The organism is Paenibacillus suaedae (assembly GCF_032337355.1).
GTDB classification, from domain to species: domain Bacteria; phylum Bacillota; class Bacilli; order Paenibacillales; family Paenibacillaceae; genus Paenibacillus_B; species Paenibacillus_B suaedae.
In genome coordinates, this window is the sequence record NZ_JAVYAA010000001.1 from 1,326,445 (window position 1) to 1,384,115 (window position 57,671).

General features: G+C 45.5%; 38 protein-coding genes, 2 pseudogenes and 1 CRISPR repeat array (1 of these 41 running past the window's edge). Of the genes and pseudogenes, 28 read left to right on the plus strand and 12 right to left on the minus strand.

Annotated features, from left to right (window positions below; genetic code table 11):
• The 6 genes from RQP50_RS05925 to RQP50_RS05950 form a co-directional block, all read left to right on the plus strand.
• Positions 1 to 3,655, plus strand: partial view of a DUF5704 domain-containing protein gene (locus RQP50_RS05925; RefSeq protein WP_315743953.1) — the 3' portion only. The gene continues 35 nt to the left of window position 1, outside the view; only the last 3,655 of its 3,690 coding nucleotides appear in the window; the start codon falls outside the window, past its left edge; it ends in the stop codon at positions 3,653 to 3,655.
• Between the two features lie 299 nt (positions 3,656 to 3,954).
• A complete protein-coding gene (locus RQP50_RS05930; RefSeq protein WP_315743955.1) occupies positions 3,955 to 5,730 on the plus strand; it encodes a cache domain-containing sensor histidine kinase in 1,776 nt (591 codons plus the stop codon).
• Positions 5,727 to 7,244: a response regulator transcription factor gene (locus RQP50_RS05935; RefSeq protein ID WP_315743957.1), complete on the plus strand. Its 1,518-nt coding sequence runs from the start codon at positions 5,727 to 5,729 to the stop codon at positions 7,242 to 7,244. The genes RQP50_RS05930 and RQP50_RS05935 overlap by 4 nt, the downstream gene beginning before the upstream one ends.
• A gap of 192 nt (positions 7,245 to 7,436) precedes the next feature.
• Positions 7,437 to 8,780 (plus strand): extracellular solute-binding protein, encoded by a 1,344-nt coding sequence (locus tag RQP50_RS05940; RefSeq protein WP_072731918.1) that lies wholly within the window; start codon positions 7,437 to 7,439, stop codon positions 8,778 to 8,780.
• 83 nt (positions 8,781 to 8,863) lie between these two features.
• Positions 8,864 to 9,745, plus strand: coding sequence for a carbohydrate ABC transporter permease (locus RQP50_RS05945; protein WP_021262218.1), 882 nt, complete (start codon positions 8,864 to 8,866; stop codon positions 9,743 to 9,745).
• Between the two features lie 112 nt (positions 9,746 to 9,857).
• Positions 9,858 to 10,751: a carbohydrate ABC transporter permease gene (locus RQP50_RS05950; protein ID WP_139295441.1), complete on the plus strand. Its 894-nt coding sequence runs from the start codon at positions 9,858 to 9,860 to the stop codon at positions 10,749 to 10,751.
• Positions 10,752 to 11,606: 855 nt separating this feature from the next.
• Here the strand turns inward: RQP50_RS05950 and RQP50_RS05955 are convergent.
• The 4 genes from RQP50_RS05955 to RQP50_RS05970 form a co-directional block, all read right to left on the minus strand.
• The gene (locus tag RQP50_RS05955) at positions 11,607 to 11,825 is read right to left on the minus strand and encodes a DUF3006 domain-containing protein (RefSeq protein WP_028532574.1); all 219 of its coding nucleotides are present in this window, start codon (positions 11,823 to 11,825) and stop codon (positions 11,607 to 11,609) included.
• 5 nt (positions 11,826 to 11,830) lie between these two features.
• Entirely contained in the window at positions 11,831 to 12,721 is an 891-nt protein-coding gene (locus RQP50_RS05960; protein WP_315743962.1) for a ComEC/Rec2 family competence protein, read from the minus strand.
• A gap of 264 nt (positions 12,722 to 12,985) precedes the next feature.
• Entirely contained in the window at positions 12,986 to 13,537 is a 552-nt protein-coding gene (locus RQP50_RS05965) for a BsuPI-related putative proteinase inhibitor (protein ID WP_315743964.1), read from the minus strand.
• 1,021 nt (positions 13,538 to 14,558) lie between these two features.
• Positions 14,559 to 15,257 carry an aspartate/glutamate racemase family protein gene (locus RQP50_RS05970; protein ID WP_315743966.1) on the minus strand — a complete coding sequence of 233 codons (699 nt, stop codon included), beginning with the start codon at positions 15,255 to 15,257 and terminating at the stop codon, positions 14,559 to 14,561.
• 906 nt (positions 15,258 to 16,163) lie between these two features.
• On the opposite strand from RQP50_RS05970, the gene RQP50_RS05975 reads away from it, so the two are divergent.
• The 13 genes and pseudogenes from RQP50_RS05975 to RQP50_RS06035 all read left to right on the plus strand — a co-directional run bounded on the left by RQP50_RS05975 (position 16,164) and on the right by RQP50_RS06035 (position 36,860).
• Positions 16,164 to 17,381, plus strand: coding sequence for an AraC family transcriptional regulator (locus RQP50_RS05975; RefSeq protein WP_315743968.1), 1,218 nt, complete (start codon positions 16,164 to 16,166; stop codon positions 17,379 to 17,381).
• 210 nt (positions 17,382 to 17,591) lie between these two features.
• The gene (locus RQP50_RS05980; RefSeq protein ID WP_394358366.1) at positions 17,592 to 18,467 is read left to right on the plus strand and encodes an ABC transporter substrate-binding protein; all 876 of its coding nucleotides are present in this window, start codon (positions 17,592 to 17,594) and stop codon (positions 18,465 to 18,467) included.
• Positions 18,468 to 18,488: 21 nt separating this feature from the next.
• Positions 18,489 to 19,340 carry an alpha/beta hydrolase gene (locus tag RQP50_RS05985; protein WP_315744601.1) on the plus strand — a complete coding sequence of 284 codons (852 nt, stop codon included), beginning with the start codon at positions 18,489 to 18,491 and terminating at the stop codon, positions 19,338 to 19,340.
• A gap of 15 nt (positions 19,341 to 19,355) precedes the next feature.
• The gene (locus RQP50_RS05990; RefSeq protein ID WP_315743972.1) at positions 19,356 to 20,150 is read left to right on the plus strand and encodes a 2,3-dihydro-2,3-dihydroxybenzoate dehydrogenase; all 795 of its coding nucleotides are present in this window, start codon (positions 19,356 to 19,358) and stop codon (positions 20,148 to 20,150) included.
• A gap of 45 nt (positions 20,151 to 20,195) precedes the next feature.
• Positions 20,196 to 21,455 carry an isochorismate synthase DhbC gene (gene dhbC, locus RQP50_RS05995; RefSeq protein ID WP_315743974.1) on the plus strand — a complete coding sequence of 420 codons (1,260 nt, stop codon included), beginning with the start codon at positions 20,196 to 20,198 and terminating at the stop codon, positions 21,453 to 21,455.
• A gap of 3 nt (positions 21,456 to 21,458) precedes the next feature.
• Complete coding sequence (locus tag RQP50_RS06000; RefSeq protein WP_315743975.1) at positions 21,459 to 23,084, plus strand: (2,3-dihydroxybenzoyl)adenylate synthase; 1,626 nt, start codon at positions 21,459 to 21,461, stop codon at positions 23,082 to 23,084.
• Between the two features lie 372 nt (positions 23,085 to 23,456).
• A complete protein-coding gene (locus RQP50_RS06005; protein WP_315743976.1) occupies positions 23,457 to 24,410 on the plus strand; it encodes an isochorismatase in 954 nt (317 codons plus the stop codon).
• Positions 24,411 to 24,425: 15 nt separating this feature from the next.
• A complete protein-coding gene (locus tag RQP50_RS06010; protein ID WP_315743977.1) occupies positions 24,426 to 31,640 on the plus strand; it encodes a non-ribosomal peptide synthetase in 7,215 nt (2,404 codons plus the stop codon).
• Positions 31,641 to 31,827: 187 nt separating this feature from the next.
• A complete protein-coding gene (locus RQP50_RS06015) occupies positions 31,828 to 32,055 on the plus strand; it encodes an MbtH family protein (protein WP_315743978.1) in 228 nt (75 codons plus the stop codon).
• Positions 32,052 to 33,508: pseudogene (locus RQP50_RS06020) on the plus strand (MDR family MFS transporter). The gene RQP50_RS06015 and the pseudogene RQP50_RS06020 overlap by 4 nt, the downstream one beginning before the upstream one ends.
• A 590-nt stretch (positions 33,509 to 34,098) precedes the next feature.
• Positions 34,099 to 34,473, plus strand: a complete 375-nt coding sequence (locus RQP50_RS06025; protein WP_315743980.1) for a MerR family transcriptional regulator — start codon at positions 34,099 to 34,101, stop codon at positions 34,471 to 34,473.
• A 143-nt stretch (positions 34,474 to 34,616) separates the two neighbouring features.
• Entirely contained in the window at positions 34,617 to 35,597 is a 981-nt protein-coding gene (locus RQP50_RS06030) for an aldo/keto reductase (RefSeq protein ID WP_315743982.1), read from the plus strand.
• Positions 35,598 to 35,612: 15 nt separating this feature from the next.
• Entirely contained in the window at positions 35,613 to 36,860 is a 1,248-nt protein-coding gene (locus tag RQP50_RS06035; protein ID WP_315743984.1) for an MFS transporter, read from the plus strand.
• A gap of 105 nt (positions 36,861 to 36,965) precedes the next feature.
• On the opposite strand, the gene RQP50_RS06040 is transcribed toward RQP50_RS06035, so the two are convergent.
• Positions 36,966 to 37,202, minus strand: a complete 237-nt coding sequence (locus RQP50_RS06040) for a hypothetical protein (RefSeq protein WP_315743987.1) — start codon at positions 37,200 to 37,202, stop codon at positions 36,966 to 36,968.
• Positions 37,203 to 38,445: 1,243 nt separating this feature from the next.
• On the opposite strand from RQP50_RS06040, the gene cas10 reads away from it, so the two are divergent.
• The 9 genes from cas10 (at position 38,446) to RQP50_RS06085 (ending at position 51,087) form a co-directional block, all read left to right on the plus strand.
• Entirely contained in the window at positions 38,446 to 40,392 is a 1,947-nt protein-coding gene (gene cas10, locus RQP50_RS06045) for a type III-A CRISPR-associated protein Cas10/Csm1 (RefSeq protein ID WP_315743989.1), read from the plus strand.
• Positions 40,385 to 40,885: a type III-A CRISPR-associated protein Csm2 gene (gene csm2 / locus RQP50_RS06050; RefSeq protein WP_315743991.1), complete on the plus strand. Its 501-nt coding sequence runs from the start codon at positions 40,385 to 40,387 to the stop codon at positions 40,883 to 40,885. The genes cas10 and csm2 overlap by 8 nt, the downstream gene beginning before the upstream one ends.
• Entirely contained in the window at positions 40,879 to 41,604 is a 726-nt protein-coding gene (csm3, locus tag RQP50_RS06055) for a type III-A CRISPR-associated RAMP protein Csm3 (protein WP_315743993.1), read from the plus strand. Before csm2 ends, csm3 begins: the two co-directional genes overlap by 7 nt.
• Positions 41,604 to 42,614, plus strand: coding sequence for a type III-A CRISPR-associated RAMP protein Csm4 (gene csm4 / locus RQP50_RS06060; protein ID WP_315743995.1), 1,011 nt, complete (start codon positions 41,604 to 41,606; stop codon positions 42,612 to 42,614). The genes csm3 and csm4 overlap by 1 nt, the downstream gene beginning before the upstream one ends.
• Positions 42,577 to 44,094, plus strand: a complete 1,518-nt coding sequence (locus RQP50_RS06065) for a hypothetical protein (RefSeq protein WP_315743997.1) — start codon at positions 42,577 to 42,579, stop codon at positions 44,092 to 44,094. Before csm4 ends, RQP50_RS06065 begins: the two co-directional genes overlap by 38 nt.
• A 985-nt stretch (positions 44,095 to 45,079) precedes the next feature.
• Positions 45,080 to 45,835 carry a CRISPR-associated endoribonuclease Cas6 gene (gene cas6, locus RQP50_RS06070; protein WP_315743999.1) on the plus strand — a complete coding sequence of 252 codons (756 nt, stop codon included), beginning with the start codon at positions 45,080 to 45,082 and terminating at the stop codon, positions 45,833 to 45,835.
• Between the two features lie 1,475 nt (positions 45,836 to 47,310).
• Positions 47,311 to 47,949: a CRISPR-associated endoribonuclease Cas6 gene (gene cas6, locus RQP50_RS06075; protein ID WP_315744001.1), complete on the plus strand. Its 639-nt coding sequence runs from the start codon at positions 47,311 to 47,313 to the stop codon at positions 47,947 to 47,949.
• A 233-nt stretch (positions 47,950 to 48,182) separates the two neighbouring features.
• Positions 48,183 to 48,752: a CRISPR direct-repeat array (repeat unit 30 nt; unit sequence GTTTGTAACGTACCTATAAGGAATTGAAAC).
• 519 nt (positions 48,753 to 49,271) lie between these two features.
• The gene (locus tag RQP50_RS06080; protein WP_315744003.1) at positions 49,272 to 50,555 is read left to right on the plus strand and encodes a helix-turn-helix domain-containing protein; all 1,284 of its coding nucleotides are present in this window, start codon (positions 49,272 to 49,274) and stop codon (positions 50,553 to 50,555) included.
• 259 nt (positions 50,556 to 50,814) lie between these two features.
• Entirely contained in the window at positions 50,815 to 51,087 is a 273-nt protein-coding gene (locus RQP50_RS06085) for an aspartyl-phosphate phosphatase Spo0E family protein (RefSeq protein ID WP_315744005.1), read from the plus strand.
• Positions 51,088 to 51,976: 889 nt separating this feature from the next.
• Here RQP50_RS06085 and RQP50_RS06090 read toward each other — a convergent pair.
• From RQP50_RS06090 to RQP50_RS29440, 7 genes and pseudogenes are all read right to left on the minus strand, one after another.
• A complete protein-coding gene (locus RQP50_RS06090) occupies positions 51,977 to 52,342 on the minus strand; it encodes a hypothetical protein (protein ID WP_315744007.1) in 366 nt (121 codons plus the stop codon).
• 159 nt (positions 52,343 to 52,501) lie between these two features.
• Positions 52,502 to 52,951: a hypothetical protein gene (locus RQP50_RS06095; RefSeq protein WP_315744009.1), complete on the minus strand. Its 450-nt coding sequence runs from the start codon at positions 52,949 to 52,951 to the stop codon at positions 52,502 to 52,504.
• 245 nt (positions 52,952 to 53,196) lie between these two features.
• A complete protein-coding gene (locus RQP50_RS06100) occupies positions 53,197 to 54,495 on the minus strand; it encodes an ABC transporter substrate-binding protein (RefSeq protein ID WP_315744011.1) in 1,299 nt (432 codons plus the stop codon).
• Between the two features lie 61 nt (positions 54,496 to 54,556).
• Positions 54,557 to 54,943: a hypothetical protein gene (locus RQP50_RS06105; RefSeq protein WP_315744013.1), complete on the minus strand. Its 387-nt coding sequence runs from the start codon at positions 54,941 to 54,943 to the stop codon at positions 54,557 to 54,559.
• A 150-nt stretch (positions 54,944 to 55,093) separates the two neighbouring features.
• A complete protein-coding gene (locus tag RQP50_RS06110) occupies positions 55,094 to 56,362 on the minus strand; it encodes an ABC transporter substrate-binding protein (protein WP_315744015.1) in 1,269 nt (422 codons plus the stop codon).
• A 585-nt stretch (positions 56,363 to 56,947) separates the two neighbouring features.
• Positions 56,948 to 57,127: a hypothetical protein gene (locus RQP50_RS06115; RefSeq protein WP_072727782.1), complete on the minus strand. Its 180-nt coding sequence runs from the start codon at positions 57,125 to 57,127 to the stop codon at positions 56,948 to 56,950.
• Positions 57,128 to 57,201: 74 nt separating this feature from the next.
• Positions 57,202 to 57,456 (minus strand): annotated as a pseudogene (locus RQP50_RS29440) (bacterial surface protein); the annotation flags it as partial.
• Positions 57,457 to 57,671: the final 215 nt, after the last annotated feature.

The window sequence follows — 57,671 nt, forward strand, 5'->3', positions numbered from 1 at the left end:
AGTGGTGCTTTTCGCCGATTTTTACTTATCACTATTCCCCATCTCACAGGTTCATGCAAAAGGAGAGATAGCTGAAGAAATAAACTATGAATTTTCTAGCAGTAATGATGATTATGAATTTGGGGGATATTTATTTTCCGCTAATTCATCACTTGAAACAAAACCAATTGTAGTTCCTGCTAAGCCTGGAAAAGTGATAAAAAAGCTTGAGTGGGTGGATAAAGAAACAAGACAAGCCATAAGAAGTATTAACGGTTTTACAATTGGGAAAACGAATTATGACGTAACTGATGGATTGAAGGACGCTTTACAAGGCGCTAAGATGAAAGTGGCATCAAAAGATAATAGTAATTACGGAGGCGTATACTATTGGGATCGATGGTCTATTAATGATCCAGCTAACTGGGACGGAAAACATTGGCGTGCGGGTGCTGGTCGTGTAAGTGTACCAGATAGCCGAGGCTGTGATGCTAATGTACCAACTGAAAATATTCGAGGTCACTATTTACCAAAATATCCGGGATGTACAGATCCGTTTTTAGAAGCAGATATTCCTCGTACGAAACCATTTACAATTGATGAACCTTCTGACCAATTAAACCTGACTTGGATAAAAACGGGGGCTATTTCTAAGGAATTAAAGGATGTAACTGCTGCTAATGTTCTTGTAGACTTTGCTACTAAAATAAATGATATACATGGAATTGGTGGTAATACTGATTCAAGTACTCTGGGGGGGAAAGTAGCTAGATTAGCAGATTTGGATTTAATCACAATCTATTTCGAACAAACCTTCAATAACGATACCTACAATAAGTACTGGGCAAATCCAGGGGCCAAGCAGGTCTGGTATTTCTCTAAATTCTTTGTTGACTTCAACTCAGTTACATACCGATACAAAGACAAATTACTTATCGCTACATATGCCGATGGAACATCGGGACTAGAGATTACGGGTAACAAATGTGTTGCCCCTGGTGGGACTACACAATTGGTTGCCAAATTAACGAAAGTTGATGGCACCACATGGGAGCTGAAAAACCATGCTAAACTAAAGTGGACAAGCTCAAATGCTAGTGTAATGACCATCAACAATTCAGGCCTGGTTACAGCTGTGGCATCTACCGGAACATCATCCATTACTGCTCATTTTGCTGACTCTACTCAAGCGTTAGATGAAAAGGCAGACTTCTCTATGACCGTGGGAACAGGGAACTCCTGTAACGACGATAACAGCGGAGGGAACCCTGGTGGGGGGACGGGGCAGTGCAAGTACACGATTGCGGCTCCTTCATCGGGAAGCTCAGTAACCGGGAATAAGATGAATCCAGATGTAACAGGAATGATCAAAGCAGACAACCGTGGCAATGAGATATTCGATGTACTCAGAGGGATTCCAACCTCCGAGAATTTGTATGCTAATGTGTTTGCGAATCAGTATCTATTCCAACATACGTTTGCTCAAATGTCAGGAAAAGTAAACTATCAGTGCCAGGTAGAGGTTACCTATGCGCTGGAGTGGAAGCAGAAGCAACCAGATGTGTGCACGACGAATAAACAAGGGCAGCGTGTGTGCACGCCGCAACCGGATTTGACGATGAGAGATACAGAATCCAAGACCTACAGCTTTTCCTTCCAACGTGACTATTCGTATTGGCAGATCAACAACATCGAAGTATACGGAATTCAACGAGCGAGCTTGAACAACTACGCACTGCCTAATGGGACAGTGACGCTGCAGCCATCAGGGTACTCAGCCCCTTCTCTTTCAACGGATCACAATTTGGATGTATCGGCTCACGTCAAGCCGAAGGATAGTGGTACAATTTCATTTACACCGGCAACAGTACCAGGAATGTATACAAGGCCGAGCGTGCCAAATGATGAATCACAACTCAAAAGCAGGGCTGAATCACAAACGGGAGAGCCAGAAGTACGAAATGATCTTGTGAGCTTCAACGGCACAACGATTATGAGCAATAGCTGGACGACGAAACATGGAACGACACCTGGAAGTATCCCTTCACCTACGATTATAGGTCAAAATGTTCTCTATCGGAGTGGTATGCTTATTAGCAGCAAGCTCGTCAATGCTGCCAACACCCCAAGCTCTGGCGCAATCTACTACAATCTTGTTCCCGGCAACATAAATGGCGGCAGTGACAAGCAATTCCCAATCAACGGTATCAATACCGTTACCGTACATACACCTGTTGTGAATTACTCCTCAATTACGGATGATCGTGAACATAACCAAAAGACAACACCCAACTACAATCGTGCCGCCTTGATACTGGATCGGCCATTTACCGTCCGAATGCCTACGAGCGGGCAGCATGTGAACTATCCGGGATACGGAGATCGTGATTATGCGAAATATTTCCGAATGAAGCAGGTATGGTTCCCATTTGATGTCTATACCGCAGATCGCAGCAGATTCATCCCGAAGCGCACGTGGACGGACATACCGGTTAACCAATTAGATACGACATTCTTCCTGCCTGTCTGGGTCGATGAGGGGGATTATTCGGTCTTATACCGCACGATTGCGGAAAATGCGCCGGATTCCTTCACGCATCAGCCAACAGCCAATACGAATTGGGAGAACCATGTGGCGACCCATGAAATCGCGGTCGAGGTCATTGGCAGGGTGTACGATTTCCATGTGACGGACATTATGGACTTCAATTGGGAGACGGTATTTCGCAAGCAGAAGGGAAGCAGTGAACCTACTGGAAACTCCTATTGGGTGGGGCGCAAAGGGATTGACGGAGAAGCGCGCGGCAATGCCTTTCCTTATGAGCTTCCTGTCCGCAAAGGAAGCCATCCAGATTCCTCGTATAAAAATGTAGCTGTGAAGACGGGATATGCGTTCAAGTTCGACCTGAAGACAAAGGGGAATATGTTTGGCTCAGGAGATGGCATCCATCTTAAGCCTACCTTCTACTTCACGGACAGCAAGGGGCAGAAGCGGCAGGAAGTAGACGTCTATTACCATACTGATGAACGGAAATTTATTCGGATTGGCTCAGCAGAGGACAAGGTAAGGCGGAGTATGGAGCTTAATGCGCGACTTCGCAACGTGCCGGAGCAGCGCATCTTAGATGCAGCGGGCGCCTTCTATGAGCTGTTCGCCAGCAGCATATCGACAAGCCGTCAAGCTTACATCGAGGAATGGGCAAGGGCAGCGAAGAAGCCGACGACAATTGGCAGCTACAGTGATCTCTTCCTGCCGTACCATGTCCGGACATTTATGGGGCCGACAAGTGTGCCAACTGGTGTCTCGGAAGCACGTGCATTTTCGTCGATTCAACAGTGGTATGGTGAATACAATCTGCCCGCGAAGCTGTATATCGTGCCGAAGGGCTTTGATTTATCGAAACAGTTCAGCTTTAACGACAAGGCGCCATTCTTCCTGCGCGACGGGTTCCTCATTGTGAACGTTGATATAGAAACGGTACGGGACGGGCAGAAGGGCAAGTCGCATTTGCAATACATTCAAGCACCGCTCACGAATCAATGGAAGCGGGAGGGTTCCCGCCCGCAATTCACAGATCCGTATGGCGTTACGTTCCAACTAAAGGATGGGGATGTCATGTTCTACCGAGCGGATCAATCATCGGTTGATGATTTTGGAGTAACAGGCACACATTAATTCGGCGATGTATCATGAATGCACAATGAGATGTGACTGATTGCATCACAGTAATGCTAATCATGTTTGAACGACAATTAGTTAAAAGACAAAGACCCGCAAGACGGACGCTCTGCAAAATAGAGAGCTCCTCTTGCGGGTTATTTTCTTTTCAGTGCCCGAAGATTGTCTTCTCGGCTATTTAATCTGCAGGAAATTGATAGATTGTATAGTAGACCGGCTGTGGTATATTTTAGTTTGCCCATACCTTGTATAATTTTACCTAACTGAAATGTCGATATTAGGAGGAATGCTTCATTATGCAGCGTTGGTTAGGCAAGTCATTGAAGCGCAAGTTATCGATAATGCTGCTAGGTGCCATCCTTGTGCCATTGTTGTCACTGGGATTTGTATTGTACAGCATTGCAGCGAAGGAGGCCGAAGAACGAACGAAGCAGTCCAGTCTGGGGCTGCTGGATCAGATCAAGACAAATCTGGAGTTCATCGTGCAGGACGTTGAGAATATGTCCATTTTCCTAATTGCACAGGAGGACATTCAGCGATATCTCGCGTCCACGAATCAGGGCAGCGGGCTGCAAATTAAACTGATGGGATTCTTATCGAACTTTGCTTTTTCCAAATCATACATCTCCAACATCTCCATCTATCCAAACAACGGCAATCATACGCTATCCAACACGACGATTTTCAACAACGGACTCTTCACAGACAACAAGAACACGAACATCCAACAGGTAAAGGATAAATGGTGGAGCTCTCTCTACACGAACGTGACGACGAACGGAGCAGAGAAGGTCATTTCCTTCGTACGGCCGATAGGGAGCATCACGACTTATCAGCCTAAGGGGATGCTATCCATCAGCATAAGCGAAGCAGCGATTGCTGATTTTATGATGAAGCCGGCTCTGAGCAGTGGAGAGAGCTTGCTGCTAGTAGATCGGGACAATCGAATTCTCTCAGGTACGATTCGGGATAGTCTGTCGAAGTCCGTGACGGAACTGCTTCCGAACTGGGATGCACCAGGGATGCAAGAGAGACAGGGCTTTGTCACCTATGGGGAAGGGAAATACAAGAAAACAATCGTGTATACGACAGTTCCGCATGTAGACTGGCGTCTGCTGGCAGTGATTCCTTATGAGCAGTATCAGGCGCAGAATCAATATGTCGTAACGATAACGGCCATGACGATTGGACTAGCGATGGTTATTATCGCAGGTATCGTGCTGTTCCTTATCATGCGGGTGACGAGGCCGCTACAGACGGTGGCAGTCTCCTTGAAGGGATTTCGGCCCGAGGAGGATGTCATTGCGCTTCCGATTACCTCATCTGATGAAATTGGCATGCTCGTGCATAGCTATAACAAGCTCGGAGAACGTGTCCATGTGCTGATGGAAGAGGTGAAGCGGCATGAATCCATGAAGAAAGAAGCCGATATGCAGGCGCTGCAGGCGCAGATCAACCCTCATTTCTTATACAACACGCTGGCATCCATCCATTGGATGGCGCTCATGAACAAGGATGCCACGATTGCGCAGATGGTCGGGGCATTAAGCGATTTCTTGCGCTTCAGCTTGAATAAGGGGAGCGAGTATTGTCAAGTCACGCAGGAGGTGCTTCATGCGCAGCACTACGCATCGATTCAGCAGATTCGGTACCCGGATCAATTCGACATCACGTTCCATATCAGTCCTGAGCTTGAATCGCAGTGGATGCTGAAGCTTCTTCTTCAGCCGCTGATCGAGAATGCAATCATTCATGGAATACTTGGCAAGCGATCAAAAGGCCGAATTACCGTCATTGCACAACACACTGCAGATGACCATATACACTTCACGATTGAAGATTCCGGACAAGGGATGCCGCAGGAACAGTTGGACGCACTCCTTCAGCAGATCGAACTTCCATTAGACCAGACACGAAAGCCAGAGCACAGCTATGGGCTGCGCAATGTGAACCAGAGGCTCAAGCTGCATTATGGTGAGGCATCTGGGTTGCAAATTCATAGCGTAGAAGGTGGGGGGACGACCGTATCCTTTATGATTCCTTTTATCGAAAAGGAGGTTGAAAGACAATGAAACTGCTAATCGTGGATGACGAGGTTATTATTCGTACAGGCATTCATCAAGTCATTGATTGGTCTGCGATCGGGATCACGGCTTTGCAGCCTGCTGCATCGGGAGAAGAGGCATGGCAGCAGATTCATAATGAACAGCCCCATATCGTGATGACGGACATTCGAATGGGAGCGATGAGTGGGTTGGAGCTGGCGTCCTTAGTGAGAAATCAATATCCAGCAACAGAGGTAATCATGCTGTCTGGGTATGATGACTTTGCCTTTGCACAGCAAGCGATGCGCGTAGGCGCGCAGGATTACATCTTGAAGACGAGCCGTCCAGAGGAGATCATGGAGGCGGTCTTGAAGGCGAAGCAGAGATGGGAAGCAAGACAGCAGCACGATCGGATCGGACATTTGAATGTCCATTTGCTCAAGAAGCAGCTGCTGGAACAGCTGTTGTCGGAAGGAATGCCGGAAGAACAACTTGCGCGCGGACAAGTATTGGAGCTTCTGGAGCTTAAGGCGGAGAGCACAGCATATCAGGTTATTTTCCTCACTGTATCGGGTTGGAAGGATGAACAACTGCTGCTGTTTGCAGCTTCGAATATTATAGGCGAAGCATTGCTGTGTGATATCTTGCTTCGTCCCAATCACATGGTTCTATTATGGAAGCAGAAGACGGAGTATGAGCAGACGAGAATGCTGTCTTCGACGTTCGCTAATTGTGAGAATCTTCTGAAATGCTCGATCTTCGCAGCATTCGGATCCATTGTTCCACACTATGAGAAGATACGGCAATCCTACGTGGAAGCCGAGCGAGCATTGGCCTATGCGCATATCGTTAGCGATAGAAGGGTCATCCAGTATAAAGACATTCAGCATCGAACAGGCGGTAGAACGGTATGTACACGGGAAGAAGAGAATGAACTCGCCACGATATTAACACAAGGCAATCGGGCGACGCTGGCACACTGGATTCAGGAGATTGTGAAGGCGCAAGTCTTAGATGAACAGACAACGCCTGAATCGCTGCTGGCCTATTTGCAGTCTATATTGGTGTCAGCCTGCCGCTGGCTGGAGCGAATGGTGCCCGAAGAACGTACGCTCAGTGAATTTCGCCATCGTCTTCTGCCGAATCATGAAGTAGAAGCGGGATTGTATCGCGCCTGCTGCGCCATCATGGAACGCTATCAGCAATACGATGAACGGAATCGCGCGAATTCCTATATTCAGCGTGCGATGTTCTATATTCGAGAACATTTGCATGAGAGTCTCTCGCTACAACAGGTAGCTGCTTATGTGCATGTGAATCCGAATCATTTCAGTGAGGTGTTCAAGCGGGAAGCCGGCATGAATTACATTGACTTCGTAACATTGGAGCGAATGGGGCTTGCGAAGGAACTGCTAACGGGATCGGAGCGGAAGATAAGTCAGGTAGCAAGCGATTGCGGCTACGAGGATGTGAAATATTTTTGCAAGCTGTTCAAAAAGCATATCGGATTATCCCCTTCTCAGTTTCGGCAGCACAACTGAAAAAAGTCTCCCCTTTCACCGAAGAATATCACCTGCTTTACCAATGTCTTTCTTTTATAGTGGTACCTAAGAGATATCGTTCATAAAAGTGCGACACTTCCACAGTAGTGTACAGCGTGGATAGAGGGCCGATGGTACTGTTGGGCAAACACTTTTGTGAAAAATGAACTGAAGTCATAAGGAGGGCTGCACATGTTGAAAAACAAAATGCGTTGGAGCCAAATGGTTATGCTTGTGATGATGCTTACATTGGTGCTGGCAGGCTGCGGAGGTGGATCGACATCCCCATCAGATTCGAGCTCAGGGGCGAAAGTGGATCCGAAGAGTAAGATTCAGCTTACTCTGTGGCATAACTTCACTGGGGAAGATTTGCGCGCCAAGGCGATGCGGGGGATCATTGAACAGTTCAAGAAGGATAACACGAATGTAGACTTGCAGATTCAAGCAATTCCACCGGATGCATATCGCCAACGATTGAAAGCGGTTGCGGCTGCAAATGAGATGCCGGACGTATTCATTATGCATCCGGGTACGATTGCGAAGGAGTTCTCAGCTGCAGGCTTGATTCAGCCGCTTGATGGATTGCTTGATGCGAATAAGGATTGGAAAGACGGCTACATGCCGAACTCCTTCGATGACTTCACGTTTGACGGGAAAATATACAGTGCGCCAATGGGACTGTCTCCAACGTCTATTTTGTATTACAACGAGAAAATACTAGCGGATAATGGCCTGACTGTACCGAAGACTTGGGATGAATTATTGAACGCAGTTAAAACGCTTAAATCCAAAAATATCATTCCAATCGCGCTTGGCAATAAAGCTCCATGGCTTGCACAATCCAGTATTCTCAGCTCGCTGGCAGATCGCGTGACGGGAACTGAATGGTTTAACAAGGCGGTTGCACAAGACGGAGCGAAGTTCACAGATCCTGAATTCGTGAAGGCGCTTGAGCATTTGCAGGAGCTTGCTACGGTTGGTGCGTTCCAGGAAGGCTTCAACGCGATCGACGGGACACAAATGGAACAATTGTATTCACAGGGCAAAGCCGCGATGATCATTGAAGGTGGATGGGCGGTAACGAATCTAGTCGCAACGGCGCCTCAAGAGGTACTAGACGCCACAGGCGTTGCTGTGCTGCCATCCATTCCGGGAGGTAAGGGAGATCCGAACTCGGTGTCCGGCGCGATCGGGGTTGGACCTGCGCTGAGCAGCAAGGTAGAAGGCGATAAGAAGAAGATAGCGGAAGAACTCATTCTGGCACTGGCTGGTCCGGAAGCTCAGAAGACAACATTAGAGGCGAACCAGCTCGTCAGTTTCAAGGTAGATCTCGATAAGAGCAAAGTGAACGCATTGTTCGCCAAGCTGTATGATCTCGTGAATCAAGTGAAGCGTACACCTGTCTATGATGCGAAATTAACGTCTGGAGCAACAGAGGTCGTCAATAACGGCTTGCAGGAGCTGCTTCTCGGCGGGAAGGCGGAAGATATCGCGAAGAAGATTCAGGATGCGCAGGAGCAAGGGTTGAAGGAGTAGTTTGTGTTTGGACGTAAGGCCATTATTGACCCTACTTGCGTATTGGGATCATGCAGCCTAACAAAAGAAAAGGATAGATGACTATGACCGCTGCATCGCGAGCGCGGATGTTTATCATGCTTGGTTTGCTGCCCGCGCTTCTTATTTATTTGGTGTTCGTCGTCATTCCGGTAATCTGGTCATCGTATTATGGCCTGTTTAGCTGGAAAGGCATGGGCGATATGAAGTTCATTGGATTGAAAAATTATATAGAGGTTCTAAGCGATCCGATCTTCTGGGGCTCATTCCGCAACAATCTGTATATCGTGGCTTATTCTGTATTCGGTCAAGTTCCAATTGCCTTGCTGCTGGCGCTGCTGCTCGTGCGCAATCGCTGGTTCGAGAAGTTCATCCGCGCTTCGGTATTCATGCCGATGGTGCTGTCCTCGGTCGTGATCGGCTTAGTATGGGGATATATCTATCATCCTCAGATCGGGATATTGAACTTCCTTCTGGATTCGCTCGGACTGTCTTCTTGGAAGCTCGGCTGGCTGTCCGATCCGAAGGTGGCAATGCTGTCGATTGGACCGCCGATCATATGGAGCAATATCGGGCCGTATCTAATCTTATTTATCGCAGCATTGCAAAATATTCCGAGCGAAGTGAATGATGCGGCCAAGCTGGATGGTGCTGAAGGGTGGAAGAAGCTGTCCCTCATTACACTGCCGATGATTTGGGGCATGATTAAGGTGGCTGTTATTCTTTGCATCTCGGGAAGTTTGAAGGCATTCGATCTCATCTTTATCATGACGCATGGTGGTCCGGCACACTCAACCGAGCTTCTGGCCACGTATATGTACAATAACACATTCAATATTTTCCGATATGGGTATGGAAGTGCCGTATCGACATCTATTGTCATTCTAAGCTTAATCCTGATTGTAGTCAGTCAATTGCTGATGAATCGGAAGAAGGATGCGCTCTAAGTAGAGGAAGGACTCGAACATGATGAGTAACATAGGAGCGGATTTTTGATCAGACACGATCATGCTTCGATGGTTACCACTTATAAGTCCAAGAAGATAGGAGGAGAGGAACATGGGGAACCAACCCGTTCAACAGCTTGGCCGCATGCCTTCCTCTACAAGGAGACGCGCTTCCAACCGGGTGTGGAAGCAGGGGGTAGCTGGACTGGTCTGGTTGCTGCTAACCCTGTATGCATTATTGACCCTGTATCCATTGCTATGGCTGTTCATCAGCAGCTTCAAGAGCAACGAAGAGTTTTTCTCCTCTCCATTTGGCATGCCAAGCGAGTGGAGATGGGATAACTTCGTTCGAGCATGGGATGTAGCGAGCATGAATGTTGCCTTCGGCAATTCTCTGGCTGTTACGGTAATTTCACTCGTGTCCACCCTGCTGATCGGCGCACTTGCAGCCTTTGTATTGTCACGATTCAAGTTTAAGTGGAAGCCGTACATCATGGGATTGTTCCTGCTCGGGATGCTCATTCCGATTCATAGTACACTGGTTCCACTGTTCATTATGATGAAGCAAATGTCCATTCTCGACACCTATGCGGCGCTTGTACTGCCTTATACGGCATTTGAACTGCCAGTTGCGATATTTGTCCTGTCCGCGTATATGACCTCCTTCCCGAAAGAACTGGAGGAAGCGGCGTTGATCGATGGTGCAGGATATACAGGGATCTTCTTGCGGGTTATTCTGCCGCTGTCGATGCCGGCGCTCGCAACCGTGTCTGTACTTGGCTTCCTGCGCTTCTGGAACGACTTCGCATTCCCGCTCGTCTTCATTAGCAATCCGCTGCTGAAGACATTGCCGCTCAGCCTCTCCATCTTCGCGGATGGCTACGGTACGGACTACAGTCTGACGCTGGCAGCACTTAGCCTGTCGGTCGTTCCGACGATTATTATGTACTTGATCTTCCAAGAGCAGATTATGAAGGGGATGCTGGCAGGGGCAGTGAAGGGGTAACAGTGGGTAGAGTCGGAAAGGCAGCTATGCTTACTTGCAATATACACAACAGTACCGCCAACGAATTTCGTTGGCGGTATTTGTGCTTGCTTCTTGGCTCTGTTGGTTACAGAAGAAAAGAGTACAGGGGTCTTGCTAAGGGACAAACGCTGCTTGTCTTGTGTGAATGCCTAATTATTTCCGCATGGGCAAAGCGCCGTGTCTATCCTTGTGCTGCATCATACTATGTTGTGTACCTAGCGAAAGGAGGTCATCTCAATGGGTGAATTTGCTGGAAGCTGTGGAAGCTGTGGATTTGGAGGCTTTACGAGCACAGGCGCAATCTTAGTTCTGTTTATCTTGTTGGTTATCATCTTGTGCTCTTGCTCTATATAATACGATAGGATTGAACAATATCGTTACCGACTTCAATGATCGACATCATCGTGTTATGCCTTGCTGATGAAGCAAGGCTGTTTTTATTAGTAGGGAATAGCTCGTATGAAGCATTTTTCTTTTCTACACGACATTTACTACATTTACTAGAGTATGCTGGCAAGTCCGAAACCGACTGAGCAAAATGGATGTGTAAGCTACACCCATTTATGTGGCGGTGATCAATCATTTCTTAGCTTTTTACGAACGAGAGCACAAATTTGTGCAGCAGGGTACTATGAAATGAATAGACTAAGGAGATTAATACTTATATACAGATTATACAGCTTATATGTGAGAGATTAAGTCTCATCGTTCCCGTATTCATGGCAAAAGAAAAAGCATCCTTAGCAAGGGGAATATCTATCCCAAGCTAAGGATGCTTGCAGGTTATCGCAGTCCGTTTTCTACTCTATGGTTGCATATTGTGAAAGCAAAAGATTAGTCTTCAAATAACTCATCCATCAGCTGGTCGACTTCTTTTCTGCGTTCTTCTGTAGCTTGTTTGTCAATCGTTATTACATTTCCGACAATATGAACAACATCTCCAACCTCAGCTTCTGCGGGGAGCAGATGCTTCGGATATTCGATGGTATGTCCATCTTCTACTTCAATGGTTACGATATCACATTCAATCTGGTCGATTACCCCTTGAATCAATGTTGTTACCTCGCCTTCTCAAATGTTATTGACTTTCCGTCACTTATTGAAATGACAGTGCCCTCTTTATCAGTTCGGAATACTTTGACATTGGCTTTCTTAAGGCGTTTCATGATGACATCTTTCGGATGATTATATTTGTTATCCTTGCCAACGCTGATTACCGCATACGTTGGATGAATTGCTTTTAGGAACTCAGCTGAGGTAGACGTATCCGACCCATGGTGGCCGACTTTGTATACATCTGCTTTTAAATTCGCACCGCTGTTGACCATGTCGGTTTCGCTTTTACGCTCAGCGTCCCCTGAGAATAAGTACGATGTATTTTTGTATGTAATCTTAAGAACTGCGCTCCATGCATTCAAGTCCTTTCCATAATCTCCGACTGGAGCAAGGAACTCAGCTTGTACGCCATCGAGCGGGAGATCGACCCCTGCTTTTGCGGATTTGATCTTGAGCTTTTGCTTTTTGACCGCTACAAGGAAATCCTCATAGGTCTTCGTTGTGTGAGATACTCTGGGCGCATATACGGATTTGGCTGGAATCGCATTAAGCACGGTATCCAGACCACCAATATGATCGGCGTCAGGGTGAGTGGCTATGACTGCGTCAAGCTCTTTAACCCCGTACTGCTTCAAATATTTGACCACGTTCTCACCTTGACTGTTGTCCCCTCCATCAATTAGGACATGTTGTCCCTTGGGCGTGCGAATTAGGGTTGAATCTCCCTGACCAACGTCCAGATAATATACTTTCAATACGTCTGACGATTGCGCTTTAGGCTTCTCTTGCTTAGGCTTCTCTTTCTGGATGTTTCCTTGAGTTTCCGTACTAGTTGGTGTGCAAGCTGTTAGCAATACGACCAAAAGCAGGAAAGGTATGTATAGTTTCTTCATAGATGCCTCCTTCTCCTATTAACAATATTATCATATTGCAATGGGGGATAGGATGGTTGATGTTGGTCTCTTTCTTGTTCTTGGCCACCGTATAACATGAAAAGTTAACGAGAAACGACTGTATGTAGAGAAGGGGAAGAAATTTAGGTTCAGCAAAGCACAAAACACCTTCAAGATTATGTTTTATCTTGCGATAAGAACGCTCATCAGAAGGTGCTTTTATTTTTCTCACTTTTTTGGGGAACTTCGAATCATTGATAAGGTTTATTTTAGCTCAACGACCGTACTGGCAATCAATTTCGGAGAAGCTGAGGAATCAGTATCAGAAGTGACATCTACTAACATCCTTATCTGAACGGTGTACTGTCCTTTCGGCACCTTCTTTTTCGCCTTGTCCTTGAGATTCCATTCCGCTGTAAACGATAGCTCACCATCCTTTTTCAAATCATGGATGATCAGTTCTTGCGTGAATGCTTTGTTGTCAGACCAGTTGAACACTTCTTCATTGTTTTCATTGTTAACGATGATTTCATATTTTTGTGAGCTGTAAGAGAGAGTAATATCTTTGCCAGACGTGTTGCGGAGTTTCATATGAATGAGCAGGCGGTCTTTCTTTTTCTCGGTTGATAAAGTAGTTTGCAATGCAGGCTTCGATTCCTTTTTATCCTTGCCCTTGGCGGGTAATGGTTTGATTTGTTGAACTTGATGCTTCGATTGCGACTGCTGCTGATTGGCCGCATATGCGCTTTGCGTACTGCCGACTAGAAAAATAAGCGCGCTTACCCATACCAGTGGCAGCATGATTGATTTTTTCATTCACATCACCTCATTCTATATAACGTGAGTGGGGGAGAGATTGTTGCATTTAGGGTATTGAATTGTAAACTACATATTCGAGTTAATGAAAGGATGATTACAGATTGAGTTTTATTTTGCTTATAAAATCGTTGCGAGTTACGGGTTCAAGCAAATCCTATACCATGATATTCTGTCTGTGTCGGTTGATGGAGGTATATCTGGTTGACTTAAGATCGAAACAAAAGCACATAATACGCTAAATCTGAATTCAATCAACGTTAAGAGAGTAAAAGATGTTCAGCGAAATATTATGGAGCAGGTGTAATGGCCTAAATCGTTATAGATTAAACGTGGACATCGATTACATAAAAACTGTAAAGAAGAATGCAAAGCGACTCATTTAACGTGTTTGTCGTCGACCCCTAATAGCGTAAAAATCCCGGGGGATCGACGACAAGTCGTATTAGGCGTAAATGAGAGAAATAGGTTGTTATTGAAAGAAATATCTGATTCTTCTTGTTTTGGTTATAGATGTATACGGTTTGATTATGTAGACTTCTTTTGTTAGAATCGGCTTAACCACAAGTTTTATTGGGGTTTTGAACGTACCTATGAGGAATTGAAATTCGATCACTTCATATAATTGCTTTTCTCGCTCTTGACGTTTTGAACGTACCTATGAGGAATTGAAATCAGTAAGGGCGACGGCTGCGCGTTGGTTTTCGTTTGGTTTTGAACGTACCTATGAGGAATTGAAATCACGATGTTCTTTCCATGTAGCGAGCCATGAGAAGGGAGGGTTAACGTACCTAAGAAGATTCAAATATGCGTTTTGCAGTTTCAGTATTCCTGAACTAAGTTTAGGCATCCTTCTAGAACATTGGTTAAAGAGATGTTTGTAATAAACACACAAAGCCCTAGTCAATTGACTAAGGCTTAGGTAATTCCATCAATGAAGAATGGACTTCATATCCGATTGAGAGTTGCTACTTTGAGAAAGGCTTCCACCTGTTCATAACATTCCAGGAATATGGCTATTTTATTGTCCCTTATTTAGAGATAAATTTACAGCTTCAACAGCATGTATATAGGTTGTGTCAAATACAGGCACTTTGGAATCCTCCGGTTTTACCAATAATCCAATCTCTGTACAACCTAATATAATTCCTTCGGCTCCTAATTCAATTAATCCCTGAATCACTTTTTTATAGTAATCCCTTGATTCTTGATGAATTTTTCCCAAACATAATTCTTCATAAATAATCTTATTGATAAATTCTCTTTCATCGGTATTTGGTACAATAACTTTTATCCCATTCAGCTCCAAGCGGGATTTATAGAAATCCTGCTCCATCGTATATTTGGTGCCAAGTAACCCAATGGTTCGAAGACCTTTTTCTTTAATTCGGCTTGCCGTTGCATCTGCTATGTGTACAATGGGGATATTGATTTTGGATCGGATATCATCTATAACTTTATGCATCGTATTTGTACAAATAACGATAAAATCGGCTCCTCCTTTCTCCAAAGAGCGAGCAGCGTTAGCTAATACCTCACCGGCTTTTTCCCAATTTCCTTCTACTTGGTACTGTTCAATTTCATCAAAATCAACACTGTATAGAAGACATTTCGCTGAATGCAGCCCTCCCAGTTTTCTTTTTACCTCTTCATTAATTATCCGATAATATTCAACCGAAGACTCCCAACTCATTCCGCCAAGCAAACCAATTACTTTCATGTTGCCCCTCCATTCATATTTTTGTCACCTGTTCAACCGCATTTACATTTCTAATTGAACGGTGAATGAACTGATTTTATGTATGCTACTATGGTTCTATATTATAATATTGAAAAGAGCAATCATAAAGGTGACGATAAATCTTAGTATACGTAAAAACTTGTCGTCGACCTCCAATAGCGTAAAAAGTCTTGGGGATCGACGACTAATTATACAAAGGAGCTATAAAGGGGAAATCATTGATATTGAAAGGAATCAATGAGATGTTTGTATGTTTAGATTTAAGAAAATATGGGTTGTTTGTTTAAATGACTGTTTGTTAGAATGGGTGAAGCGATGGCATTTTTGGGGTATTGAACGTACCTATGAGGAATTGAAATGCTGGCGACAAGACACTGCCTAAGGATTTTCGAGACGAGTATTGAACGTACCTATGAGGAATTGAAATTCCGGTGGGTGCTGGTAGTCCCGTGGCGGAATCGATGTATTGAACGTACCTATGAGAAATTGAAATGCCGCTCTAGTGCCTGATATCCAATCCATGATGATGAGTTTTGAACGTACCTATAAGGAATTGAAATAAATTTGCGACCGCCTGCTGCGTCACGTCCATTTCGAGTTATGAACGTACCTATGAAGTGTGCCGACGTTTCACCTGCGTTTTAAAGTACCAATAAGGAATCGCAATGGAAGTGCCGTTTACGTTACATATGGGATCAGATACTCTAAATTTAAAGTAAGAGGGCCTCAACAGATGTTGAGGTCTTTTTTTTTGTCCATTTTTCCGTTGACTTCCTTAAAATGGTGTGTTAGTTTATGTTTGAAAATGAGAATCATTATCACTATATATTGTATTTACATTACTCATCAAATTGCTGTACCGCGATTTCAAGAGGAGGGGAATTTATGCGTGCAACAGAAACAGCGCATACAGATAACGGCTCGAACGTGATGGGCCACATGCAGAAGACGGATTTGCAGGAGATTAAAGCGTTCATGGAGCGCCATTATAATGAGCAGCTCACCATTGGGCAATTGGCGGAGATGGCGCGCATCAGCCCCAAATATTTTGTGGATTTATTTAAACGAAGGTTCGGTCAGAGCGCGATGGGATTTTTGACGGATGTGCGCATTATGCATGCGAAGCGCTTGCTGACGGAATCGGACGCAAAGTTGCGAGACATTGCGCAGAAGGTAGGCTACCGAGACGAGTTCTATTTTAGCCGCAAGTTCAAGAAGGAGGTTGGCTTGTCGCCATCCGATTTCGCTAAAGATTCCAAGAGGAGCATCGCCGTATGCTCAGCTTCGACAATAGGCCACTTGCTTGCGCTCCAACTCATCCCGGAGGCAGCGCCTCTCGATCCCAAGTGGTCTCCTTATTATTACAACCTCTACAGCGACAAAATTAAAACGCATCTTCTTTTAACTGATCCATATCATAAATTCACGTTTGAAATTAATTTGGATAAGCTGTGCCGGGCACGGCCGGACGTCATCATTGCCTCAGATCAGCTCCAAATGCGCGAGAGCAGCAAACTGAATGGGATCGCTCCTGTTCACAATGTATCGAGTAAAGCGGGCTGGAGAGAGCAGCTTATGGGAATTGCCCGCTTCTTGAACAAGGAAGAGCTTGCGCAGCAATGGATCGATCATTATGGAAAAAACGCCCGAGCCGGACGCGCACAAGCGGCGCAGCAGCTGGGAGACGATCGCGTCATGGCACTGCGAATCTACCAGACTCAACTATTCGTGTACCAGAATCGAGGGTTAGAGGAAGTGTTGTACGATGACTTGCATCTCAAGGCTGCCTGCGAAAGAGGGCTGCAAGGCCATTCCCCGATCTCGATGGATGAGCTTCGTGGGCTGAATCCTGAACGGATTCTACTTGCTGTGTGCCCAGAGGCTTCATCCCGCAAATATTGGCTGTCACTGCAGCATTCTCCCGAATGGAGGCAGCTTCAAGCGGTACGGAACGGGCATGTACATCCGATAACCGCAGATCCTTGGTTCGAATATTCAGCTATTGCGATAGCACGGATGCTGGATGAGGCTTTACTGCTCTTTACTGGAAATTGTCCAAACACATTTCAGGATTATGGCTATGGTGAATCCTTCGCAACGTGAGTATACTCAGAGTCGATTGAGAATCGTTATCATTGGAGGAGAGGGATCGTGTTAAATCGACGGAATGCAGGGACAAAAGGTTGGAAATTTAGACTAACAGCACTATTGTGCTGCGTACTTATCGGAAGTTTGCTCGCGGGCTGCGGGGCCAAAAAGGAGAATGGCAATGCCGCATCTGAATCTCAGAGTCCGAAAGAAGCCACGTCCAATGTGTCGGCCACTGCTGCTGGAGCGAAGAATGCTGCGACAACCGAAGAGCGGACGGTAACGGACGAGCTTGGACATGAGATCAAGCTTCCGTCCACACCGAAGCGGGTATTCGCCCCTAACATGGAGGACTCCTTGCTGAAGCTGGGCGTGAAGCCTGTGGCGCAATGGTCTAACGGGAAGAAAGGGCATGAGTACTTGCAAGAAGAACTGAAGGATGTTCCTAAGTTGGACTTGTCGGCAGGGCTTCCTTCGCCGGAGGTGTTAATGTCCTATAACCCGGAATTAATTATCTTGCACACGGAGACATACGCCAAGGACGCAACAATATATGAGAGCTATGCGAAGATCGCGCCGACGTATGTTTTTAAAAATGCGTCCGGAAATATCGAGAAATCGCTCGTCACGATAGGAGACCTGCTCGGTAAGTCCACTGAGGCTGATGCTGCATTACAGGCCTATCGGCAGAAGGTAACGGACGCCAAGGAGAAGCTGAGCAAGGCTGTGGAGAACAAGAAGGTCGCTATCATTCGGTTTGCGCCGAGAGGAATTAGTTTGATGGGAGGCAAGTATTTGTGCGGATATGTGCTCCATCAAGATTTGGGACTTGGTATTACGAAGCTGGTGGCCAATGAGAACAGCGCGAATCTCTCGCTAGAAGTCCTTCCTGAAATGGATGCGGACTATATTTTCGTCATCAACGCTTACGATCAAGGAAGCGACCGCATGAAAGAGATGATGGACAGTCCAATTTGGAAGAGCATGCCTGCAGCCAAGCAGGGTCATGTCTATGAAGTGAACAACCAGTACTGGCTCGGAAGCGGCTTGATTGCATATGAAAAAATCGTTGATGATGCTGTTCGACTGTTGACGGAATAGGGGGCAAAGCGGTTGGAACAAATGAAATCAACGCCGACGCTTACCGACTTTTCACGCCGCAGGATCGAGATTCCACTTGCAGAACAGTGGGTGCTTCGTTCACGCGCAGAACGGCGATCGTATCAAATAATGGTGGCTCAGCCCCTAGGATCGCCTCCACCAAGCGGTTATCCGGTTATTTACTTGCTGGATGGCAATTCCGTATTCGGCATGATGGTGGAAGCGCTGCGGCTGCAATGCCGCAGGCCGGATAAGACCGGAGTGCTGCCCGCAGTTGTGGTAGGAATCGGTTATGAGACGAACGGGCCATATGCACCGGATCGCTTCTACGACTTTACACCGCTGCCTGCCTCGGACTTCAAGCAGCGTTCAGACGGCACACCACTCCCCGAGCAAGGCGGGGCGGGGGCTTTCCTGCAATTCATCGAGGAGGAGCTGAAGCCGCAGATCGAGAGTGAGTTCCAGATAGACCGCAATCGTCAGGCGCTGTTCGGTCACTCGCTAGGTGGTTTGTTCGCGATCTATACGCTGTTCAGCAAGCCAGAGGCGTTCCAATATTACATCGCGGGCAGTCCATCACTCCATTGGAATCCAGACTACATGCAAGAGCTGGAGCGGAAATTTATCGCGCAAGCACGAATGAGAGAACGCTCATTTCCTGCACAGGTGCTTCTTGGTGTAGGAGAGCTTGAAAAAACGCATGTATGCCGTAACTGTGAGCGAGCGAACGAGCTGGCGAATCGTTTGTCGGCTATATCAGCAGACATCGGAGTAGAGGCGGAATACAAGGAATTCGAGCAGGAAGGCCATGTGTCGGTGCTTCCGATATTGGTGAGCCGGGCGCTGCGATTCGCACTGAATCCGGACAAATAAAGAGAGGTTAGTTGAATGAGATATTCAGGGATTGAAGGCAAGGTGGCCGTTGTCACAGGTGCGGCACAGGGAATCGGAGAGGCGGTGGCCCGCGCGTTTGCCGTTCAAGGTGCAATCGTGGCCGTCGTCGATCGGAATGAGACTGGTTGCACCAGCCTCGCAGCCGAGCTTAATGCAGGCGGATATCATGCTGCTGCTTATCCAGTCGACGTATCCGACAGTGCGGCTGTGAATCGAACGGTGGAGCGGATAGAAGAAGAGCTTGGCTCGATCGGCGTGCTTGTTAATGTGGCAGGCATTCTGCGGATGGGCCCGATTGAGACGCTGACCGATGAAGATTGGCAGTCGACCTTCAGTGTTAATGTCAATGGCGTATTCTATATGTCGCGCGCTGTCGTAACGCGTATGGCGAAGCGCAGATCGGGAGCGATTGTGACCGTAGGCTCCAATGCCTCCGGTGTACCGCGCACACAGATGTCCGCCTATGCGGCATCGAAAGCAGCTACAACGATGTTCACGAAGTGCTTGGGCTTGGAATATGCTCGTCATCATATTCGCTGCAACATTGTGTCGCCAGGCTCCACGGATACGGAGATGCAGCGCTCACTGTGGAATGGACAGAACGAACAGAACGGAGCGGAAGCCATGATTGCGGGTTCGCCGGAATCGTTCCGACTCGGGATACCGCTGGGCAGAATCGCGCAGCCATCGGATATTGCTGATGCTGTTGTGTTTCTCGCATCCGAACAGGCAAGACACATCACGATGCACGATATGTGCATTGATGGCGGCGCGACATTGGGATGTTGATGCTGACATCAGGAGAGCAGAAATTGCGGAAGGAGTCGATTGAATATGTTAAAGTACGATGCTGTTCCCACAGCTGAGGGGATACGGCTTCTAGAACAATATCAGACGGGATCGTCCTTTCTATTCTCGTCGCCTCAAGGTGCATTACTGACGCACGGGGAATGGGCGCGGCTGGTGGATTGGCAGGCCGTGGATGAAGAGAGCTTGCCTCAGGCCGTGTCGAAGCTGCTGGATGCAGCTCGGCAGGGGGATCGTGATTGCCCAGTCGTTGTCGGTGCAATTCCTTTTCACATGGAGGAGCCTGTGTGTCTATATGTACCGAAGGAAGTGCATCGGTACGAGCCGTTGCGCATGGATGCGCATGATTTTTTACAACAGGAAACGGAACGAGACAGCTATAGCGTACGAGCTGTTCCGGAGCCAGACCAGTATAAGCAGGGCGTCAACCAGGTTCTTGAGCGGCTGCAATCGGGCGAGCTCCAGAAGGTGGTGTTGTCCCGATCTTTGGAAGTGACATTGAAGCATGATGTGGATGTGCAGCGCTTGCTGCATCGATTACTCTGCCAAAACACTCGTGGATATACGTTTGCAGTGCCATTAACGATGGAGCACCCGCATGCAAGCAAGGACAAGGGCGTATCTGCTGCTAATGGAACAACCCAAACGTTAATTGGAGCAAGCCCCGAGCTGCTCGTAACGAAGCGGGGAATGCAGATTAAAGTGAATCCGCTGGCTGGTTCAGCAGCACGCAGCGATGATCCGAACGAGGATGAGCGTCGTGCCGCCCAGCTTCTAAGGTCGGAGAAGGATCTGCATGAGCACGCGGTCGTCATTGAGGCGGTCGTATCCGCTCTTCGTCCGTATTGCAGCAAGCTTCATGTGCCGGAAGGCCCGTCCCTTGTGTCTACGAAGACAATGTGGCATCTGTCTACGGAGATAAACGGGGAGCTTGCGGATCATGACATATCCTCCTTAGAGCTTGCTCTAGCGCTGCACCCGACGCCTGCCATTTGCGGGACGCCTACGGAGGCAGCTCGGAACTTGATCCGGGAGATTGAACCGTTCGAGCGTGGGTTCTTCACGGGGGCGGTCGGCTGGTGCGATGCGAATGGAGACGGAGAATGGGCCGTTACAATTCGCTGCGCTGAGGTGAAGGGGCGCTCGCTGCGTCTCTTTGCGGGAGCGGGAATCGTAGTCGGCTCGTCCGCGGAAGCGGAGCTTGCTGAGACGTCCGCCAAGCTTCGCACACTGCTGCAAGCGATGGGGCTGAATGAACAACAACCGATGATGATGCAGGGGGGATGAACGATGCTGGCAGGATGCCCGACATGGCCGGAAGAGTTTGCTGCACGTTATAGACAGGAAGGATGCTGGCAGGGAGAGACATTCGGCACGATGCTGCGCCACCGTGCAGCCCAATACGGGGATCGCATCGCAATTGTGAGCGGCGATCGGCGAATCAGTTATGCGGAACTAGATGAGCAGGCGGATCGCCTTGCTGCTGGATTCTATCGTTTGGGGATTAGGGCGCAGGATCGAGTTATTGTCCAGCTTCCGAATATTCCGCAATTTTTTGAGGTCATATTTGCGCTGTTTCGCATCGGAGCACTGCCTGTCTTTTCCTTGCCAGTGCACCGCAGGAACGAGATCGGCTACTTATGCGAGTTCACAGAGGCCTCCGCGTATGTGATCCCTGATAAGGATGCGGGGTTCGATTATCGGGAGCTTGCCGCACAGGTGAAGGACACGCTGCCAGATTCAAGCCGCGTTATTGTTGTAGGTGAGCCAGGCGAATATACAGCGCTGGATGATCTGTATGCGGAACCGAGCATTGGCGAGATCAAGGGGCCGAGCTCTGGAGATGTCGCTTTCCTCCAATTATCTGGAGGGACAACCGGCTTGCCGAAGCTCATTCCACGGACGCACGACGATTACATATATAGCCTGCGCATGAGCGCAGAAGTTTGCGGGTTGAATGAGCACAGCGTATATCTGGCAGTGCTGCCGATTGCGCATAATTATCCGCTTAGCTCTCCCGGCGTGCTTGGCACGCTATATGCAGGAGGGCGGATCGTGCTTGCCCGCGGAGCAAGTCCAGATGAAGCTTTCCCGCTTATTGCCGAGGAAGGCGTCACCATTGCAGCCGTTGTACCGCCGCTCGCCTTAATTTGGCTGGATGCCGCGGAATCGCGCCGCTACGACCTCACTCACTTGGAAGTGCTGCAGGTTGGGGGCGCCAAGTTCAGCGCAGAAGCTGCCAAGCGGGTGCGAACGACGATTGGCTGCACATTGCAGCAGGTGTACGGGATGGCAGAGGGCTTGGTGAACTATACGAGATTCGACGACCCCGAAGAGACGATCATCAATACTCAGGGCCGTCCGATGTCTCCGTATGATGAAATTCGCATTGTCGATGATGAGGATGACGAAGTGGCTCCGGGCGAGGTGGGACATTTGTTGACGCGCGGGCCGTACACCATTCGCGGATACTACCAAGCAGAGCAGCACAATGCAAGATCCTTTACGTCTGACGGCTTTTATCGCACAGGAGATATGGCCAGAATGACTCCGGCTGGATATTTAGTGATTGAAGGGCGGGCGAAGGATCAGATCAATCGAGGCGGAGATAAGGTGGCGGCTGAGGAAATCGAGAATCATTTGCTTGCCCATCCTGGTGTGCATGATGCCGCTGTTGTGTCGATGCCGGATGAATTTCTTGGCGAGCGCACATGCGCATTCGTCATCCCCTATGAAGCTGCCATAACGGGCAGCGAGCTGAAGGCTTTTCTGAGAGACAGAGGGCTTGCATTATATAAAATTCCTGACCGCGTAGAGTTCGTCGAATCCTTTCCACAGACGGGAGTTGGCAAGGTGAGCAAGAAGATGCTGCGGGAGCTGATCGCTGCGAAGCAGGAGGCATTGAGCAAGAAGTGAGCAAAAAAATAAGTAAAAAATAAGAGAAGAAATAAGCGAGAAGCATTTGAAGATGTGATGAAGCATTAGAAGTATATTAGAAATTGTAACTGCAGAAACCAGAGGAAGTTCTTGATAAGAGCCTAATGAAGGTGCTGGAAAAGTGCCAGAAGAAGTTGCTAAAGAGGTGCCTGAAGAGTACCCCAAAAATACCCACCTATAGGATCAAAAGGAGTACTTACAGAACTGTCTGAGAATGTCGCCGATTCGTTAGAAGCAGCACTATGGAAGTTCTATTGGAGTATGTAAAAAGTAATGAGGTTTCGTGTTCATGAAAATGTCTCGTGTTGTTGCAGAGTTTATCCATAAAAACTAGTGAAAAGAGGAGAAATGATGGGTCTTCCTACTATCCTTCCATATCGAATGCCAAGTGAGGCAGAGTTGCCAGAGAACAGGGTCGACTGGAGTCCGGATCCAAGCCGTGCCGTACTGCTTATCCATGACATGCAGCAGTATTTCGTCGATGCCTATGAGGCGGGCGAATCGCCGCTGGTCGAACTGATTGCGAATATTAAGGAGCTGCGCGAACGCTGTTCGGAGCTTGGCATACCTGTCGTGTATTCGGCGCAGCCAGGGGGGCAGAGTCCTGAGCAGCGCGGATTGCTGCAAGACTTCTGGGGGTCGGGCATTAATGATGGGCCATACCAGAAAAAGTTCGTAGACGAGCTGGCGCCGCGGGTGAACGATATTCTCGTGACAAAATGGCGGTACAGTGCCTTTCAGAAAACGAATTTGCTTGAAATATTACGGGAACGCGGACGGGATCAACTGCTCGTATGTGGGATTTACGCGCATATTGGCTGCCTGATGACCTCGTGCGAGGCATTTATGCAGGATGTCCAGCCGTTCCTCATTGCAGATGCGGTAGCTGATTTTTCGCTCGATAAGCATCGCATGGCGTTAAATTATGCGGCTGAGCGTTGTGCAGTGGTGGCAACGACGGAACGGGTTCTGAACGCTTTTAATCGGCATGCTGGCGAGCAGGAAGCAGAGGAAACAGCTGGAGCAGAAGCGGGTTGTTCGGTAACACTGCAATCTGTGCGCGACGCGGTTGCGCAGCTGCTGCAGGAGGAGCCATCTGCGATTGGCGATCAAGAAAATCTAATCACGCAATGGGGGTTGGACTCCATTCGGATTATGAGCTTAGTGGAACGTTGGAAGCGCAGCAGCATTGCGGTAAGCTTTGTGGAATTGGCGGAACGGCCGACGGTAGCAAGCTGGTGGGAGCTCTTGTCCGCCAAGCTCAGCAGTAACTCGGTGCCTAATTATGATTATTACTCGATATAAAAGGAGGTCATCATCATGCACGATCAGGAGAAGGAACGATGGCCACTATCAGGGGCTCAGGCAGGAATCTGGTTCGCGCAGCAGCTCGATCCTGACAACCCTATATTCAACACCGCTGAATGTGTGGACATCCGCGGGCCGATAGATTCTGCTCGCTTCGAAGCGGCTCTGCGCCAGGCGGTGACAGAGGCCGAGGCGCTGCATGTCCGCTTTGGAGAGGATGCAGACGGTCCATGGCAGAAGATCGTCCCCACAGACGACTGGGTGCTGCACATGATTGATCTAAGCAGAGAGGTTGACCCTGAAGGCACAGCCCGAGCGTGGATGAACCGCGATATGGAGAAGCCCGTTGATTTGCATACGGGGCCTCTCTTCACGGAGGCACTGTTTAAGATCGAGACCGAGCGGTACCTCTGGTATCAGCGCATTCACCATATTGTCATTGACGGATTCGGTGCAGCATTGCTGATGCAGCGTGTGGCGCAAAACTATACAGCATTAACCTATGATCTTCCGAATGGAGCCGGAACGTTCGGTTCCTTGCAATCCATTTTGGAGGAAGATGCAGCATATCGTTTATCGGAACAGATGAAGCGTGACCGGGAATTCTGGCTGGAGCGCTTCTCCGACAGGCCGGAAGCAGTTAGCCTTGGAGGACCTGCACAGCGAACTGCCCGTCACTTCGTACGCCGCACTGCGCATATTCCGGCTGCCACCGTGAGCGGATGGCAGTCGATTGCAGCTGAATCGGGAACAAGCTGGCCGGATGTTCTCGCAGCAGCAACCGCGATATATGTGCATCGGTTGACACAGGAAGAGGAGATCATTCTTGGTCTGCCTGTAATGTGCCGACTAGGATCAGCCGCATTGCGCGTTCCTGGTATGGTCATGAATTTGCTTCCGCTGCGTGTGGAGGTAAGTCCGGAGAGAAGCCTTGGCGATCTGCTGCGTGAGGTGACACGTGAGATCCGCATGATTCGGCGTCATCAAGGGTATCGCCATCAGGATTTGCGCAGAGACTTGAAGCTGCTTGGCGACAATCGCAGGTTAATCGGCCCGCTCATTAATGTCATGCCTTTTGTCGAGGATGTCAGCTTCGCAGGCTATCGCGGCAAAGTCAGCAACCTGTCCGCAGGGCCTGTTGATGATTTGACGATTAACGTATACAGCCATGCGGATGGCAGCGGTCTGCGTCTCGACTTCGACGCGAATCCCGAAATCTATAGCTTGGACGAGCTATATGCCCATCAAAAGCGCTTCCTGCATCTATTGGATGAGATTGCACATGCCGAATCGAATCGGCCTATTGGACAGCTTCCGGTGATTACGCCTGAGGAACGCCGACAGGTGCTTGAGGAGTGGAACGATACTGCACATGATGTGCCGAGCATAAGTGTGCCAGAGTTGTTTGAGGAACAGGTGGAGCACGCTCCTGAAGCAGTTGCGGTCGTGTGCGAGGACGAACAGCTTCGATATGGAGAGTTGAATGAGAAGGCGAATCGGCTTGCCCATTATCTCATTTCCTGCGGTGTCGGGCCCGATCGTATTGTGGCGCTGTCTCTCCCACGCTCGGTGGAAGCGGTCATCGCCATATTGGCTATCCATAAGACAGGAGCAGCTTATTTGCCGCTTGATCCGGACTATCCATCCGAACGGCTCGCCTATATGCTGGAGGATGCTGATCCGATCTGTCTGATTGCGACGAAGGAGACGTCCGCGAGCTTGCTCCCATGCAGCAGGAAGACCATCGTGCTGGATGAATCGGCAACGATAGACGCCCTGGAGGAATCACCTGCTTACAATCCTACGGATGAGGACAGGATCAAGGCAATTTCAGCATCGCATATTTCATATGTCATTTACACTTCCGGCTCTACTGGGAAGCCGAAGGGGGTCATGCTTACATTTGGCGGCTTGGCCAATCTGCTGCATGACATGAAGGCACGGTTGGCGCTGAGTCAGCAAGATCGGATGCTATCCGTCACTACGATATCATTTGACATATCCGTAATGGAGCTGCTGCTGCCGCTTATATCCGGATCTGTACTCGACATTGCCCGCAAGGAAACGATTCTAGATCCGTCTGCACTGGCAAGCCGCATTGCGGCAACAGGCGCAACGATTATGCAGGCGACTCCTACACTGTGGCAGGCACTTGCCGACAGCAGGCCAGAACGATTCGCCGGGCTCAAGATGATTACGGGCGGCGAGGCGATCCCGCTCGCATTGAAGCTGGCGCTGCAGGAGTTGAACGGCGAGGTCAACAACCAATATGGCCCGACGGAAACGACGATTTATTCGACCGCGGGGCTGCTTGATCATAGTCCTACGAACAAGCCGTCTATCGGGCGGCCAATTCGGAATACAAGGCTGTATGTGCTCGACAGTTCATTGGAGCCAGTGCCTCCTGGGGTAGCGGGAGAACTGTATATTGTAGGCGCCGGACTTGCGCGCGGATACTTGGGGCGTGCGGATTTGACTGCTGAGCGCTTCGTTGCCGATCCATTCGGTTCTCCTGGTACGCGAATGTATCGTACAGGAGATATGGTGCGTTGGTTGGCAGACGGCACGATCGATTATTTGGGACGTGCGGATCACCAAGTGAAGCTGCGCGGATTCCGGATCGAAACCGGTGAAATCGAGTCGCTGTTGGGTGCCCATCCTGATATCTCACAAGCAGCGGTTACGCTTTATGAGGATCATGCGGGTGAACGACGGTTGGCGGCTTATGTGGTTCCATCATCATCGTCTGGACTTGAACCTGCAGAACTGCGTCAATATGCAGTCAGGAAGCTTCCGGATTACATGGTGCCGTCCGCTTTCGTTGTTCTTGACGCGATGCCGCTTACACCGAATCGCAAAATCGACCGCAAAGCTCTGCCTGCACCAGATCGCGCTGCCGCAGCAGCGGGACGCGAACCGCGCACACCGCAAGAGGAAATCATATGCGCCTTATTCGCAGAGGTGCTGGGGCTTGCTCGCGTAAGCATCGATGATGATTTCTTCGCTCTCGGCGGACATTCCTTGCTCGCGGGACGAGTTATGGTGCGTGTGCGAGAGGCATTCGGCGTTGAGATGAATATCGGAAGCCTGTTCGAAGCGCCTACCGCAGCGTCTCTCGTGCGGCGTCTCGATTCTGCACAGGAGCAGAGACCAGCCATTCGCGCGAGCTTAGGCAAGCGGCCTGAGCGGCTGCCGCTTTCTTTTGCCCAGCAGCGACTATGGTTTCTGTACCGGCTGGAGGGGGCAACGCCTACTTACAATATTCCGCTCGTTGCCCGAATGTCGGGAGAGCTGAATGTCGAGGCGCTGCAGGCGGCTGTTTATGATGTGGTGGATCGTCATGAGACACTGCGCACGATTTTCCCGGATGAGAATGGCACCTCAAGTCAACTGATACTGAATTCAAAGGATGTACAAATACCGTTCGAGGTGCTGGACGTAAGCGAGCAGAAACTGAACGGCAAGCTAGAGGAAGCAGTACGATACAGCTTCCGTCTCTCGGAGGAGCCGTCGCTGCGAGTTCACTTGCTCCGAACGGCGGCGAACGAGCAGGTGCTCTTGCTGCTGCTGCATCATATTGCAGGCGATGGCTGGTCGCTCACGCCGTTGACTCGTGATTTGTCGATTGCGTACGAGGCTCGTTGCCGGGGCGAGGCGCCGGCGTGGACACGGCTTCCTGTCCAATATGCTGATTATGCGCTGTGGCAGGAACAGCTGCTTGGAAGCACCGATCAAGCGGACAGTCTGATTGCGCGCCAGCTCGATTACTGGACGGAAGCTCTGAAGGGATTGCCAGAGGAGCTGGAAATGCCTACGGATTATCTGAGACCTGCGGCAGCCAGTCATCAGGGAGGCACCGTCCAGCTGCAAATTGATCCCGTACTGCATGGTCGGCTGACAGAGCTTGCGCGAGGCAATCGGGCCAGCTTGTTCATGGTGCTGCAGGCTGCATTGGCCGTGCTGTTCACCCGACTTGGAGCGGGCAATGATATTCCGCTTGGCAGTCCGATCTCAGGTCGTAATGATGATGCGCTTGACGGTTTGATCGGTCTGTTCATCAATACACTTGTCATTCGCACCGACACGTCGGGCAATCCAGGCTTCGAAGAGCTGCTATCGAGAGTACGCAAGGTCAGTTTAGAGGCGTATGAGCATCAGGATGTGCCTTTCGAGCGCCTTGTGGAAATATTGAATCCGGTTCGTTCGCGCGCTAGGCATCCGCTTTTCCAAATCATGCTCGTGCTGCAGAATACACCGGAAGCGTCGCTGGAATTCCCAGGCTTGTCGTCGAGCCTGCAGCTTGAGAGCGTGGGTACGGCGAAGTTCGATTTGACTTGGGAATTGAACGAGCGCCGCAATGCAGATGGAGCGCCAGATGGTCTGGATGGGATTGTGGAGTTCAGCGCAGACTTGTTCAAGCGCGATACGGTTGAAATGCTCGCTGCGCGTTATGCGCGCATATTGGAAAGCATCGCCTTAGAACCAAGCAAACCGATTGGAGAAATTGATATATTGCTGCCAGATGAGCGGCATGATCTAGCGCAGGATTGGCTGGCATGGAGTTCATCTGCCCCAGATGCTGCGCAGGCCACAATTCCGCAATTGTTTGAAGCGCAGGCTGCCCGTTCGCCGCAGGCCATTGCTGTTGTTCATGAAGGCATGACTTTAACATATGGACAATTGAACAAACAGGCAAACCGCTTGGCGCATCTGTTGATGGAGCACAGGGTAGGGCCAGAGCATATTGTAGCGCTTGCTTTGCCAAGGTCGATGGAAATGATCGTCGGTGTATTGGCTGTATTAAAGGCAGGTGCAGCCTACTTGCCGCTTGATCCTGATTATCCAGCGGAACGGCTTGCCTATATGCTGGAGGACGCAGGCCCTGTATGTATCGTGACGGATCGGCTCACGATTGACAAGCTCCCGGATGGAGGGATGGGGGCTGTGCCGCGCATCCTACTGGATGATCCAGAAGTGATGCGCCAGTTAGCAAGCTGTTCCGAATCTGATCCTATAGAGCAGACGTGCAGGCGCAAGCTCTCTCCTTACAGTCCGGCCTATATCATTTATACGTCCGGCTCGACGGGCAAACCGAAGGGTGTGCTTGTTCCGCATCAGAACGTGGTGCGGCTGTTCTCCGCAACCGAGCATTGGTTCCATTTTGGCGCCGATGATGTATGGACGTTGTTCCATTCTTATGCCTTCGACTTCTCGGTATGGGAAATATGGGGCGCGCTGCTGCATGGGGGCCGACTTGTCATCGTGCCTCACGCTGTCAGCAGATCGCCAGAGGAGTTCTTGGGTCTGCTCGTGCAGGAGGGGGTAACGGTGCTGAATCAGACGCCGTCTGCTTTCTATCAACTCATGCAGGCGGACAGGGAGCATCCGAACCTCGGGCAAGCGCTGTCTCTGCGCTATATCGTTTTCGGAGGAGAGGCATTAGAGTTGGGTCGTCTGAGAGATTGGTATGAACGGCATGCGGATGATGCGCCGCGGCTTATTAATATGTACGGGATTACGGAGACGACAGTTCATGTCAGCTTCAATGAGCTGAATCGCAATAGCGACGTTCCGGGAGCATCCAGCCTGATCGGCGGATCGATTCCGGATTTGAGGGTGTATGTGCTGGATGATGCACTGCAGCCCGTACCGTATGGGGTAACAGGTGAAATGTACGTATCCGGAGCAGGCTTGGCGCGCGGCTATTGGGGCCGGCCGGGCTTGACGGCGGAGCGATTTGTGGCCGATCCATTCGGTCCGCCTGGTAGCAGAATGTACCGCACCGGAGACTTGGCGAAGCGCGTGATTGGTGGAGGACTGGATTATTTGGGACGTGCCGATCATCAGGTAAAAATTCGCGGCTTCCGCATCGAGCTGGGCGAGATTCAAGTCGTGCTTGCCAGACATCCAAGCGTAGCTCAGGCGGCGGTCATTGTGCGGGAGGACAACCCAGGTGACAAGCGGCTTGTGGCCTATGTGGTTCCTGCTGCAAATGCCCCTTGGGATGCGGCAGAGCTGCGCCGACATGCGGCTTCCATGCTTCCCGATTACATGGTGCCATCAGCCATTATAGGGCTGGATGCACTGCCGCTTACGCCGAATGGCAAGCTGGATCGCAAGGCGCTTCCCGCGCCCGATATTGCTCTTGATGCAGATGGGCGAAATCCGAGAACGCCGCATGAAGAGGTGCTTTGTGATTTGTTCGCCGAAGTGCTTGGCCATCGCCGCGTCGGAATCGATGACAGCTTTTTCGAGCTGGGAGGACACTCACTGCTTGCGGTTCGGCTCATCAGCCGTATCCGCGAAGCGCTTGGACGAGAGCTTAGCATTGCGGTATTGTTCGAGGCGCCAACTGTGTCCGGCCTTGCGGAGCGAATGGAGCTGGATCGGGACAGCGGGAACAGCGCGCTCCAAGTGCTGCTGCCGCTGCGGACGCATGGCGAAGAGATCCCGCTGTTCTGCGTCCATCCGGCAGGTGGCTTGAGCTGGTGCTATGCCGGATTAATGAAGCAACTTGGTGTAAATTACCCGATTTACGGCTTGCAGGCACGCGGAATTGCACAGGCTGAGGAGCTTCCGCAGACACTGGACGAGATGACGGCTGACTATATTCGCCATATCCGCATGATTCAACCGCAGGGGCCGTACCGCTTGCTGGGCTGGTCGCTGGGCGGCAATGTCGCGCATGCGATGGCCGTGCAGCTGCAAGAAGAAGGGGAAGAGGTTGCGTTTCTGGCGATGCTGGACGCCTACCCGAGCCACTACTTGCCGATTCGGGGGGAACCGGATGAGGAGGAGGCGCTGACCGCCCTGCTTGCCTTGGGAGGTTATGACCGCGACAGTATCGGCGATGAGCCGCTGACGATTGCAAGCGCAATCCGCATTTTGCGCAGTGATAGCAGCGCCTTGGCTACGCTGGATGAAGCGACGATTATGAATTTGAAGGTTACGTATGAGAATTCGGTTCGCCTGTTGGGTGCTTATGTGCCGAGAAGGTACGAGGGAGATCTGTTGTTCTTCCGCTCGACGATCATTCCAGACTGGTTCGATCCGATTGAGCCGGAGATGTGGATTCCTTATGTGGGCGGCCGTATCGAACGCCATGATATTGCATGCCGGCATAAAGATTTATGCCAGCCAGGGCCTCTAGCTGAAATTGGGGCAAGCATCCTAGAGAAGCTTCGAAATGCGAGCAGTAGGAAGGACGTTTCTGAAATCCATGTGTAGGTTATCCTCTGTATCGGGTATTCTCTGTATCCTCTATTTTTAGGAGACCATCTTCCCTTTGAAGTGATTAGTTGAGCAAGTTAAGGGGAAGGGGAACAAGGGATCAATATATTCGTGGCAAAGTGCGAACTAATTATTTTCAATGAAATTCACATGAAACAACTTAATGAAGGGAAGGGGTTGCAAAATGGCAAATCCTTTTGAGCAAGCAGACGGCTCGTTTTTGGTGCTGCGAAATGATGAGGAGCAATATTCGATCTGGCCAGCTTTCGCGGCCGTACCTGAGGGCTGGTGCAAGGTTCTTGGCCCTGCTTCTCGGGAAGAGAGCATCGAATATATTAATTTGCATTGGATAGATATGAGGCCCCGAAGCTTAGTGGCGTCAGTGACATCTGTGCTGGAAGAGGCTCAATGAGCAGGCGCTTGGATCCGAAAAAAGCAGTGTGCATCGTGTACGTGGCAGCCATGTTCGTGGTTGCCATGGATGCGACTATCCTCAACGTTGCGCTGAAAACGATAAGCGACGAGTTTCACATTCCGCCAGCCGCATCGGGAGCGCTTAACGTAGGATACCTGGTAAGCATTGCGATCGTTCTCCCGTTGGCAGGCTGGCTGGGAGACAGATGGGGCACCAAGCGCATCTTCTTGCTCGCACTTGCGATATTTACTGGTGCGTCGGTGCTATGTGGAACGGCTGGAGATGTACATTCTCTGATCTTCTACCGCATCCTGCAGGGGATTGGGGGAGGTTTAATTACTCCACTCGGAATGGCGATGCTGTTCCGGACATTCCCTCCTCAGGAACGGGCCAAAATCTCACGGTCGCTCGTGCTGCCAATCGCAATTGCACCTGCAGTAGGGCCAATCCTGAGTGGTGTGATGGTCGAGCATCTTTCATGGCGCTGGATTTTTTATGTGAATTTGCCGCTTGGAATTGCTGCTTTGCTGCTTGGCTTCTGTACTTGCAGGAGCACAAAGAGCCAGAGGCGGGCCGTCTGGATATTCCAGGCGTCCTGTTGTCGGCACCAGGACTCGGACTGGTGATGTATGCGCTTAGCCAAGGTCCGCTGCAGGGCTGGAGTTCACTTTTAATAATCGTTGCGGGCAGTGTGGGAACGGTGTTGCTGGCAGCACTGGTCTTCGTTGAATTGCGAGTACAGCAGCCGTTACTAGAGTTGAGGCTCTTACAAGACCGTTTGTTCCGGACGGCAGGACTTGTCGCCATGTGTTCCGCTGCGGGACTGCTCGGCATGCTGTATGTATTTCCGCTCATGTATCAGCATGCGCTGCAGGCTTCGGCCTTAGATGCCGGCTTGACGACTTTCCCCGAGGCCTTGGGACTTATGGTGTCATCGCAGCTTGTACCGTGGTTTTATCCAAAATACGGGCCCAAGCGGATCATTATTGTCGGGCTGCTCTGCACATCGGCAATCTTTGTACTGCTAAGCATGGTTGGAGCGGGAACAAACCCATGGCTCATACGAGGCATGCTGTTCGCGGTCGGCCTGTGCTTAGGACATACAGTCGGAGCCGTTCAGATTGCGGCCTTCTCCAACGTACCTCCAGCCTCAATGGGGCGTGCTACCACTTGGTTCGCGGTTCAGAACAGACTAGGACCAGCCGTAGGAATGGCCATATTGTCCGCCATCATGGCTGGCCAACTAACGAAAGGAGCAGTCGAAGCTGCCAATGCTGGACAGCTTGAAATGAATCTTCTCGCTTACCGTACCGCCCTGCTCGGTGCAGCTGCATTTCTGCTTTTTGGCTTATGTGCCGCCTTCCGAATTAAGGACAGCGACGCCGCCGCGACCATGAAATCTCGGCAATCTTCCACTCCTGCGGCAAAGCCTGTAAAGGCTGAAGGATAGAGGATAAAGGATAAAGGAAGTATCCTGAAAAGCTAGATTTGTGGTAGCATTACAGTGTATATACTATTGTACAAGTGTTGGTGTTCGTTGTGAATTATTGTCGTCGACCCCCAATAGCGCATAAAACCCGGGGGATCGACGACAAATTGAAATATGGAGATAGGAAGCGAAAATCGCAGATTGAATGTGAAAATATTCGATTTATTCTGTCTTCTAATCACCTCTCTAAAGCTTGTGTGAAGTAGAGACATTTAGTAACATTAGCGTAATAGCAACACTTTATGGGTTTTGAACGTACCTATAAGGAATTGAAACCGATATCCCGTAATCCATACATCCGCGTATGTCCAGTTTTGAACGTACCTATAAGGAATTGAAACAGCTTATCTCGAAGCGTCTTTTCTTCTTCCTTCAACGTTTTGAACGTACCTATACGAAGTAGAAACATATTCCACTGAGGATCGAAAAACATTAAGGTATCAAGGTTTTTCGGGAGGGATAGTCGTCCAGCGTCGGCTGATAGTCTTGCTGATATTGAATCTACCAATCTCTTTGAGTGAACTATAAGGCAAGTGTAGTATAATCAAATCATGGAAAATCGATTACCTATTCAGGACATATCCTTAATCACTGGTCTTAGTTCTCATACTCTACGCTATTATGAAAAAATTGGTCTTTTAGAGGGGATTGAAAGGGATGAAAATGGATATCGTAAATACTCAAAGACCGATATTTTATGGATAGATTTTCTCATTAGGTTACGTAACACAGAAATGCCTATAAGGGATATGCAAAAATTTTCAGAACTAAGACATCAAGGTGATTCTACCGTGACTGAAAGACGAGAACTATTAGAAGCTCATCAAGAATATGTTCTTAACCAAATTAGGCGACTAGAGAATAATTTAACCAAGATTAATGAAAAAATTGACTACTATAAGAAGTTGGAGGAAAAAGCTAAGTAATACAAATTAATAAGATTGAAGAGACCCTAATCTGAAGGGTCTCTTTTTTTGATAATTAGTGAACATAAAAATTTTTACTTGCCTTAAAGTGCACTCTAATCGATATACTGTTTCCTGTTGAAGAAAGATAGGAGGAGAAAAAAATGAAATATCGATTTATTGGAGATTTAAAGGTTTCATCTTTAGGATTAGGATGTATGGGAATGTCAGAATACTATGGAAATCAAAATATTGAGGAATCGATTGCTACGCTTCATTATGCCTTAGAACTTGGCGTGAATTTTTTTGATACAGCAGACCAATATGGAGTAGGGACGAACGAAGAATTAGTCGGTCGAGCATTGAAAAGTGTCAGACAACAGGTTAACATAGCTACCAAATTTGCTTTTGTAAGAGATGAGGCTGGGAAGGTAATTGAAATCAACGGAAGACCGGAATATGTAAAAAAGGCCTGTGAAGCAAGCCTGGAACGGTTAAATACGGACTACATAGATCTTTATTATCTACATCGTGTAGATCCCAGAGTTCCTATAGAAGAGACTGTTGGTGCTATGAAAGAATTAGTTGAAGAAGGGAAAGTTCGACATATTGGGCTTTCAGAAGTTTCTTCTCAAACGATAAAACGAGCGCAAAACGTACATCCTATATCAGCATTACAGACAGAATACTCCATATGGACTAGAGATATCGAAGAGGAAATCTTGCCCCTTTGCCGTCAATTAAATATTTCTGTTGTTCCATATAGTCCTTTGGGACGTGGTTTTTTATCCGGAAAGATCAAGTCGGTCGATAAATTCGTAGAAAACGATTTTAGAAGGAATGCCCCACGTTTTCAGGGAGACAACTTCAATCAAAATCTTTCATTGATTCGACCATTGGAGGAGATAGCAGACCAACTGAACATTAGTCCTGCACAACTCGCATTAACATGGTTGCTATCGAATGGAGAAGATATCATCCCTATACCAGGGACAAAAAGGAAATCCTACTTAAAAGAAAATATAGCGGCAATAGATATTGAATTGCTAAAGGATGTAAAGGATTTTATTGATAAAGCTGTACCGCTAGGTTCGGCAGCAGGTGATCGGTATCCTGTATATTCTATGAAATTGTTGAATCAGTGAAAGAAGGATGTAGAGTTGGAAGCTTGGAGAAGAAATATGTATATTTTGAGCATTGCACAATTTTTAGTCATGTCTGCATTTAGTTTAATTATACCTTTTATTCCAGTCTATCTTAAAAATGATTTAGGAGTTCACTCTCAATCCGATATTCAACTTTGGACAGGGATGATTTTTGGAGCTACTTTTTTATCCGCCTTTCTGTTTCAGCCGATATGGGGGAAAATTGCAGATCGAACGAGTAGAAAAACGATTCTTATCCGATCAGCTATTGGGATGGCGTTTGCCACATTCTTAATGACCTATAGTACATCCGCTTTGCATTTATTAGTTCTAAGATTTTTCTTAGGGATTTTCGGTGGATTTATTCCTGCATCTGCTCCATTTATTACAATGAATACTCCTCAAGAAAAAATAGGATATGCACTCGGTGGAGCCCAATCTGGTGCCTACGCCGGAAATATTTTTGGACCTTTAATCGGCGGAATTTTGGGGCAGTGGATAGGATTTTATAAAATCCTTTATGTGTCTAGTGCTATGTTGTTGATTTCAGGGGCTCTTATTTTATTCTTTTTAACAGAACTTAATAAACCTGAACCAAATAACTTGAAACTTTCGACATCTAGAAATAAACGTATTACCTTTTTTTCTGAACTGCGGGAAATTACAAAGAAGCCTCTGATTGGAACTTTATTTATGGTTGGATTTCTTATTCAGTTTTCAACGATGAGTACCTCACCATTTCTGGCTACGTATGTAGAAAGTATGTGGAACAATGATGCCTTTTTAACAACCATGGTAGGGTTATCAGTTTCTATCTCGGGTGTTTCTATTATGATCTTTTCTCCTATATTAGGAAGAAAAGCAGATCGAGTTGGTCCAGAAATTATCCTCTTCATTTCTTTGTTAGGGAATTTTATTTGTTATGTTTCTCAAGCGTTGGTTTCTTCTATCGTGCTGTTTCTGCTCGCTAGGTTTTTAATGGGGATATTTATAGGTGGACTTCTCCCATCAGTAATAAGTTTAATACGAAAATATGCACCTGAAAAAATGGAGAGTTTAACATTCGGTTATTATCATAGCGCTCTATTTTTAGGAAATCTAATTGGTCCTTTACTTGGAGGATATTTAAGTGGAATCATTCACATAAAAGGGGTTATTTTGTTGGCCGGTCTTCTCTTTTTGATGAATAGTTTAATTTTAAGATTTCATTTGTTTAGGCACGAATCCTTTGTATCTTTACTGATGAGGGTCAAAAAAGGTTAAGTGGTTTGGCGTAACGGAATATGGAACCTGCACTTACAGAAAAAGTGGGCGCTAATACGAAAGTAAGCTTCTTGTGTGTAAAGTAGGCTACAGGATCTAAGGCTCCTACAAGACCGCTTGTTCCGGACGGCAGGACTTGTCGCCATGTGTTCCGCTGCGGGACTGCTCGGCATGCTGCATGTATTTCCGCTGTATCAGCATGCACTGTAGGCTTCGGCCTCCAGCCAGCGAGGCCGCCATGACCGTAAAATCTCGGCAATCTTCTATTCCTGCGACGATGTCCGTAAAGGCTGAAGGATAGGAGATAGGAGATGCTCCTAAATTGCTAGATTGTGGTAGCATTTAAAATGTATATACTTTTGTTCTGGTGCTTGGTGTTCGTTGTGAATTTTTGTTGTCGACCCCCAATAGCGTAAAAACTCCGGGGGATCGACGACAAATTGGAATATGGAGATAATAAGCGAGAATCGCAGATAGAATGTGGAAATATTCGATTTGTTGATTTGTCTAAGCATCTCTCTAAAGCTTGTGTGAAGTAGGGACATTTAGTAAAATTAGCGTAGCAACAGCACTTTTTGGGGTTTTGAACGTACCTATGAGGAATTGAAACAAGTATGTCTTCTCTATTCCGTCGCCCATGTCCATGGTTTTGAACGTACCTATGAGGAATTGAAACTCCCTTATCTCTGATAAGACAGGCTGTAAGATTAGTTTTGAAAGTACCTATGAGGAATTGAAACTAATGATAACTCTTATTAAGTTCTATCATCGTATCTAGATTTGGACGTACCTATATGGAATTGAAACCTTGAAAACGCACTAGAGGTCGCCCGCAAATTGGCGAGTTTTGAAAATACCTATGAGGAATTGAAACTATCCATAACCAAAGTAAGGATCAGCCTTACCTGGGTTTTGAAAGTACCAATAAGAAATGAAACAGTCAAAACCATTCCTGCATCTGCTTCATGTTCTTTAAGTTTTGAAAGTACCTATGAGGAATTGAAATGACGGCATATCCTTCTTAACTTCGTGGATTTGATTTCGTTTTTAAAGTACCTATGAGGAATTGAAATTTGAACAGTTCATCGATAAAGGCATTGAACTCGCCAGTTTTAAAAGTACCTATGAGGATTTGAAACATAAGGAACTGATGGCCAAATGGCAGGTAGGGTGTCCGTAGAATTTTAAAAGTACCTGTAAGGAATTAAATTTGCTCATTCCGGGCGGTCCAGAATTATTACTTCAATTCTGAATGAACCATTACAGAACTGAAAATAAGTTTACAACACTATACAAGGAAATTAATGGGTCGCTAATAGCAAATACTTCACTCTCTTTGATATAAACTAATATTTTGAAAAGCCTATACCTGATATAACTTTCTCCTTAGAATGGTCAATCGACCATTCTTTTTTTATTGCTCTCATTGTTTAACTCCTTAACTCATTTCGTATAACCCAAAAATTGCAAAGAAGTGTCAAATTACCTCGAAAAAGGGCAGGAAATAATGGAAAGGAAATCGAAATGATTACTGGTGCAATATTACTAGTTCTATAGTTCAACAGAAGGAGGAGGGAAATGACTAGTGCAAGATGATAATAGCGATTGGTTGAGAAAGTGGGAATCACTGCTGGAACAACCCTTGGTTAAAGTTAGATCGCGTCTGGCCACGGTGACTTTAGAAGAACATACAAATCAAAGAAGCGAAGAATCCAGCATGGTCATTAGGCCGTTGACGATTGCTGAGGTAAATCGGATTCGTTCAAATTGGGAACAGTTTAAACAACGTCCTGGGTCATGTCGAATAGACGCGTTATTGAATTGGGCAAGAAAGCATGTATCAAATGTTGCGACTGAAGCAACTTCGTATATGTCGTTGTTCGAACTGCTGCGGGTTGAGGCTGCTATACATGAAGTAGATCCACAGGGCAAAGGATTTCAATTGGTTCTAGGGGATTTGTCTGGCATCCAGCCTTATCTATTCGCTATTGCCCGTACAGGTGAGGAAGGGATTGCTCGTCGGTTACGGTCTCGAAGCTTTATATTAGGAATGTTGGCTCAGTCCGCGTCAGTATCGTTAACCTCTCGGCTTGGACTAAGCCCAGCCTGTATCCTTATGTCAACGGGCGGTATTTTTATGTTAGTTCTTCCACGAGAGTGCTTATGGCAGATATGGAAGGCGGACATGGATCATTATTTGTTTAAAACCTTCCAAGGTGAATTGCAATTGCACATGGCTGGGATAGAAGTGCAGCAAGGACAAGTCCATTCCATGTCAGCACTAATCTCGGAATTGCATAACAGGGTGCAACGCGAAAAGTCAAGGCCATTTGCATCGATGCTACAAACAACTGGAGAATGGTCTGATAAGCAATGGGTGCACGATATTTCTCCGGTAGACGATTGTTCGATGGAACTAGAATTAGGGAGCAGATTGCCGCAAGCAATGGGTGTACAACTTGTTCCTGGAGAGTCTGATGGGGGAACGGTTTTTAAATTATGGGGAAATATGGAAATGCATTTGCTGATGCCTCAAAGCAAATCACACCCAGATGCGATATGGACTGAATATTGGAATGACAATGCTCCGCAATTTATTGAAGCCGGTTGGGTACAAGCATCGAGTATATCTAATTATGTGCCGACTACAGATAAGCAGACAATGACATTTGTAGAAATGGCAGAGACTTCTGTGGGGAAAAAAGCACTTGGGATATTAAAAGCAGATATTGATCATCTTGGATTATTACTATCCTTTGGACTAAAAGGATGCAAAAACGATTATTCATTACATGAATATATGTACATTAGCAGGAATTTGCATGTTTTTACGTCAGAGATTATTACGGCCAAAATTATAGAACAATTTCCAAAAGTGTATACAGTGTTTTCGGGCGGGGACGATTTATTCTTTATAGGACCTTGGTCAGATATGCCTGAATTTGCATTGGAGTTGAACGAGCAGTTTCGATTCTATGTTGAAGACAATAACTCAGTCACATTATCCGCAGCATTATTATTTGTCTCTCCGAAGACTCCGATGGCCTCACTTGCACATATAGCAGAACAATCACTGAGTGAAGCTAAGGATACAGCGAATGAGATCAGACTTTCCAAGGCTTATGCGGAAGGCCGGAATCAAATTTGTCTGCACGGTCAGATCATGGAGTGGGAGCATCTCAAAAAAGCTTGGGATAAGGCCAAAGAATGGGATACGTGGTTACAGCATGGGGGATGTACACATTCGCTCATGCGCAAACTGCTTCAACTTGCTGAAATGCGGCATGCTTTTACTGCTAGCGGTAAAGTGGAAGGATTGCGTTATCAGTCTATGCTGGCATATACGATAAATCGTTTTTCGGATTTAAAGGGCGACACCGAGGCGAAACGGTCTCAGGAGGCCTGCAAGAGATGGTTAATCCAGCTTCGAAACAGGCATGCGATCGAGGCAGACACTTGGTGGTTTTTGATGCCGTCCATATATCGAATCTTTTATTTCATGCAAGAAAGGGGAGAAAAGGCAAATGAATAAAGGGAATAATTATTCAAAAAATGGGAGGACGAACCAATCTGGAGGTCGCCCGGATGCACAGCGAGATCCTATAAAGCTGCCGGAAGGTTATTTAAAAGAAGGGTACTTTGATAGCGAAGGTCTTCCTAGACGTGAGCTGTACGTGGAAATGGCCGAAGAAGTAGCGAAAAAGTTGGGTTTAGTAGGTGACACAAGTTCACGTTTACGCAAATATTACAACGAAATTCGAACCATTTGGGAAGTAGTCAATGCCGATAAAAGTGTTTCTGAAAAGGCTTTTCATTCTAATAGACACAGATTATATAAATTGCGAGCTACGGCGAGTTATGATTCCAATCGCGAAGATGCCCGTTCTTCTAGGATACTGTATGATTTTGTAGATAGAAATGTTCAGATTGCCGAAAAATCTTTGAAACACTACAAAGTATTTATGGATCATTTCATGTGTATTATGGGTTATTTCAAAGAAAACGGAGGTAAGTCGAAATGGTAGGTAGATTATTAGGTTATCAGGTTGTAACAGGAATCATACGTTGCGAAACTGGCCTTCGCATTGGGGCATCCTCAGATTCATTAGAAATTGGAGGGCTTGATAATCCCATTATTGTAGAGCCTATTCATGGTATGCCGTATATTCCGGGTTCTTCGCTGAAAGGTAAAATGCGATCGTTGTTAGAGCTAGCGGAAGGAAAGTTTAATCCAAATGGAGAGCCGTATAGTGGGGCAAAATATGGTGGTTCTATAGAGAATTGCAATATCTCTCGTTTATTTGGCCCGCATCGCAATCCGAATCATAAATTCGGCCCATCGCGGTTGATTGTTCGGGATGCCCATCTTACAGAGGAATGGAAACAACTATTTATAAGTCGGAAAACAGAGTTAGGCAATCAATTTCTTGACATCAAAACCGAAAATACGATTAATCGCAATACAGGAGCTGCACGTCATCCGCGGCATCAAGAACGCGTACCGGTCGGAACCGAATTTGATTTTGAATTCGTTTTGCGTAATTTTGACTGGAATGAGGTATTCGGAAACGAGGAAGTAGACAACTTGAGAGTATTGGCAGACGTGATGGTTAAGTTGGAAAAAGACTATCTTGGAGGTTCGGGTACACGAGGATACGGGAAAGTTATATTTACGAATGTGAAGGTTGACGGCAAACCATATGACATACATACACGTTCATTCATAGAAGACGGTGAACAGTAATGCGCTGGCTTGAAATTACGATAGAGCCTAAATCAAGCGTTCTGACGCCTTGGCAGGCAGATACGCTGTTTGGGCATATGGCATGGGAAATGCGTTATGATCATGGGGAAAAGAAGCTTCGTGAATGGCTGGATTCATTTGCTTTGCCAGATGACGAGGAAGAGAGAGCAGCATTCATGCCTCCATTCGTCTTGTCTGACGGCTTTGCAAGCGAATGGTTGCCGCGTCCCATGCTTCCGCCACGTAAGCGCAATGCTTCCGAATTTTCTTTGAATGAAGCGCGTCAGGCTAAAAAGCAGAAAAATTTACGCTGGCTGCGGACTGAAAGATGGCTAGAGGGAAACTACCATGATATGGCGGGGCTGTCCAAACAAGGTGATTGGATGACCCGATTATCAATGCATAACATTATAGATCGCAACAATATGCAGACTCTTGAAGAAGGCGGCTTGTTTGCAAATGAAGAGTATTCGTTACCCATTAATCCTGACTCTGGGGAAGCACAAAAAGTGTCGATTTTTGCAGCGGTACGCAGCGATACGGATAGTCAGCAATTGATTGCATTAATGGAACGCGTTGCATTAATCGGTTATGGCAAACGGAAAAGTGTGGGCTACGGCCAATTTCGCATATGCGACGTTCATGATCGAACCGACTGGTGGAACAAATGGGATAAACATGCCAATGCTCATATGTGGTTAAGCCATGGCGTCCCTTCAAGCTATGATTCAGCAAATGGTTGGTATCGAGTTAAGACGAAGCATGGCAAGATTGGAGAGGGCTGGAGTGACTTAAAGAATCCCTTCAAGAAGCCATTGAGTCGCATTGTCCCCGGTTCTGTTTTTACCATTCCAGAGGGGAGTTATCGGAGTTTTGCAGGTTGCATGATCAAAAATATCTCGGACTATCGCCCTGAAATCGTGCAATACGCTTATGCACTGACGCTACCACTAGTTATAGAGGAGACTGCTAATGAAGAAGATTCTGTTCTATTCACTGGGCGGATCTGACGTACAGGACAAACAATTAAAATATGATCGTACTAAAAGCTCTGATGATCAGAAGCGAGTATTTAATGGTTTTTCTGATTTCTGTGAAAAATGGTATAGCATATTAGAGTCTAATACGGAGGAAACAATAGCTAATATTGAAATTCCTCTTCTCAACAATCTCTTAAAGCATTTAGCTGACGAACAGAATAAACCAGACCAAATCGTTTTGTTCTATACGGAACAAAAACCTCAAGACACAAAGGATACCTTTTGGGCATATCGAATAATTGAATATATTGTTACGAAAACAGATTTACTAGGCTATCGCATTCCGGTTGTAAAAGGTATCCAAGTACAAGGCAACCCTGCATCCCTTTCTGAAATGATGTACTTGTACAATGAATTGTTAACGGAAAATACATTGCGTAACGAATGTGGCGTAAGCGAGGCTGATATAGCACTCGCTTGTTTTACTGCCGGGACGCCGGCAATGAGCCATCATTTGCTCGAAGCATTCAGCGGTCTAAAGTACCCTAAGAACAGGCATTATTACGATGTTCGAAGAGACCGCGTTCAAAAAATTCAATTAGCGGATTTGCTTCGTTATGATGATGTGTTCAAATTAGTCGAAAATATGCTTTACAACCGGCAATTTTCTCAAGCACTAGACATCATTCGAACAATGCAATTTACTTTCCTGCAACCGGTATTGAAGGAGATTGAGGATGTCGTTCGTGCTTTCCATTACTGGACCCTCTTCGATTATAAAGAAGCAGTGAAGCACTGGGAGCAAGGTATGAGGGCTTGGAATACAGAGGATGAACATGAATATACCATAGGGTGTGAGCTTCTAACCAAGCTTTATTTAGGAAGTGAAAAAATTAAAACCAAAAATGAGGATTGGCTTGACGATAAAGATATTCGCTTGGTTGTTCAAGATTATTATCGGAAAGCATGTTATTTTTGGGAACGAGAACAATGGCAGGACTTTTCTGTTAGTGCCAGCTCATTTTATGAGTGGTTACTATATATGAAATTTGTTCAAATAATGGGGATCGAGTTTGTGAGAGGAAATCATTCAGGAAAGAATTGGACTCGTTATCTGGAAAGGAAAAAAGAAGAGGTGCAATCCAGATTTCCTGATTTTGAGGGAATCTCCCGAAGTAGTGACCGCATGGCTTTTATCGATATGATAAAGGCGAATTCGAGTAGTTCTGAAATAATCGGATCTTGGGGAGCTGCGATGGATAAACTATATAGAAAAAGAAATGAAGCTGTTCATGCATTGGCAACCATTACAGATACAATAATCAAGGAATGTGTTGGAGAGAATTGGCCAGAAGATACAGGAAGTATGCTGCAGCAAGACTTTCATGTTGAGATTAGGGAAGATAGCATGAAAAGACTTATTCAATCTTTTGTTAAAACAATGGAAAATCGCTTAATGACACATTTACAATTGCAGAAGCAAGCCGCTATTTTACATTTGGTAACTTAATGAAATTGTTAATATAGAGCATTAAAATCACATCGAATACAGACATTAGAATTTGTAATGTTGTCGTCGATCCCTAATAACGCAAAAATCCCGGGGGATCGACGACAATTGAATTTAAGGAAAAGTGTGGTACATTTATGTTGTTGCTTTTCAGTTAAAGATTTATTTTAATTTAAGGAAAGGCTATAATAGTAGGCTTTTCATGGGTTTGTAACGTACCTATAAGGAATTGAAACTTCACTCTTTTCAAATTTGAATAGTTGGTATAGCAGTTGTGTTTGTAACGTACCTATAAGGAATTAAATAAGAAAAATGATTCAAATATATGGTTACGTTTGAAAATACTTATGAGGATTGAATTCAGGGCATGAAATAAAAAGCGTGTAGCGGTTTTGAGATTTCGAACGTGATAGAGGAAAGTGAAAATTAACATAAAATATCAATTCATAATGTAAATTTTTTACCAAAATAACTGTTCTTATCAGAGATTGTCCACTTAAGAATTTTATTAATTGATCGATGCCTTAGGGATTGGTAGTGAACTTGCTGTTAATTGATGAATAGAAAAACTTTTCAATTTACTATACCGGGAACGATCTTAATTTTTAAATGTTGTCGTCGACCCCCAAAAGCGTAAACCCGGGGGATCGACGACAATTGAATTTGATTGAGAAGCCTATCACGTCAAGGAAAAGTGTGGTACATTTGTGTTTGATTCTTTCTGTTAACGTTTATTTTGTTTTTAAGAATTGCTATAACAGTGAGCATTTAATGGGGTTTGTAATGTACCTATGAGGATTGTATTCAAAGGTAAGTTGTTTTTTTCAATTGTAAGATTTTGAACGCGTGATAGAGAAAATGAATTTTAACAGATCAGCTTTCGGTATTTTGAGATTTTTGACTAGTAGCAATTCAAACGTGAACGGAAATTGAAAAATATCAAAGTATAGGCAAACCGGAGTGTTTTAAAAAGGGGGACAAGGTTTTGAGAATCAAAATTACATTGACCTTTGACGGTAAGCTTACCATGCCTATAAATCATCAAGAATGGATTCATGGTCTTATTTACCATAGTATCAGGGATGATGGGTATCGGAACTTTTTGCATAATACGGGCTATCAACAGGGAAAACGCCAATTCCGGATGTTTACTTTCTCTAGGCTAAACGGATCGTATAAACTAGACAGAAATTCTTCTACTTTAGAATTTGAACCACCGCATGTTTCATTTATATTTTCAGCATATGATAAAAAATTGATTCAGGAATTGGTGTCTTCTTTATTAATAAGAGATGATCTCCGTTTGGGAAGTAGTCAGGTTAAGGTTGTTTCTATTGATCAAATCCATGATACCGTAAGCGAGAAAATGCTTATTCGTCTTCTCACGCCTGTTACCATGTATAGCACATTTCAGCTTCACGATAAGAAAAAGACGTATTTTTATTCGCCTTGGGAAGAGGAGTTTAGTAAATTAATCCACGCAAATGCTCTTAAAAAATACGAAGCATTACATGGGGAAGCTATTGCAGTCAATAAATCGATCTCGCTTATCCCCTTCTATCGAGAACGAATCAAGTCAATAACATCTAAGTTTAAGTCAACGTTGATTAAAGGATGGACGGGAGATTTTTTATTGGAAGGCGATTTAGATCTGATACAATTAACCTATGATGTGGGACTCGGCGCTAAAAATTCTAACGGTCATGGTCTCTATGAAGTGATTCGACACCTAGGGGATTGATCGTATTGATTGTAAACTTGCTGTAAATTGATGAAGAGGAAAACATTTAAAATCAACTATATCGGGTACGATTATTATTTTGTAATGCTGTCGTCGACCCCTCATAGCGTAAAAACACCGGGGGATCGACGACAAATGAATATTACTGCAAAACCTATGACGTCAAGGAAAAGTGTGGTACATTGATGTTGGCTTCTTTCTGTTTAGGTTTATTTTAGTTTCAAAAATTGGTATAATAGTGGGTTTTTAACGGGTTTATAACGTACCTATAAGGAATTGAAACCTTCTCGACTGCAATATTCAACATCAATGCAAGCTGAGTTTATAACGTACCTATAAGGAATTGAAACTCCTCTTCGGCCTTCTTCTCAGCTTGGTATTTCTCGTTTATAACGTGCCTATAAGGAATTGAAACTGTCTTCCTGCCATGTCTTCGTTCCTCCCTGTTGCGCGGGTTTGTAACGTACCTATAAGGAATGAAATAAGAGAAATGCTTCAAATATAAGCTCTCATGGTTACGTTTGAAAATATTCATGAGGATTGGATTAAGGACATGGGAATGAGAAGTGTGTGGCGGTTACAAGATTATTAATGTGATAGATGCAGCTTAACAAATGTCAATTCGGGATGTTAATTTTACCGAGACTAACGGTTTGTATAAATTGTTAGAAATTATACGGCTTTTGAATTTTATGAATTGATCCCTCAGGGATTGGTAATGAACTTGCTGTAAATTGATGAATAGAAGAAAACTTTTCTATTTACTATACCGGGAACTATCTTTATTTTTAAATGTTGTCGTCGACCCCCAATAGCGTAAAAATCCCGGGGGATCGACGACAACTGAATTTTGTCTCGAAACCTATGACATCAAGGGAAAGTATTGTACATTGATGTTGTTGCTTTTCAATTAAGATTTATATTAATTTCAGAAAACGCTGTAACATCAGGCTTTTCACGGGTTTATAACGTACCTATGAGGAATTGAAATATGTAACTTGTGGCAAAAGAAAAAGACGCCATAGTAGTTTATAACATACCTATGAGGAATTGAAATTGAAACACGTACGCTCAAACCTAAAGGAACTCGCGGACAGTTTATAACGTACCTATGAGGAATTGAAATCCGAAATCGAAGCGATCCGCCATAGAAACGGCGTCCGTTTGTATTGTACCTATGAGGAATGATTTCAAAGGTAAGTTATTTTTACCAATCGTTGATATTGAACGTGATCGAGGAAATTAAATGTAACGGATCAGTTTTCAGTGTTTTGAGATTTTTGACTAGTAGCAATTCAAACGTAAATGGAAAATGAATATCGATAGTATCGATATTCAGCAACAGGGGGGATAAGATATTGAGAATCAAAATTACATTAACCTTTGACGGAAAGCTTACCATACCTATAAATCATCAAGAATAGCTTCATGGCCTTATTTATCATAGTATCAGGGATGATGAATACCGGGATTTTTTGCATAATACAGGTTATCAACGAGGAAAACGCCAATTCCGCATGTTTACTTTTTCCAGGCTGAACGGTTCATATAAACTGGATAGAGATTCTTCCATCTTAGAATTTGAATCACCGCATGTTTCATTTATATTTTCGGCATATGATAAAAAATTGATTCAGGAATTGGTGTCTTCTTTAATAATAAGAGATGATTTCCGTTTGGGCAGCAGTCAAGTTAAGGTTGTTTCTATTGATCAAATTCATGAAACTGTCAGCGAGAAAATGCAAATACGCTTTCTCACGCCTGTTACCATGTACAGTACATTTCAGCTTGACGATAAGAAAAAGACATATTTTTATTCGCCTTTGGAAGAGGAATTCAGTGGGCTAATCCAAGCAAACGCCCTCAAAAAATACGAAGCTTTCCATGGAAAACCTTTGGCGGTCGATAAACCGCTTTCGCTGACTCCTCTTCATCGGGAACGAATTAAGCCAATAACATCTAAGTTTAAGTCAACACTGATTAAAGGATGGACAGGAGATTTCTTATTGGAAGGCGATTTAGATTTGATTCAATTAACCTATGATGTGGGACTCGGCGCTAAAAATTCTAACGGTCATGGGCTTTATGAGATAGTCCGAAATCTCAGGGATTAATTGTAAACTTGCTGTATGTTGGTGAAGGGACTACCCTATACTCGGTAAGAATTATTGATTGCAATGTTGTCGTCGACCCCCAATAGCGTAAAAACCCCCGGGGGATCGACGACAATTGAATTTTACTGAGAAGCCTATCACGTCAAGGAAAAGTGTGGTACATTGGTGTTGGCTTCTTTCTTTTTAGGGTTATTTTGGTTTCAAAAAATGCAATAACAGTGGGCTTTTGATGGGTTTGTAACGTACCTATAAGGAATTGAAACTAGTTCTCTGTTATCTGCACCAGCGCACCATAAACCGTTTGTACCGTACCTATAAGGAATTGAAACCTAAGAACATCACCAATTGTTTGCATCCTCTTCTTCGTTTGTAACGTACCTATAAGGAATTGAAACCCAAGATGTTCATATCATAGTAGCGAATAACGTAATCATCGTTTGTAATGTACCTATAAGGAATTGAAACTCGGTTGAAAGATCTATTCCTCCGCCAGTAACGCCGTTTGTAACGTACCTATAAGGAATTGAAACCGACTAATGCCTTGGGTGAAATCACGGTGGAAATTGGAGTTTGTAACGTACCTATAAGGAATTGAAACGCCTGCAGAAACTCTTTCACGTTCTCCAAGCTGAAATGTTTGTACCGTACCTATAAGGAATTGAAACCTATTTTCAGCTTCACAATAAACCCGATCCTCATTTGAGTTTGTAACGTACCTATAAGGAATTGAAACTATTCCGACCTCGACCTTGATGCAAATAAGATAGAAACAGTTTGTAACGTACCTATAAGGAATTAAAATAGTACTTCTGAATAATCAAATTGACCTTTAGTGTTCGTTTGTAATGTACCTGTGTACCTATAAGGAATTGAAACCAGAGCATGACGGCGAACTCAATCCGAGCAGGTTGGGGGTTGTAACGTACCTATGAGGAATTGAAATAATTTTCTGATAGTTTCAAGCTTTTCCTCAGTCTAATCCGTTTGTTACGTACCTATGTGGAGTTGAAACGTTGGTTATGAAAGCGGCGTAGGGAAGGATCCAGAGATGTTTCTAACGTACCTATGAGGATTTGAAATTAGGATGGCTAAATGGGGATCGGTAATGTAGCGCAATTAGGAGTGGTTCGACTTGCAGAAAGGGTTGAGAAACAGGTATCTGTTTATTTCTCGATGCTTCAGCCTGCAGCCGTCTAAAAACAAAGGAGTGAGATGATTCTTGCTCCTTTTCATATGTTTTTCCTCTTAAAATCATTAAATTTACACGATCTATACGACATGGTAAAATATAGGTAGTAATTTGATAAAAAGGAGGGATGATATTGAACGCAACTATCATTACAACAATCGGTGAACTAATCCAAGATACAAGGCGCTCATTAAATATGACGATCACTCAATTGTCAGAATTATCAGGTGTTCCTAGAGGTACGATTTCAAGAATCGAGAACGGCGAAGTAAAGCGTCCAGAATTTTCGAGTGTGCGTCCATTGGCAGTGACATTGAATATACCTTTTGAAACATTGGTTGATTATTATGTAGAGGTTGAGAAAAGAGCGGAATCCTTGCTACAAATTCTACAATCAACGATTCGGCAAGAAAGTTCTATTGAACTGATCCGAAAAGTTGCGACCAAATACCTTGAATCTCCGAATGAAGACAGCTTTGACTTGACCGAAAGGCTTTATCAACACATCGACTCCATAGAAGACACCTCCATTAAATTGCCACTGTATAACCTCATCGTTGAACACTCTCGCTCACATGGAATTATGCCTTATATCGCCAAGGGGATGTATCGATGCTATCTAATTGAAAGAAATGATTTTAGCAAATTGAAGGAAACTTATTCCGATGGAAAATATGTCCTTCATTATATTGATTTCTTATCTCAACAAGAGCAGATCGAGCTATACTACAAATTAGGTGTTCATGCATTCAACTTAAAATTCTATAAAGAGAGTATTCATCACTGTAAGAAAATACTTGCTGAAGACAGCAATGCAAGTCACCATAAAGTAAATGCACTTGGTATCCTTATTGAAGCATATTTCTGCATTGGAGAATACGAAGAATCAGAATTTTACTGTCTACAGTACAAACAATTTAATTATCCCAATGTCCAAGAAAACGTGGTTCTTGCCGAAGCGTTATTAAAGGCCAAGAAAGGAAATACAGACCTAGCAATCGAACAACTCCTTACATTTCTTAAGACTTGCAGTGATCTCTCTGCCCTTCCTGCAACAAAAAATCTCCTTCAATTATACTTACAGCAAAACAACCTGAAAGACGCAAAGACTTTGCTGGAGAACAGTAAGATAGACTCGACAATCCTAGACAAAGGCAATCCTTTCATTTTTTTAGGATACGCCGATTACCTTCGGATAAAAGGCGAATATTATTTAGCATTAGGCAATTATGAAACATGCGTTACCTATATGGTGGAGGCAGCCTTGAACTACTCCAAAGTCAATGATACGACTAAAGAAAAAGAATGTCTGAATACCGTTGTGCGTATCCATTTAGAGCATAGCGTATCCCCTCAGTCCACATTTGAAAAATTGAACACATACTTTATTCAGAGTTCAAAAGAATTGGAGGATTAGGTATGAAAAAAATGATAAAAAAACTTTTCTTCAAATCCTGTTTCTACTTAGTTATATTTGTAACAACAACTGATTCATTGGCTGCAGATATTGGGATCATTCATCCGTGGTAAGAAATGGAGGGTTAAGTATGAAAAACTTAATCAAAAGCCTGTATTTCAAGTCTCTTCTATAAACAGTTACCTTTGTGACAACAGTAGCGGCACTCTCAGGCGGATCAGGTAGCATATATCCGTGGTAATGTTGGGAGCATCATTTGATGCTCTTTTTCATTTTTCGACAAAGTGAAACAGTGGTATTTTCTCACATATCTTACTGGAACGTGCATTATACTCAGGAGAGAGATAGTGTACGTGAGGTGAGCGTTATAGATTTATTGGAGCATAAAATAAATGAGCTAAGAAAGAAGCTTACAGAGACTGTTCAGATTAAAGGTGGATTTGCAGACGAAGAAGTGATACGAATTAGCCAACAACTTGATACATACATTGTGCAAATGCAATCACGTCAGGAAAAAAGAAAGAATCAATAATTCAGTAACCCCGATATTTTGCTTAACATATTGGGGTTATTTTAATTGAAATGGTAATAACAGATTCATATAGAGGAGGCTTGATGCAATGGCTTCAAGAAGTGTGGGAACTGCAAAGTCAAGTAGATATGAGGGTTTCCTTTAAACGGTGCACTTTACACAAAGACCCCGGTCTTTCCAGTCGGAAATACCAAGGTCTGAAAAGATTAACGCGAATACAACAACGAACTTCACAGTGAACTCTATCTAGGACGGCGTTGGTTTTACTTTTGCTTTCTTGTTCCTCTGCTGCTATTGCATTTATTCTCTGACAAAGGATCATCGACAATACGAATGTTGGCAATTTGGTTCGTTCGATAGAGAATTTGAACGGGACCTGCACACTTAAAACATTTCCACAGTGTAATCCAACCTCTCCCTTGTCTGACGACTACCTCTTGTACAAAGGAAGGAAACCCTTTATTTTGGCCCTTAATACGTACGAACACATATTTACCGACAAACTTTTTTAGACTGGCTGTTGACATGACTGCACTCCCTTATCATAGGCATATTTTTTTATATTCTGTTCACTCCTTCGTTGTGTGGGTTGTAGCCCTATAATCAGCAGGATTGCCTTCGAAAAACAAACATTCATGACCATTCCGGGTCGCAGGCTTGATGACATTTCGAAAAAACACCAAGCTAGGCGCGTTGCAGGGCATAGTGATATTTTGGGTGTAGCATAAAGGAGTTATTGATATTGGATGGGGACAAAAAGGAAAGAGCCCTTGTCTTAACAAGGGCTCGGGATGCTTCTATTAGATTAAGTGTATGTTTGGGAATACATTGAAGATGGGTAAGACAAGGTACTGTGGGATACAACATGTTGTATTCTTGCAGAACTATTTTAGCGTGGAGCTAATGTATAGGTTTCACCCAGAGCTGTAATGTTGCTGAGCGTATCTTTCCAGCCTGATTTTTCTACAAGAGTTTTAACGCCTTTTGCGATCTCCTCATAGAACTGCTCTTGTTTTTTGTTGTATTTGGGATTGTCGTGAGGATTCGGGGCTATTTTGTACGTATGCTGGCCTGGATTGAATGTAATCCCTCGATTTTTTCCGAAAGATTCTTCGATATATTTATATGTTTCTTTGTTGATCGTGATTGAGCCGCTTACCCCTTTAGCATCTACATTAGTGCCGGAGAAAGGCAACACGATTAAAGCAATGGCCAAAAACAGTGAAAATGATACGGCAAGAAATCCTTTTTTCATGTAAACACTCCTTCTTTCGAACTGAGAGATGGCCACCTCCTTATTTATATATTCCATTTTGCGTGATTAATACCTTAAATTTACTTTTTTTGTTGTGCGAATGACGTGTTGGTGCTGCCCCATAAAAAATAAAGCCTCGGATTGCCCGAGGCTTGTTTGTTACTTCAGTGGCTCAGTTCTGAACTTGGAACGCATCTCATCATAATTTTTCTTCATACTCTCACTTTTGCTATCAGACTCGAAGCCGAATCCTATTTTCCCATCCATCGTTAACACGATCATTTCTTTATCTTTCCCGTCTACAGTTCCTGACAGCAATACGATAGTGGCTTTCTCTCCATCCTTTTCATACTCCGTTGATTCAATAACTTTCGGGTTTTTGTACATATTCTTTTCAGGAATTTCTAGGCTTATCCCCATAGCGAACAGCGGCATAGCTTCTGGATGTACCTTCTCTTCAACGAACTTTTTCTTAGCCTCTTTGTCGGTGCCGTTTAGGTATGTATTGACATAATCGAGTGCTAAAGCTTCATCTTTGGATGCTTGTCCACCTCCGCAGCCTACCAATACTAATACGCAAATCAAGAATATTGCACTAATTTTCTTCAAATAAATAACCTCCTTTTTTCTACATTATATGATTAATTGCTCATATACGCACGTAAAACATCATAGACGAAACTGATTCGTTTGAACGTACCTATTAGGATTGAACGAAATGATAGGAAAAAGGAGTTTCGAGGTTGAAAAAAACGGCAACCCTATAGGTCGAGTTAGGGCTTGCAAGTGCCTCCATACTCGACTTTTTGGTTTACCTGTACATATGGATTATCCATAATTGCAGCGGAGCGTCCTTACTCAGAACCGTTATTTTCCTCGGATTTGGATACTTCAATGGCTGCGGCATCGACCGCCTGCCGGCCTTTTTCATCGATCTGAATTAATGCTTCTTCAATGGTTAGTTTATTCGCAATGACGTCCTCCACGATTTGGTTCCCGACGCTTTTGAAAGCGTTGATGATATCGTAATGAACGGAATCATAAGGATTGTGACTGGATGGGGTAGCCTTAAGCATCGTCAATGGGGTTAGGTCATGTCCCTTCACGGTAGCAATAAGTTCGGTTCGCGCCGGAAGTCCGTGGTTGATCTCCGTGGAAGTCACGGCTCCTCCTTGCATCATCCACTTCAGCAACTCCCAAGCTGCTTCCTGCCGCTCCGAAGCTGTTGAGATTCCGTAAATTTCCTCAATGCGATAGTAATCGCTGAATTCCGGCTTTCGCGGATCTACAGGAACAGTCACCATGCCCCAATTAATAGCCTTTCCGCCCTCGAAATTACGATTAATGTCAAAATTATAAGCGGCGACCTGGGATTGCAGCACCATAGCGGCATTGCCTGTGTAGATGGGGTCGAGTGACATCGTACCTTCGGTTTGCTGCGTTTGCTTATAGATGCGTCCAGAGCGCAGAGCGTCAATCGTTCTACTCCATATTGCCTTCCATGCGGGTGTGTTCATCTGGATTTGTAAGGTTTCGGGATCGATGAATCGCAATCCTTCCGTTTGTCCCCAACGCATAATGAGCGAGATTCCTACATTTTCATAATAATTGGGCTTAAATCCGTATAACGGCTCTCCATCATCGGTCTGCAAGGGAAAGCGGGTCGCCAAGTCAAAGATATCTTTCCAAGTGGATTGATTCTTCGGAAGCGGGATTTTGTATGTAGCAAACATATCTTTATTGTAGTAAATGGCGTAGCTTGAAAAGGTAGGCGCCAAACCGTAAAGCCGGTCTCCAGAAATCCTTTTTAAGGAATCGAACATGATCGGAGATATATTCTTCCATGCATCAGGATCTTGCTTGATAAACGATTCAAGATTAAGTAGATCGCCTGAGTCGCTAAGCTTCTTATAAGAGGATAAATTGTCCATATAACGTAGATCAGCCGGTGATGACTGATCCGCCTCGGGGATAACTTGAATGCTAATATAGGAGGATTTTTGCTCAAAGGCATGGCCATATCTCTTGTAGAATTCGGTTGGTGAAGGATATTCCACCGTGATCGTTATCGGCTTCTCGACGTTGCTTTGGCAAGCTGATAATAATAGCATCGAGAGTATAATACAGAGTATTGCAACTTTGTTCTTCCCCATGATGATACCTCCAACGAATATAAACTGGAAAAAAGGGTGGGGGGCCCACCCTTTTTAGCTGTTACCAAGAATCGCTTGCTGATGATTGATCGCTTTCTGTTCCATCCTTGTAGTATGTACGCGACAATGTATTCAACTTGTAAGAACCTGTTGCACTGTATTCGCCTGTGTACCATGCTGTTTCATTGCCGCTGGTAGTCGTAGAGTTGGTTCCTTGTTCCTTCTGGGTTGATCCCTCGTAGAAGGTTCCGAACACATTAATTTTTTTCATGTTCGAATTGGTTGTTCGGGCATAAGATTTGCCTTTCACTTTCTTTTGGTTTCCAATGACATAGTCGATGTATGCAACCGTCTCTGCATCCGGATCCTTTCCGGCAGCTGATACTGACGCCACACTAACGAAGCACAAGGCAGTTACAAGGCATAACACAGTAATTTTCTTTGTCATTCTTCACATCTCCTTCATTTATTGTTGCAAATCCATTCTGCAGTTCTGCGGTGCAACAATGAATCACCCCCAGCAAGACGTAGTAACGACTCACTTGTACAATCTGGATGATGTGATATATGTAAACGGAATGATCCGCATACATCGGAATTACTTTGGAATCTGCTGAGCCTCGTTCTGCAATTGTTGCAGAGCTTCTTCCAGCGACTGACCGCCATCCAGTATGTTTTTGATTGCAGCATTCGCCTTATCTACAAGTTCAAACGGTACTTCTCCTATGGGATGATAGGATTGCCGCGACGCATACATGGCAGATAGTCGTTCACGTTCCTCTTGATTCGTGCTCAATTCATGTTGTAAGGTGGAAAAGCCATATAAAGAGCGGTAATTCCATTTCGCAACGGTGCGAGAATTAAGAAACTTTACCAGTTCCCAAGCTGCTTCTTTCTCTGTAGATTGAGCGGATACTGCATACAATCCGTCGATTAGCAATGTATCGTTGTTGTCCGACTGGTTGGGGTTAACAGGAAATGGAGCTAGCGCCCATTGAAATGTAGTTTTTTTCTGGGCGGCCAACTGCTTGTACTCTTCATACGTAACCACAGCCATTGCTTGCTTGCCAGCATGAAAGGCCTCCATATACGTATTGAGATCGGAGCTATTTATTAATTGTCCACTCTTCAATAAGGGAAGCGTAAGCTGCCAAATTTGCTTCCAGGAGTCGCTTGAGACTGTCGCTTGGGGTGGATTGCCCTGCATCATGGTTAGGCCTTGCCCGAAGCCGACTTTCAGCATGAATTCAAAGGAAGAAGAATCATTGGTTCCAAGACCGATAAGCGTGTTGCCACGCCCGTCATCCTTTGGAAATTTACCGGACAAGCGGAGCAAGTCCTCCCAAGTCATTCCTTCTTGCGGATATTCGATATGGTACGTATCGAAAAGGTCTTTATTGTATGCGATAGCTTGTCCGTAGAAGGTAGGAGGTAACCCATATAGCTTCCCATTTCCAATTGAGCGGGCATATTCGATGACTTGCGGAATGTATTCTTCCAGCTGGAAGGAATCCCGCTTTATCCATAAGTCCAAATCTTGCAAATCGTTGCGTTCTGCCATTTCTTTTACTAGATCAGGCGGCAAATAGATAATATCGAATTTGTTCTGCTGGACCCAGTTCTCCACAGATAACTTCTTGGTCACGAGAGGAATCGTAGATACGATAGAAAGCCTTATATTAGGGTACTCTTGATTAAATAGATTGCCGTAGCGCTTTAGAAAAGCATTTTCATTCGTATACGCAATCGTAAGCTCTGCCTTTTTATCCTTAGAGAATGGAGGGGCCTCGTTTTTTTGACACCCCGTTAATATACTAGCTAAGCATAGTATTGAAGCGAGAAGCGTTGGAAAGAGTCTTCTTTTCAATAGAAACACCTCGATGTGGAAATTAGACTTCTAAAATATACCAATTAGTCTGTAAGTCATTTATACTATATATTGGTATAAATGTAAATAGGGAGTGGGGAAGTTATATTGAGGTGTTAGAAGAACATCTATATAAGTCGCAGTTGTTCGGTTGGTCGACGAGCTTTCACGGAACAATAATGATGTGTATGACTAAACAGTATGTTTAATTGAATTTAGCCCATTGCTTTGCATGTTCATATAGTTAAGATTAAAGATAGAGAGAAAGAAAGTGCGATTCTACATAAAAGGTGAATGAGCTAGCTGAATACGATACAATGATCGCAGAAAATATTGAGGAGATTTGTCTTGTCGAGGAAGCTTTAACGACAAAAAAATAAGTCAATATCACTAACTTTTGGGTCTCGCTTACGGCGAGGCCTTTTTGATTGAGAGGAGGCGAAGGATGTGAACAACGAATAAGGGAGTGAGGGGAGAGCTAGCTGCCCTTCAATCGGGGCAGCTAGAGAAATAATCATTGAAATCGATTAAGCAGAGTTGGGAAAGAACTGTTGCGGAGGCTTTGAAAAGCATAGAAGAAAAATCCTAGTCTGAATCGATAAGTTCGAGGCGCTCAAGAATTTTAATTGTCGTCAGAGCTGATAAGCGAACAGTCAATTCAACATTACCTGTTAAGACAGAATCATCTTCCAGGGCGTCTTTATTTTTGGCGAAAACCTCTTCGGTAACTTCGTTAACTAGTTTAAGAATTATAGACTTATCCATAAAAATAACCTCCTTTCCGTCGATAGTTCTACATACTTCGACAAATGTGGAGGTTTTTCCTACGTCTCTCAGAATTATTTTATGGAATACTCATTTACTTCGAACGTTAGTATTTTATCGAAAATTACATAGTCTTTGCGGTTGCTGAACGGGCCCTTGTTATTGTTATGCTTGTTTATGGCATAGGATGCCGTGCCTGAACCGGCTTGTTTATTTTCATACTAGTTGATAAAGGCGTTCACTTCTCCCATGCTCAGGTCAAATTCCTTTTCTACCCCCGTTATCATGGCAACGACTAGAATTGCTCTTTCGCCTTGTTCGGGTTCCGGTTCTGGTTTAGGCTCGGGCTTTGGCTCTGGTTTAGGTTCCGGTGTTTTCGGATCGAACGGTTGTAATGTGCTGCCGTCAGGCAAATCCAGAGCAACGATATATAAATATTCTTTCGTGTTGTTCACGATTTCAACGGAGTGTTCTTTGGACACCAAACTAGGGCTTTCGTACGTGATTCTCGAAGTGCTGTCATTATTGCCGTAGAGTGAGAAAT

Excerpts from the sequence above, each read along its gene's own strand:
- RQP50_RS06015 (WP_315743978.1), top strand. The coding sequence starts at position 31,828 with ATGGCAAATCCTTTTGAGCAAGCAGACGGCTCGTTTTTGGTGCTGCGA.
- csm3 (WP_315743993.1), top strand. The coding sequence starts at position 40,879 with ATGGTAGGTAGATTATTAGGTTATCAGGTTGTAACAGGAATCATACGT.
- csm4 (WP_315743995.1), top strand. The coding sequence starts at position 41,604 with ATGCGCTGGCTTGAAATTACGATAGAGCCTAAATCAAGCGTTCTGACG.
- RQP50_RS05990 (WP_315743972.1), top strand. The coding sequence starts at position 19,356 with ATGAGATATTCAGGGATTGAAGGCAAGGTGGCCGTTGTCACAGGTGCG.
- RQP50_RS06105 (WP_315744013.1), bottom strand. The coding sequence starts at position 54,943 with ATGACAAAGAAAATTACTGTGTTATGCCTTGTAACTGCCTTGTGCTTC.
- RQP50_RS06115 (WP_072727782.1), bottom strand. The coding sequence starts at position 57,127 with ATGGATAAGTCTATAATTCTTAAACTAGTTAACGAAGTTACCGAAGAG.
- RQP50_RS06005 (WP_315743976.1), top strand. The coding sequence starts at position 23,457 with ATGGGTCTTCCTACTATCCTTCCATATCGAATGCCAAGTGAGGCAGAG.
- RQP50_RS05985 (WP_315744601.1), top strand. The coding sequence starts at position 18,489 with ATGAAATCAACGCCGACGCTTACCGACTTTTCACGCCGCAGGATCGAG.
- RQP50_RS05960 (WP_315743962.1), bottom strand. The coding sequence starts at position 12,721 with ATGAAGAAACTATACATACCTTTCCTGCTTTTGGTCGTATTGCTAACA.
- RQP50_RS06030 (WP_315743982.1), top strand. The coding sequence starts at position 34,617 with ATGAAATATCGATTTATTGGAGATTTAAAGGTTTCATCTTTAGGATTA.
- RQP50_RS05935 (WP_315743957.1), top strand. The coding sequence starts at position 5,727 with ATGAAACTGCTAATCGTGGATGACGAGGTTATTATTCGTACAGGCATT.
- RQP50_RS05950 (WP_139295441.1), top strand. The coding sequence starts at position 9,858 with ATGGGGAACCAACCCGTTCAACAGCTTGGCCGCATGCCTTCCTCTACA.
- dhbC (WP_315743974.1), top strand. The coding sequence starts at position 20,196 with ATGTTAAAGTACGATGCTGTTCCCACAGCTGAGGGGATACGGCTTCTA.
- csm2 (WP_315743991.1), top strand. The coding sequence starts at position 40,385 with ATGAATAAAGGGAATAATTATTCAAAAAATGGGAGGACGAACCAATCT.
- RQP50_RS06025 (WP_315743980.1), top strand. The coding sequence starts at position 34,099 with ATGGAAAATCGATTACCTATTCAGGACATATCCTTAATCACTGGTCTT.
- RQP50_RS06040 (WP_315743987.1), bottom strand. The coding sequence starts at position 37,202 with ATGCTACCACAATCTAGCAATTTAGGAGCATCTCCTATCTCCTATCCT.
- RQP50_RS05965 (WP_315743964.1), bottom strand. The coding sequence starts at position 13,537 with ATGAAAAAATCAATCATGCTGCCACTGGTATGGGTAAGCGCGCTTATT.
- RQP50_RS06090 (WP_315744007.1), bottom strand. The coding sequence starts at position 52,342 with ATGAAAAAAGGATTTCTTGCCGTATCATTTTCACTGTTTTTGGCCATT.
- RQP50_RS06100 (WP_315744011.1), bottom strand. The coding sequence starts at position 54,495 with ATGGGGAAGAACAAAGTTGCAATACTCTGTATTATACTCTCGATGCTA.
- RQP50_RS05975 (WP_315743968.1), top strand. The coding sequence starts at position 16,164 with ATGCGTGCAACAGAAACAGCGCATACAGATAACGGCTCGAACGTGATG.
- RQP50_RS05930 (WP_315743955.1), top strand. The coding sequence starts at position 3,955 with ATGCAGCGTTGGTTAGGCAAGTCATTGAAGCGCAAGTTATCGATAATG.
- RQP50_RS06000 (WP_315743975.1), top strand. The coding sequence starts at position 21,459 with ATGCTGGCAGGATGCCCGACATGGCCGGAAGAGTTTGCTGCACGTTAT.
- RQP50_RS06085 (WP_315744005.1), top strand. The coding sequence starts at position 50,815 with ATGCTCTTTTTCATTTTTCGACAAAGTGAAACAGTGGTATTTTCTCAC.
- RQP50_RS05970 (WP_315743966.1), bottom strand. The coding sequence starts at position 15,257 with ATGAAAGTAATTGGTTTGCTTGGCGGAATGAGTTGGGAGTCTTCGGTT.
- RQP50_RS05945 (WP_021262218.1), top strand. The coding sequence starts at position 8,864 with ATGACCGCTGCATCGCGAGCGCGGATGTTTATCATGCTTGGTTTGCTG.
- RQP50_RS05940 (WP_072731918.1), top strand. The coding sequence starts at position 7,437 with ATGTTGAAAAACAAAATGCGTTGGAGCCAAATGGTTATGCTTGTGATG.
- RQP50_RS06010 (WP_315743977.1), top strand. The coding sequence starts at position 24,426 with ATGCACGATCAGGAGAAGGAACGATGGCCACTATCAGGGGCTCAGGCA.
- RQP50_RS06065 (WP_315743997.1), top strand. The coding sequence starts at position 42,577 with ATGAAGAAGATTCTGTTCTATTCACTGGGCGGATCTGACGTACAGGAC.